A 57,671-nucleotide genomic window follows, 5' to 3' on the forward strand; every position below is an offset into this window, starting at 1 on the left:
CTTACGTTACTGTTTGGCTGGCTCCAATATACCCTATGGTTTGGCAAAAACGGGGTAACTGACTACTACACAGTAGAAGATGAAATTGAAGTGCAGCAACAAGTGAACAGCAAGCTGCAAGCTCGTAATAATGAGATGTTCGCAGAAATTGATGACCTGAGACAAGGTCTTGATGCGATTGAAGAACGTGCGCGTCATGAGTTAGGTTTGGTCAAAGATGGCGAGACTTTCTATCGTATTATTGACGAGGACGAGCAATAACATGCCAGAACTGTTTTCAGCTCATATTGCTATTGTACCTGCGGCCGGTGTCGGCAGCCGTATGAAGGCTGATCGCCCTAAGCAATATCTCTTAATTGACGGAAAAGCGGTATTAGAGCACACAGTAGAGAAGCTGCTTTCTCATCCAAGGATCTCTAAAGTCGTGATCGCAATTACCGATGGCGACCCTTATTACCCTGAATTGAACATTGCTCAGCACCCAGACGTGATTTGCGTGTCTGGTGGCAAAGAAAGGGCGGATTCGGTCTTATCGGGGCTAAACTATGTAAGTACACATTTCGAGAGCGAGTGGGTATTGGTCCATGACGCGGCGAGACCTTGTGTACTAACGTCTGATATTGATCGTCTGATCGACGTTTGTTGCGAGCATCAAACTGGTGGCATCCTTGCTTCGCCAGTGAGAGACACGATGAAGCGCGCCAATACGGCACAAGATATCGATCATACGGTAGAAAGAGAAGCATTGTGGCATGCACTTACCCCACAAATGTTTAAAACTCAACAATTAACACGAGCGCTGACTGACGCACTAGAACAAGGTGCAACCATTACCGATGAAGCTTCGGCTTTGGAATGGTTAGGCGAAACGCCTGCTTTGGTTCAAGGTAATGCGAATAACATAAAAATTACTCAGCCAGAAGACCTCGCGTTAGCCGAGTTTTACCTAAGCCGTGAGCACGGCGAGTAAACAAAGGATAGAAAATGATTCGAATTGGTCATGGTTTCGATGTACACAAATTTGGTGGTGAAGGCCCGGTGATTATCGGTGGTGTCGCTGTTCCTTACGAACAAGGGTTGATTGCCCACTCAGATGGTGATGTGGCACTTCATGCATTGAGCGATGCACTGCTTGGTGCTATTGCTGCCGGAGATATTGGCCGTCACTTCCCAGATACCGATGATAAGTGGAAAGGGGCTGATAGCCGCGAACTGCTTAAAGATGTCTATCGCCGGGTGAAAGAACAAGGCTATCGATTAGGAAACGCTGACATCACCATCATGGCACAAGCGCCTAAAATGGCACCGCATATTGACGCAATGTGTGCCACGATTGCTGAAGACTTGGAAACCGATATCAGTAATATAAACGTAAAGGCGACGACGACAGAACGTCTCGGTTTTACTGGACGCAAAGAAGGCATTGCAACGGAAGCAGTTGTACTTCTCTTTAAGCAATAACCTAGCAATTTGCTCCTCAGTGCTGCATTAGCAGTGGAAAAACATCATGTCAGACATTTTATCTTCATTGGCCTACCTTACGGGTAAGCCTGTTGCATCAGCAAAAATCAAAGCGCAACCAGAACACTTTCAGGTTCGCGAAGATTTAGGCTTTGCCTTTACAGGTGAAGGCGAACACCTAATGGTTCGCATTCGTAAAACGGGTGAGAACACCAGCTTTGTTGCCAACGAGTTGGCTAAAGCATGTGGTGTTAAGTCGAAAGACGTTAGCTGGGCGGGTCTTAAAGACCGTCACGCTGTGACTGAACAATGGCTAAGTGTTCATTTACCGAAAGGTGAAACACCAGATTTTTCAGCATTTTTGGCGCAATACCCAAGTATCGAAATTCTGGCAACAGATCGTCACAATAAAAAACTACGTCCTGGTGACCTAGTAGGGAACGAGTTCGTGGTTACTTTGTCTGAAGTGACAGATGTAGCGGATGTTGAGCAACGCCTTGAAAAAGTGAAACAAGTTGGCGTGCCGAACTACTTTGGTAGTCAGCGTTTTGGTAACGATGGCAACAACCTAGAAGAAGCTCGTCGTTGGGGCCGCGAAAACGTTCGTACGCGCAACCAAAACAAGCGCAGCATGTATTTGTCGGCGGCTCGCTCGTGGATCTTCAACCGCATCGTTTCAGCTCGTTTAGAAAACGGCGTGTTTGATGCTTTTATCGATGGTGATGTGGCTCTGACAAGTTCTGGTACTCAGTTGATTGATGCAAGCAACATGGCTGATCTACAGGCACAATTTGCTCAGGGCGAAGTGGCTATTACTGCAGCGCTAGCTGGAGACAATGCACTTCCAACTCAAACAGATGCATTAGCCTTGGAGCAGCCTTTCTTGGATGAAGAACCCGATTTAATGGCATTAATTCGTGGGAATCGTATGCGTCACGACCGTCGTGATATTGCACTTAAACCTCAAGACTTAGCTTGGACGGTGGATGGCAACAATATTACGTTGATCTTCTCGCTAGATGCCGGTTCGTTTGCGACCTCTATCGTACGCGAGTTGGTTATCGAGGAAAAAGTAGAAAGAGAATATTAATGGAAATGGATTCACCAAACGCGAAGCCATTAAGAGTACTGCTCAGTAATGACGACGGCGTTCATGCTCAAGGAATTCATGCGCTTGCTGATGAGCTAAAAAGTATTGCTGAGGTGACGATTGTGGCACCAGATCGAAACCGGTCTGGTGCTTCGAACTCACTGACGTTAGAGCAGCCTCTGAGAGTAAATGAAATCGCACCCAACACCTTCTCTGTGCAAGGCACCCCGACAGATTGTGTTCACTTTGCATTGAATGAATTGATGAAAGGCGATTTACCAGACTTGGTTCTCACTGGGATAAATCATGGCGCAAACCTTGGCGATGATGTCTTATATTCAGGAACGGTTGCCGCAGCGATGGAAGGGCACTTTCTTGGCGTTCAATCTGTCGCTTTTTCGTTGGTGGGTAAACAGAACTTTGCAGCTGCGGCAAAAATTGCCCGCCAGCTAGTTGAACAGCATTTGGTTAGGCCGATCCCGACCAACCGCTTACTGAACGTCAATGTTCCTGATTTACCACTAGAACAATTAGGTGAGATTGAAGTGACACGCTTAGGTGCCCGTCATCATGCCGAGAATATGATCAAGCAACAGGACCCACGTGGTCATGATATTTATTGGTTAGGTCCTCCGGGTAAAGAGCAAGATGCCGGAGAGGGCACCGATTTTTATGCGATTGAACATGGTCGAGTCTCAATCACCCCACTGCAAGTTGATCTCACTGCTCATGAGTCTTTGCGTGCGATGGACAGTTGGTTAAAGGAAGAGAAGTAATGAGTAACCCACATGCTGACAGGTTGATAGCGTTTCTTATCTCCAGTGGCATCAGTGATCAACGCGTATTGGATGCCGTGTACCGTTTGCCGCGTGAGAGTTTTGTCTCACAGGCAATGATGCACCAAGCGTACGATAACAATGCGTTACCGATTGGTCAGGGGCAAACTATTTCTCAGCCTTACATTGTTGCGAAAATGACAGAATTGCTCGATCTCAAACAAAGCAGTAATGTACTTGAGATAGGAACAGGGTCTGGTTACCAAACTGCTGTACTTGCTCAGATTGTTGATCATGTTTATTCGGTTGAGCGGATTAAATCTCTTCAATGGGATGCAAAGCGTCGCCTTAAGCAACTCGATATCTACAATGTATCAACGAAGCATGGTGATGGCTGGCTTGGGTGGGAAGCGAAAGGTCCCTTTGATGCAATCATCGTTACTGCCGCTGCTGAAACTATTCCTCAAGCACTTTTGTCGCAGCTTAAAGAAGGTGGAAAGATGATCATACCTGTCGGTGAAGATGAGCAACAGTTATTAAAAATTGAACGTAAGGGTGAACAATTCCTTTCTACCGTGGTAGAAATGGTAAGGTTTGTGCCATTAGTTGCAGGCGATTTGGCTTAAGGGTTAAAGATCAGGTGAATAGGTTTTTACGTCGTTTTGGTATTAGCTGTTTGTTAGCTGCGGGACTAGTAGGTTGCGCGGCCCATTCTCCTGCGCCTGTTTCTAGTTTAAACAAAGACTATTCCAGTGTAGAACGAGGCAGTTATAGAGGCAGTTACTATGAAGTAAATAAAGGAGATACGCTTTATTTCATAGCTTACGTCACAGATAAAGATGTAAATGATCTTGTTCGTTACAATGAATTGTCTGCGCCTTACACGATTTTTCCGGGTCAGAGGCTAAAACTTTGGGCACCAAAATATGTTGCCCCTAAATACGGTCACAAAGTGGAACCCGTTGTTCCTCCTGTAGTTGCGACAAAATCAGCGCCAGTGACTAAAACATCAACAGCGTCAAAGCCGTCAAATTCAAGTAAAAGCTCTACTCAAAAGCCTGCTACAACTACGCCTAAAGTTGCACAAAAACAGCCGCCCAAGAAGGTTGAACAATCCAAACCAAAGGAGTATGTTGGGTCAAAAGGTAATCAGAATGTTAAACCGAAACCACCAATAACTGCGGCGAAAAACGATAAAGTATCTAAGTGGTTGTGGCCTACAAAAGGGAGAGTAATTAAAAACTTTTCAGCGGGAGAACAGGGAAATAAAGGTATCGACATCGCAGGACAGCGTGGTCAGCCTATCGTTTCAACCGCGGCCGGCACTGTTGTGTACTCAGGTAATGCGCTACGAGGTTATGGCAACCTAATTATAGTGAAGCATAACGACAATTATTTAAGCGCATACGCACACAATGACAGATTGCTGGTATCAGAAGGACAAAGTGTCAAGAGCGGACAAAAAATCGCAACCATGGGTAGTTCTGGTTCTAAATCAGTCAAGCTCCACTTTGAAATTCGCTATCAAGGTAAATCAGTCAATCCAAAGCGCTATTTACCGTAAAACTTTGAATAACAACTTGCGACATCATTTAGCGACATATTGAGTTGTTATGTTTGCTAACTCGCCAGGGGGAGGCGTTATGAGTATCAGCAACACAGTAACCAAAGTTGAAGAGTTCGACTATGACAACGCAACGACGGAAAGCGTAAATCACGAACTTGAAAAAACACCAAAAAAAGCCAAATCGACGGCTCGCGAAGAGTTCGATGCAAGCAATAAAAGCTTAGATGCAACACAGCTGTATCTAGGTGAAATTGGCTTCTCACCACTACTCACTGCAGAAGAAGAAGTACTTTACGCTCGTCGCGCGCTGCGTGGCGATGAAGCCGCTCGTAAGCGAATGATTGAAAGTAATTTGCGCCTTGTAGTGAAGATCTCTCGCCGATACAGCAACCGTGGCCTTGCTCTTCTCGATCTTATTGAAGAAGGCAACCTTGGATTGATTCGTGCGGTAGAGAAGTTCGATCCTGAACGAGGTTTTCGTTTCTCAACCTACGCGACTTGGTGGATTCGCCAAACGATTGAGCGTGCGTTGATGAATCAAACTCGCACTATTCGTCTGCCAATTCATGTGGTTAAAGAGCTTAACATTTATCTGCGTACCGCGCGTGAACTTTCTCAGAAGCTCGACCATGAACCAACGGCAGAAGAAATTGCAGCTCAGCTAGATATTCCAGTTGAAGACGTAAGTAAAATGCTTCGCCTTAACGAACGTATCAGCTCTGTCGATACTCCTATCGGTGGTGATGGCGAGAAAGCGCTACTGGATATCATTCCTGATGCAAACAATTCGGATCCTGAAGTATCCACTCAAGACGATGACATCAAATCGTCGTTGATTGACTGGCTAGAAGAGCTAAATCCAAAACAGAAAGAAGTGCTTGCTCGTCGTTTTGGTTTACTTGGCTACGAGCCATCAACGCTTGAGGAAGTGGGACGCGAGATTGGTCTAACACGCGAACGTGTACGTCAGATTCAAGTTGAAGGTTTACGTCGATTGCGCGAAATCTTGATTAAGCAAGGTTTGAACATGGAAAACCTGTTCAACGTGGAAGTCGACTAGAACAGTCCTGCTTTAGAGATGAATTTAGAATAAACAAAAGGCTATGGGAAACCATAGCCTTTTTGCGTTTTACTGAAGATGCGTCAGAGCTAGAGCATCTTCTTCAAGCGGTAAAGCTCTTCCAATGCCTGACGTGGCGTTAGATCGTCAGGATCAATATTCGACAGTGCCTGCTCTACATCGCTTGGCTCTGGGATCAAGCTTAGTTGGTTTGCTACATCGACAGTACTTGGTCGTGGAGAGTCATTACCTTGACCTAATTGCTCAAGCTGAGACAGTTTGTTGCGCGCATTCTTGATCACGGGTTTTGGAACTCCAGCCAACCCAGCAACGGCAAGGCCGTAAGACTTGCTTGCTGCACCTTCTTGGACTGCGTGCATAAAGGCAATGCTGTCACCGTGCTCTACTGCATCTAGGTGGACGTTGGCAAGATTTGGCAGTTGGTTTGGCAGTTCAGTCAACTCAAAATAGTGCGTTGCAAACAGCGTCATTGCGCCTATTTGTGTGGCTAGCCATTCTGCACTTGCCCATGCTAAAGAAAGACCATCATAAGTACTGGTACCGCGGCCGATCTCATCCATTAACACCAAGCTGTTTTGGGTCGCGTTATGAAGAATATTCGCTGTTTCGGTCATTTCTACCATGAAGGTGGAGCGCCCGGAAGCAAGGTCATCGGATGCGCCAATACGAGTAAAGATACGATCCAAAGAGCCGATATGAGCTGATTCGGCTGGTACGTATGAACCGATATGAGCCATAAGAGCAATCAATGCGGTTTGACGCATGTAAGTCGATTTACCACCCATGTTTGGACCAGTGATGATCAGCATCTTACGGTCTGAGCTTAGCTCTATTGGGTTAGCAATAAATGGTTCACTGGTTACTTGTTCCACAACAGGGTGGCGGCCTGCTTGAATACTGATACCGGCTTCTTTATCGAGAGTCGGGCGACAGTAATCTAACGTGTCTGCACGTTCGGCAAGGTTTTGTAAAACGTCCAACTGAGAAATCGCTGACGCAAGGTTTTGCATTTTCTCAAGGTTTGGCATCAATAAATCAAACAGCTCTTCCCACAGTTTCTTCTCTACTGCTAACGCTTTTGACTTAGAGTTTAGAACCTTATCTTCATGCTCTTTCAACTCTGGAATGATGTAGCGTTCTGCATTTTTCAGCGTTTGTCGACGCACATAATGTGGTGGAACCAAGTGGCTTTGGCCACGACTAACCTGAATAAAGAAACCGTGTACGGCGTTGTAGCCTACTTTTAGTGTATCAATACCGTGGCGCTCACGTTCGTCTGCTTCGAGCTTTTCTAGATACTCGGTTGCGCCGTCTGCTAGTTTGCGCCATTCATCAAGCTCAGCATTGTAGCCCTCTGCAATCACGCCTCCCTCGCGAATAACCACTGGTGGGTTTTCTTTGATTGCGCGTTCTAGCAGATCACAGACATCATCCATTGGCGCGGCAAATTGAGCCAATTTAGTTAGGTAAGGATGCGCCAAAGAAGACGTCACACTTTCCAACTCTGGGAGTTGTTGCATTGCGTAACGCAGTCGAGCCATATCGCGAGGACGAGCAGAACGCAGCGCCAAACGAGCAAGAATACGTTCGATATCACCAATCTGTTTGAAAATTGGTTGAATGTCGGTGAACAAGCTTTGATCTTTGATTTCGCTGATCGCATCTAAGCGATTGTTTAAGGTATCAATACAGCGCATTGGTTGGTGTAACCAGCGTTTGAGCATACGACTGCCCATTGCGGTCGCACAATGATCTAAGACTTCCGCAAGCGTGTTATCAGTGCCACCAGATAAGTTTTGCGTTAGCTCTAGGTTGCGACGAGTCGCTGCGTCAAGAATCACAGAGTGATCTTGTCGGTCGTAGGTGAGTGAACGAATGTGTGGCAGGGCAGTACGTTGAGTGTCCTTTACGTATTGAATCAAACAGCCAGCGGCACACAAGCCAAGTGATGCGTGTTCAACACCAAAGCCAACTAAGTCACGGGTGCCAAATTGTTGGTTAAGCTGTTGCTTCGCAGTATCGAGCTCGAACTCCCAAACAGGGCGACGACGGTTACCATTACGGTTAGACATGAGGTGAACGGCCTCAAAATCTTCAGGGAAAAGTAGCTCTCGCGGGGCCGTACGTTGAAGTTCTGCTGCCATCGCTTCTTCGGTTTCAGGCTCAACCAATTGGAAGCGACCAGAAGTTACATCCAATGTCGCGTAACCAAATTTACCATTGTGCTGATAGATTGCTGCAATCAGGTTATCGATACGCTCAGGCAGCAGTGCTTCGTCGGTCACGGTACCTGGCGTGACGATGCGTACTACTTTACGCTCAACCGGACCTTTGCTTGTTGCAGGATCGCCAATCTGTTCACAAATCGCCACAGACTCACCAAGCTGAACAAGTTTGGCTAGATAACCTTCAACGGCGTGGAATGGAACGCCAGCCATTGGGATAGGTTCACCTGCCGACGCACCGCGTTTAGTCAACGAAATATCAAGCAATTGAGATGCGCGTTTTGCATCGTCGTAGAAGAGTTCGTAGAAGTCGCCCATGCGGTAAAACAGCAAGATTTCAGGATTCTCAGCCTTTAGCTTGAGGTATTGCTGCATCATCGGAGTGTGTTTTTGTTCAGCTTTCACAGGTAAGTACTTTTGTTTATTTCCGTAGCGGCTTAGGATACGTGAATCCCTATCAAGTAAAAAGAGACAAAGGGCATTTTTGGCTATGGAAAGAGCAACAAAATTGAGTGCCGATTTAGGGGCATTATTGGCTAAGCATGGGCATGTTTTAACGACGGCAGAATCTTGCACTGGAGGTGGGGTTGCAACAGCAATCACTGATATTGCAGGTAGCTCTGCTTGGCTAGACCGCGCATTTGTGACTTACAGTAATGAAGCTAAAATGGAAATGCTTGGCGTACAGGCTTCAACATTAGAAGCGCACGGTGCTGTGAGTGAGCCAGTTGTGATTGAAATGGTGCAGGGCGCCCTAAATCATTCGAATGCAACTATTGGAGTCTCGATAAGTGGCATAGCAGGCCCTAGCGGTGGAAGCGAAGAAAAGCCTGTTGGGACGGTTTGTTTTGCCTTTGCAGATAATCAGAATTGGCAGCAAGTGGAAACCATGCATTTTACTGGTGACCGTGCACAAGTTCGCAAAAAAGCGATTGAGCATGCACTGACTCAACTGCATCAGTATTTGATCTAGAATTTCTTTAATTGTCGTAGCCCAGTTTTGATAAGGGCTGGAGCAAATAGTAGGTTTAGGTCTGCCAAATTTTTTTCATACAGGTATAGACACTGTATGAATCAACAGTATAATAACTTTCATTGATGAGCAGTTCTTCTGCTCAAGAAAAATGAATTATGATTCATCGCCCAAAGAAGATGAATAAATCGGAGAAAGTAATGGACGAGAACAAACAGAAAGCGCTCGCCGCTGCGCTAGGTCAAATTGAAAAGCAATTCGGTAAAGGCTCTATCATGCGCCTTGGTGATAACCGCGCAATGGACGTAGAAACCATCTCAACGGGTTCTCTTTCTCTTGATATCGCTTTGGGTGCTGGTGGTCTGCCAATGGGTCGTATCGTAGAAGTTTACGGTCCAGAATCTTCAGGTAAAACAACGCTAACTCTTGAGCTTATTGCAGCAGCGCAACGTGAAGGCAAAACTTGTGCATTTATCGATGCGGAGCACGCGCTAGATCCTGTATACGCGAAGAAGCTAGGTGTTGATATTGATGCTCTACTTGTTTCTCAGCCTGATACGGGTGAGCAAGCTCTTGAGATCTGTGACGCACTTGCACGTTCTGGTGCTATCGACGTCATGGTTGTCGACTCTGTTGCGGCACTTACTCCAAAAGCTGAAATTGAAGGCGAAATGGGCGACAGCCACATGGGTCTTCAAGCTCGTATGCTTTCTCAAGCAATGCGTAAGCTTACAGGTAACCTAAAGCAGTCTAACTGTATGTGTATCTTCATCAACCAAATTCGTATGAAGATTGGTGTGATGTTCGGTAACCCTGAAACCACTACTGGTGGTAACGCTCTTAAATTCTACGCTTCTGTTCGTCTAGATATCCGCCGTACTGGCGCAATCAAAGAAGGCGATGAAGTTGTGGGTAACGAAACGCGCATCAAAGTGGTTAAAAACAAGATTGCTGCACCGTTTAAAGAAGCGAATACGCAAATCATGTATGGCCAAGGCTTCAACCGTGAAGGTGAATTAGTTGACCTAGGCGTTAAGCACAAGCTAGTAGAAAAAGCGGGTGCATGGTACAGCTACCAAGGCGATAAGATCGGTCAAGGTAAAGCGAACGCTTGTAACTACCTACGTGAGCACTCCGAAGTGGCAAAGACTATCGATGCTAAGCTACGTGAAATGCTACTTTCTCCTGCTTTACCTGAAGCGCCAGAAGCCGGTGAAAAATCAGAGCAAGAAGAAGAGTTTTAATCTTTTCCTCAATTAATATCTAACAAAGCCCTGCGATGCGGGGCTTTGTTGTATCTGCTGAAATCAAAACCGTAAAAAATAAAGGGCAGTTATTTACTACGATTGTTTTAGAGTCTGTACAGCAAAAATAGTTTTAGGATCATCATGTACCAAAAGCGTCAAGCTCCGACGTTGTCGAGCAAAGAAGCGGCGATTCAGCTACTAAGCCGTCGTGATCATGGACAATACGAGCTCTATCAAAAGCTTGCCCAAAAAGGTTATGAAGAGGCTGATATCGAAGCGGCAATCAATTTTTGTCTCGACCACAACTATTTGGATGACTTACGTTATGCCAAAAGTCAGATTCGCCAACACGTTTATAAAGGGCATGGTGAAAGGAGAATTCGACAGGAGTTGAATCAAAAACGCGTGGCTGAATCCATCATTGAAACAGCGATGGAAGAGGAACCACAGGACTGGTTTGAACTGGCAAGAACGGCGGCTGAGAAGAAATTCAAAGGAATGAAAGCCAAAGACCAGAAAGAATACGCTAAACAGGTGCGATTTATGCAATATCGTGGTTATAGTTTTGACCAAATCAGCTATGCGCTGAGCTTTGATGACGAAGATTAGCGGTCAGTTGCTCACACTGATTTTTGTTTTGCTTCAAATTTTTTCCTCTAATGCCTCTTTTCCGCAAGAAAACTAGTCGTAGCTGATTGCATGATCTACAATACGGCAAAATTCTAACTCGACTATTTTCAGGAAGAGCTGCATGTACATGAGCACTGATGAGGTTCGTAACGCGTTCCTCAAGTTCTTTGAGAGCAAAGGACACCAAATCGTAGAAAGTTCATCGTTAGTTCCACATAACGACCCAACCCTGCTGTTCACAAACGCGGGTATGAACCAATTTAAAGATTGTTTCTTAGGCTTAGAAAAACGAGCCTACACTCGAGCGACTACGGCTCAACGTTGTGTACGTGCTGGTGGTAAACACAACGACCTGGAAAACGTTGGCTTCACTGCTCGTCACCACACATTCTTTGAAATGCTAGGTAACTTCAGCTTTGGCGATTACTTCAAAGAAGACGCTATCGCGTTCGCTTGGGAATTCCTAACAGTAACTCTTAAGCTTCCAGCAGACCGTCTACTCGTAACAGTTTACGAAACAGACGATGAAGCATTCGATATCTGGAACCAAAAAGTAGGCGTTCCAGCAGACCGCATTATTCGCATCGGCGACAAGAAAGGTGGTAAGCCATACGAGTCAGATAACTTCTGGCAAATGGGGGACACTGGTCCTTGTGGTCCATGTACTGAAATCTTCTACGATCACGGTGAGCACATCTGGGGTGGCCGTCCTGGCACACCTGAAGAAGATGGTGACCGTTTCATCGAGATCTGGAACAACGTATTCATGCAGTTCAACCGTCACGCAGACGGCACGATGGAGCCGCTACCAAAACCATCGGTAGATACTGGTATGGGTATCGAGCGTATCTCTGCAATCATGCAAGGCGTTCACTCAAACTACGAAATCGATGTATTCCAAGCTCTTATCAAAGCTGCAGCTGAGGTGATTGGTTACGAAGATCTATCAAACCAATCGCTACGCGTTATTGCTGACCACATCCGTTCATGTTCATTCCTGATCGTTGATGGCGTTATGCCTTCAAACGAAGGTCGTGGTTACGTTCTACGTCGAATCATCCGTCGTGCAGTTCGTCACGGTAACAAGCTGGGCGCACAAGGTGCATTCTTCCACAAACTGGTTGGTGTACTAGCGGAAATCATGGGTACGGCTGGTGAAGAGCTGAAGCGTCAACAAGCTGTGGTTGAAAAAGTACTGCGTATCGAAGAAGAAAACTTCGGTCGTACACTTGAGCGCGGTATGGCGATTCTAAACGAAGCACTAGATAACATTTCTTCGCAAAGAACGGACGGTAAAGTTCTAGACGGCGAAACCGTATTTAAACTTTACGATACTTACGGCTTCCCAGCTGACTTAACTAACGACGTTGCACGCGAGCGTGAGTTCGCTATCGACGAAGAAGGTTTCGAGAAAGCGATGGAAGAGCAGCGTCAACGTGCACGTGAAGCAGGTAACTTCGGTACTGACTACAACGCTGCAATCAAAGTTGATACGCAAACAGAATTCTGTGGTTACACCGGTACTAAGGGTTCTAGCTCAGTAGCAGCGATGTTCGTTGAAGGTAACGAAGTAGAATCACTTTCTGCAGGCGACAAAGCCATCATCGTACTTGGTGAAACACCATTCTACGCAGAGTCAGGCGGTCAATGTGGTGACGCTGGTGAGATCCGCACTGAGTCTGGCGTGTTCCGCGTGCAAGACACTCAAAAACTAGGTAACGCGATTGCACACCACGGTGTAATAGCTGAAGGCGTTCTAGCGAAAGGTGATGAAGTTGCCACTATCGTTGACGCAGAGCGTCGCGCTGCAATCTCTCTAAACCACTCAGCAACGCACTTGCTGCATGCTGCACTTCGCCAATTACTTGGTGAGCACGTAACGCAGAAAGGCTCTCTAGTAAAAGCGGATAGCCTACGTTTCGACTTCTCACACTTAGAAGCGGTAACGGCAGCTGAGCTAAAAGAAGTTGAGCGTCTAGTAAATGCTCAAATTCGTCGCAACCACACGATTGAAACCAACGTGATGGATATCGAGTCTGCTAAGAAGAAAGGCGCAATGGCGTTGTTCGGCGAGAAGTACGATGATGAAGTTCGCGTACTGTCTATGGGCGATTTCTCTACTGAGCTTTGTGGTGGTATCCACGCTTCAAACACAGGTGATATTGGTCTATTCAAGATCACATCTGAAGGTGGTATCGCAGCGGGTATCCGTCGTATTGAAGCGGTAACGGGTGAAGGTGCGCTAGACGCAATCGAAGCTCAAGCGGCTAAGTACGAAGAGAAACTGGCTGAATCAGCACAGAAAGCGAAATCTCTAGAGAAAGAAATCCAGAAACTGAAAGACAAGATGGCTGCTGCAGAAAGCGCAAACATCATGGGTAAAGTTCAGGATATCAACGGCACTAAAGTACTGATTGCTGCTCTAGAAGGCGCAGATAACAAGAACCTACGTACTATGGTTGATGACATCAAAAACCAAGTAGGTAGCGGTATTATTCTTCTTGCTAACGTGAACGATGACAAGATCGGTCTGATTGCAGGCGTAACCAAAGACCTTATCGGCAAAGTGAAAGCGGGCGACTTAGTTAAGATGGTTGCTGAGCAAGTTGGCGGTAAAGGCGGTGGTCGTCCTGATATGGCGCAAGCTGGTGGTACAGATGTGTCTGCACTACCAGAAGCGATTCAATCAGTACAGCCATGGCTAGAAGAGCGCTTATAAGCTTTTAACATCCTTTACGCTCAATCAAAGTTATTTGATTGAGCGTAATTTTTTTATAGTAACCAAGTGGTTTAATTGACCGTATTTTAACCAGGTCATTTACGTCACTTGGTTTTTGTTGTAACTACCGCTTATATAATTTTGCAATCAATAGAATATGAAGTGGTCCTAATGAGACTTTGGTCTTGGGAAGGTGAAGACTGGTGAAAAAGCCCCTTATCGTGCAAAAGTTTGGCGGAACTTCTGTGGGTTCAATTGAGAGAATCCACCAAGTCGCTGAACACATCATTAAGGCGAAGGATGATGGTAATCAAGTTGTCGTTGTTGTGTCTGCAATGTCAGGCGAAACAAATCGATTGATGGATCTAGCTAACCAAATAGATAGCGTTCCAACAGCTCGAGAACTTGATGTTTTGCTCTCTGCTGGTGAGCAAGTGTCGATGGCACTACTGGCAATGACCCTCAATAAATTGGGTTATGCTGCTCGCTCACTTACCGGAGCACAAGCGAACATTGTGACGGACAATCAACACAATGACGCAACGATTAAGCACATTGATACTTCTACGATTTTTGACTTACTTGAACAAGATCAAATCGTTATCGTGGCAGGTTTCCAAGGTGTGAATGAAAATGGGGATATCACCACATTAGGTCGAGGTGGCTCTGATACGAGCGCAGTGACACTTGCAGGCGCGTTAAGCGCTGATGAGTGCCAAATCTTTACCGACGTTGATGGTATATATACTTGTGACCCTCGTGTAGTGAAAAACGCTCAGAAATTGGACGTTATCGATTTTCCTTCTATGGAAGCGATGGCGAGCCGAGGAGCGAAGGTATTGCATCTACCTTCTGTGCAATACGCATGGAAGAATAATGTGCCACTACGTGTGCTTTCGACCTTTGATATTAATGAAGGCAGTTTGGTGAAAGGGGAGGCGGGCAAGCAAGCCGTTTCCGGTATAGCGATTCAACGTGACCTTGCCATAATTGAAGTGGACAGTGACCACCTGTCTAGTGTTGCAAAGCAATGTCAGATGTTAGGCATCGACATTTGGAATGTGATCGAGGAAACAGAACGAACAGGTATCATGATAAAACAAGATGCATGTGCCAAGTTGGATCTGGTGTTCAGCGATAAAATCCGTAATAGTGAAGTAGTAAGCCTGTTGACCGCAGTGGGGCTTGAGGCCAATGGAATGGTTGAGCACGCATGCGATTTGTTGGCACAGCAAGATATTGCAATTAATTTCTGTTCAACGGATGCACTCACTATGATGCTAGTCTTACTACCAGAGTGCGTGGATACAGCAGCAAATATTCTCCATGATGCTTACATTAGATCGAGTGAAGCATTAAGCATTCAGCAAAAACATGCCTTTTTAGGCTAATTTTCCGTAACAAGGTAGTTTACGAAAATATAACTTTTGTTGGATAATAGCTTTGTAGCAAGAAAATTTAGAGATTACTCAAGGAGCAAAGAATGCTAATTTTGACTCGCCGCGTAGGCGAAACACTGATGATTGGTGATGAAGTGACTGTAACTGTACTAGGTGTTAAAGGTAACCAAGTACGTATCGGCGTTAACGCTCCGAAAGAGGTTTCAGTTCACCGTGAAGAAATCTACATGCGCATTCAAGCTGAAAAAGGCAATGGTAACGTTGCTTCTGGTAACTACTAAGCTGCTCCTGTTTATAGAGCTTAGTTTGAATGAAAAAGGCTAGCCATTGGGCTGGCCTTTTTAGTTTTAGATAAATGTCATTTTTTAAGAGAAGATTCTCTTTTTTTCATCATAATAGAGTGATAAAGTTTGTTTAATAATCACTTTGATTAAATCCGCATCGGTTAAGCGATTTTTGCGTTTTTTTTCAAAGAAAGTGTTTGACATATTTTCGGTAAAACGTAATATGTGCCTCCGCAAGACGGTGAGGTGGCCGAGAGGCTGAAGGCGCTCCCCTGCTAAGGGAGTATACGGTTTATCCCGTATCGAGGGTTCGAATCCCTCCTTCACCGCCATTCTTGCAACGTTGATTTATCAACAAAAAAGTGCGTCCTTAGCTCAGCTGGATAGAGTACCTGGCTACGAACCAGGCGGTCGGAGGTTCGAATCCTCCAGGACGCGCCATATCTCTTTTGAGATATAACAATGAAAACGGTGAGGTGGCCGAGAGGCTGAAGGCGCTCCCCTGCTAAGGGAGTATACGGTTTATCCCGTATCGAGGGTTCGAATCCCTCCTTCACCGCCATTCATTGACTGGCCCGTTGGCCTTTTTTTTGTTTCGTAAGAAATGAAGTGTGATGTACTTCACACCTTCCTAGCGAGAAGAATTGCGCGTCCTTAGCTCAGCTGGATAGAGTACCTGGCTACGAACCAGGCGGTCGGAGGTTCGAATCCTCCAGGACGCGCCACTATTTAATAATTCGTTTGATAAACGGGTTATACAAAGTAAAATAAAGATTACTGCGCGTCCTTAGCTCAGCTGGATAGAGTACCTGGCTACGAACCAGGCGGTCGGAGGTTCGAATCCTCCAGGACGCGCCACTCTTTAGGGTTTCCTTTGTGAACTCCTGATATTGGGAATACCGATATCGAAAACTGCGCGTCCTTAGCTCAGCTGGATAGAGTACCTGGCTACGAACCAGGCGGTCGGAGGTTCGAATCCTCCAGGACGCGCCACTCTTTAGGGTTTCCTAGTGAACTCCTGATATTGGGAATACCGATATCGAAAACTGCGCGTCCTTAGCTCAGCTGGATAGAGTACCTGGCTACGAACCAGGCGGTCGGAGGTTCGAATCCTCCAGGACGCGCCACTCTTTAGGGTTTCCTTTGTGAACTCCTGATATTGTGAATACCGATATAAAAAACTGCGCGTCCTTAGCTCAGCTGGATAGAGTACCTGGCTACGAACCAGGCGGTCGGAGGTTCGAATCCTCCAGGACGCGCCACTCTTTAGGGTTTCCTAGTGAACTCCTGATATTGTGAATACCGATATCAAAAACCGTGCGTCCTTAGCTCAGCTGGATAGAGTACCTGGCTACGAACCAGGCGGTCGGAGGTTCGAATCCTCCAGGACGCGCCACTCTTTAGAAAAAGCCTCGCTTATGCGGGGCTTTTTTGTATCTGAGATCTGACCTCTTTCTTATCGATACTGCCCTCAGTCATTCCTGCGTTTCTGTTTTAAGATTGTGCGACTTCTTGCCATCAGCTCATTGCTAAACCCTCAGATCTAACCTAATCGTTTATAACCGCCACAAGAAAGGATTACTCGATGTTAGGGAAGACTCTGATTAGCTGCACTCTTGGGTTGGTATGTGTAGCTCAAACCGCAAATTGCTCGGAAGGCGATGACATTCCTCAACGGGCTCAGACCGTCAGTGATGTCATAGACCGCCCAGGAGTGCTCACACCGCGAGGGCAGTGGTCATTTGATACCTCACTCAGCTACACGCAAAACTCTTCAAATAAAGTCTCTGTGGTTGGTTATACCGTGTTGCCGACATTGATCGTGGGACGAATTGAGGTCAGTGATGCTGATAGAACTACAGTTACGGTTGGCTTAACCGCTCGCTATGGTTTGACCAACGCTACGGAATTGGAGGTTCGGTTGCCCTACGTTTATCGAAACGACCAGATTGCAACGCGACCTATTCAGGACGGTTCGAATGCTGACGTGGTCAATACAACAATCGATGGTGGCGGGATGGGAGATGTTGAGCTTGCGATTCGCCACCAGTTTAATTTTGATAGTGCACCTTATTGGGTCGGTGGTTTAAGAGTCAAATCCGATACAGGGCGTTCGCCTTACGATGTTTCTATAGACGAAGGCAGTAATTCCTTTAGTGATGTGCCGACGGGATCTGGTTTTTGGAGTTTTGAACCCAACATTTCAATGATCTACCCAACAGACCCAGCAGTGCTGTATGCAAGCCTGAGCTACATCTATAACTTGGAAGAGAATGTTACTGTTGGAGATACCAAAGCAGACGTTGATCTTGGTGATACCATTGCGTTAGCGGGAGGGATGGGCTTTTCCGTCAATCCAGACTTGTCTTTTTCGTTAGGATTAAGCCACAAAACGATTTTGAAAAGTAAAGTGAACGGCAGTTCGGCTGATGACGCGAAGTTACTTCAATTGGATGCACTGACGTTCGGTGTTAATTATGCCTTTAGCCCTAGAGCATCGCTCAATGTAAGTGCGCAAGCTGGATTAACCGAAGATACCCCAGATTTTCAATTAACGATTCGTGTGCCATTTAATCTGTAGTAGGTGAATACAGAGGAATTTAAGGGTTGTTGTGATGACTGCCCTTTTTTGTACAAGCGCTTCTTGTTGGCAATTATTGGAGGTGATTCAACAGTGCGTCTTCTAGTTGCTGGTTTGCACGAATTTGTTGCATTACGCCACTCACTTGCGCATCGATGTCGACCAGTGTACTTAAACCAATCACACTGTTATCTGTGGTGTTTTGAATGATGTTGATGATGCTGGAATTGATGAATTCTGAGCTAATGATATATGGTTGATTCGGGTTCGTCACATCTGGTGAGTTTGCGCGGTTATCACTTATAAAGTTGCCTTCGCCAAATTGAATGATGTTGACGATGCCTTGATCGAGAGGGTTACCTAGACCATCTGAGCTATTGCTGCCGCTAATATTGGTAAGGTGGCCATTCTCAATAACTAAATTGGCAATGGTGGTATTTAGGATATCTTGTCCATTTATTGTGGTGGTCATACTTAATCCGATGTTGATGATGTAATCGTCAGTGACTTGAAAGCCACCACGAAGTTCGGACAACGAATTCGGTGGAAGTGGGGTTAACCCCGTTAGATCAACTTCATTAGCTAGAGAAAGTGTCGAAGTCAAAATACTGCATGTGAGAAGCAACTTAGATAGTCTCATAACCACACCTCATTTAATTTTCTCCGGCGACGGGAAGCGTAATGCTAAACACGCCGAGTGAATCTCTTTGCACGCCACTTTCCAGTGGAGAGGAATGATAAATGGCAAACTTATCGTCGGTAATAAACCCTGAACGCCCCATCTCAGCTTCATTTCGGATCAGTAAGACGATCCCCTGATAATATTTCTCAAACTCTTCATACTTCATGATCATGGTACCTCGAGATGGATCACCTAAGATCACTGAATCCGCATTCATTCCTCTGATCACGACAAAGTGCATGTAGCCATCAAAATTGACGAGCGTGATCCCTGGGACCCCAACATTGCGAATCTTTTCTAATCCTACTTGAAAGCCGTCTGAGTTAAGTCCAATGGAATCGAGGTAAACTTTCATGTCTAATAGAGAAAAGCCTTTCTCTTTGATCTTCTCTTTATCTCCCTTGTCGTACATGCTCTTAAAAATATCTTGTTCTGACGAAGGGGTTTGATAGTGATAGGTCAATAGAGAGGCCAGTGCTGCTGAACCACAACTGAAATCATACTGTTGACGAAATACATCACCAAATACGATTTCTTTGTAGCTTTTAACCGGCACAGAAAAATGTCCCCTATGAGGGAGAAACTCCAATGAATTGGCTGAAGCTGACAGAGCCAGCAACAGCCAAGGTAAGTTTTGCCAAACTTTCATATCAATATTTACTTGAGTGTCAGGTTAACGACGGTTGAGTTCTGGATTAGAACGTTATTACCAGTGTTCTGAATCACGCTCGATATCCCTGAACTGTCTGCGAACGCTCCTGGTGAGAGTATGTTGTTTCCGCTCACGGTATTGGTCGCTACGTTATCTGAAGAAATGCCATCTACATCTGATTCTGCATAAACAAGGTCTAGCTCAACATTCTGGCCACCTCGTGCTTCATTCATTGTTTCTAGACTGACACTTTCATCAGATAACGTTATGTCTTCTGCGTGTGCGGAAAAGGCAACTATCATACCCAAGGTACACAGTGCCAAACGCATCGCTTTCTCCTAGCTTCCTTTACTCGCCACCGGTAAACACACTGGCATTGGTAGCAACAGATTGTTGAATCAGTGAGTTAGAGCCTGCGTTTTGTGCCACTGTTGTAATACCCGCTGCACCACCAAGGCCACCAAGGTTATTCACGTTTTCAACTTTCACTTTTGCCTTTTTAGCGTCGGCAGTGTAAGTCACCGATGCAGAGTGAACGCCACCCATCACTTTCGAATCAGCAACCACCATGTCGACGTCCATATTTACTTGATTGAAGCTGTCTGTATTGGTTGTGCTGGAATCGCTATTGTCGTTGTAGCTATCTTTAGTGCTGTTGTCACTGTTGTCATTGGCAAAGCTTCGGTTGTCGCTTTGGTCTCGGTTATCGCTTTGATCTCGATTGTCGGAGTTGTTATCTGCATAGCTACGGTTGTCACTGTTATCGTTGTAGCTGTCATTGGTGCTTGAATTACTATTGTCGTTATTGCTACGACGTGTCGTGGTGCTGGAATCACTGTTGTCGTTATTACTACGAGTTGTATTCATGCTTGAGTCGGAGTTGTCATTCGCGTAACTACTGCTTTGATCGCTGTTGTCACTCATGTCTCGATTATCCGATTGATCTCTGGTATCTGCCTGATTTCGATTATCGCTGTTGTTGTTGTAACTGCTGTTCGTGCTCGCGTTGTGATTACTGCTATCACTATTGTCACTACTGTTGCTGTTATCGCTATTGTTGTTGTAACTGCGTTTGGTTGACATGCTCGAGTCTGAGTTGTCATTGGCATTGTTGGTGCTCGAATTCGAGCTGTCAGCATGATTGAAACTGTTGTTTGCAGTTGCATCATTTGAGCTGTTGTTGGTGTTCGCACTTTCAGACCATTGGCTATTGCCATTCCCGTCATCTACTTCGTTTACCGTCCCAGAAGGGAACGCTAAAACTGAACCACTAAATAGAATTGCTGACATTGCGATAGCAAGCCCTGTTTTGTTAAGAGTCATGGTGATTACTCCATTTCCTGATATTTCCTGATTAAAAATGACTGCACGTAAACTTCTTGCTGCCTCCTTCATTGCGGAAGCGAGAGAATTATAGGTAAGGGTTTTTGATGGCGCTTCTTATAAATGAGAAAACTATCAGTAGTGAGGTGGGCTGATAACAGCAATCGGACCGGACAATATACAAAAGCCAATTTTAATCATCAGCTTACTGAGAATAACTATCACAGGGGTGCTTCAAGTATGAAAATACCTGATTAATAAGGTTGAAAAAGTAGGTTTTTGCTCATCAGAGGAGTAACCCTAAAATTGAGATTATTAAATATGTCCTCAAGCCTTTGAGCAGAGGCGGGGGTAGTAAGAACAAGCAGTTAAACTCAACGAGAAGGAAAGAGGACTAAGTTAGCTCGACGAAGGATCAATCCTTTTGATTATTTTACGCATAAGACCCGTCCGTAAAGTCAGTCTGAACTGCTATATTTTTTCTATTGATAACCTTATCGAACATCAATTCGATGTTGAGAAAACACTGGCACATGGAGGTTCGTTGTGAAGTGTCAGCAAACAGTGGTGGATATTATGGGAACCAAGCATCTTCTCCTACTAGCGGAGAATAATCTTCAAACCAGTCTAATAGAGAGGCAATTATCAACAGTAACTGATGTAAAAGTCAGAACGTGTTTACCAGAAGAGGCGGTATTTCGCAGTCATACCATGAGCATCGATCTTGTGTTCATTGACTATGACTTTATGAGGCGACTTGAATCCAGAGGTTTGTTACCTGATTTTGACTTGTTTGGTTGGTCGTTGATGATTCACAATGTACCAAGTGATCAAGTCGATAACGAATTATTACGCTGGAAGTTGCTCAAAGGGATCTTACTGCGAAGTGCTTCAGTGGCCCACATAAGCGAGAGTGTGGAATACATATTTCAAGGAGGATTGTGGCTACCGAGAGTCTACTTGGAAAGGTTAATCAACAACTACCGTCATTCGAATATTTCGATGGACTGTCAGCATGACTCATTGACCAGTCGTGAAAGACAAATTCTAGAGCTGCTGGCCTACGGTATATCGAATCAGCAGATCGCTTCACAGCTGTTTTTATCTGAGAGCACGGTGAAAAGTCATATTTATAAGTTGTACAAGAAACTCGATGTACATTGCCGTCATGATGCAATAAAGATAGTGCGAATGAATGGAGGTTTAACCACGCAATAAGTGTACAGTAAAGAATGCTTAAATAATCATAAGCTCATTTAAGAGTGGCTAGCGTACCAACCCGAGGGGTAAGCCTTTGCCCGTGTTATGTTCTTCTCATTTAGTTTTTCGTGCTACTACTTGAAAAATAAAATGTAAACCAAATGTTTTGATTTGGTTAAAAATAGATAGGCTTATGTTTTTATTTTATTTTTTATCTTCTTCTAGATTCACTTTTTGAAATCCCAATCGCAGTTTTCGTAATCACTTTAATTTAGTGTGGTTATGTATTGAACAATCTTACGTTCAACGATGATTTTCTCTCGAATTGTGATCTGGGTAGTGAATAAATAATCAATATTAAAGATTAATTAAAAGCTTCCTTAAACAAAATTGACAAAATTTAACCAATCGAGATAATCCATTGGTCAGGATTTGACGCTATTAGAGTCCTGCGCATTGTCAGGATGACAAAGAAAGGAAGCAACATGACGAATATAGGAAGCCTGCTAGTAGATGCGGCCACCCTAATGCTAACAGGGATGGCGGTCGTATTTATTTTCCTCACCATTCTAGTTTATCTCGTTCGGCTATTGTCGAGATTGGTACCGGAAGAAGTACCTGAGCCGATCGCAGCACCCCAAAAAAATACCAACGTTCAATCAACCTCTTCAGCTGTTAGTCCACAAGTAGTGGCGGCGATTTCGGCGGCGATTCATAAACATCGCGCCTCTGTCGCGAAGTAGCCGAAAGATAGGATTAAAAAGGAGTTTAAGAGCATGTCTAAACCACTAGCTATTACGGATGTGGTCCTTCGTGACGCCCATCAATCACTGTTTGCTACGCGTATGCGTATCGAAGATATGCTGCCTATCGCAGCGGAATTGGACAAAGTTGGTTACTGGTCATTAGAGACCTGGGGCGGCGCAACTTTTGATTCTTGTATTCGATTTCTGGGAGAAGACCCATGGGAGCGTCTACGTGAGTTAAAAAAAGCAATGCCAAACACGCCGATGCAAATGCTACTTCGTGGTCAAAACCTTTTAGGATACCGCCATTATGCTGATGACGTAGTAGAGAAGTTTGTTGAGCGTGCACACGTTAACGGGATGGATGTGTTCCGTATTTTCGACGCAATGAATGACGTACGAAACTTTCAAACGGCTGTTAAGGCTGCTGTGGATGTTGGTGCACATGCTCAGGGTACGCTGTCTTACACGACCAGCCCAGTGCATAACACAGAGACGTGGGTGGATTTAGCAAAACGCTTAGAAGACCTCGGTTGTCACTCTCTGTGTATCAAAGACATGTCTGGTTTGCTCAAGCCTTATGAAGCAGAAGAGCTGATCACTCGTATCAAAGCATCCTGTGATGTGCCACTAGCGCTTCACTGTCATGCAACGACGGGGTTATCAACGGCGACTGCTGTGAAGGCCGTAGAAGCCGGAATTGATATCCTTGATACCGCGATCTCTTCAATGAGTTGTACTTATGGCCATACGCCGACAGAAACTGTGGTAGCTATGTTGCAAGGTACAGAGCGTGATACCAACTTAAAACTGGACCAAATTGAGCCTATTGCGGCTTACTTCCGTGAAGTGCGCAAGAAGTACGCGAAATGGGAAGGGCAATTGAAAGGGGTGGATTCTCGTATCCTCATTGCTCAGGTTCCTGGTGGCATGTTAACTAACATGGAAGGCCAACTTAAAGAACAAGGGGCGGCAGACCGTCTTGATGAAGTTCTGGAAGAGATCCCACGCGTGCGTGAAGATCTTGGTTTTATACCCCTAGTAACACCAACCTCTCAGATCGTCGGCACTCAAGCCGTTATTAACGTGCTGACAGGTGAACGTTATAAGAGCATCACGAAAGAAACCGCAGGCTTACTAAAAGGCGAATACGGTGCAGCACCTGCCGCATTGAACGCAGATCTGCAAGCAAAAGTACTTGATGGAAAAGAGGCGATCACGTGTCGTCCTGCTGATCTATTGAAACCTGAAATGGAGACTCTCACTGTCGATTTGATGGAGAAAGCACAGTCTGATGGTATCAAGTTGGCAAGTGAGCGTTTGGATGACGTATTGACGTATGCTTTGTTCCCTCAAGTTGGTCTCAAATTCCTTAAGAACCGTGACAACCCAGATGCGTTTGAACCTGCTCCAACGCTAGAGTCAGCGAAACCAGCAGCTCCGGTAGCGCCAGTAGCAACCGGTGGTGTTGAGACTTATAGCGTTCGTGTGGATGGCCAAGTGTACGAAGTGGAAGTCGGCCCACAAGGACAGTTGGCGTCTGTTACTCCAAATGCTTCAGCGGCTCCAGTACAACCAAGTGCTCCCGTAGCTCCAGCAAATACTTCTGCGGAAGCAGTACCAGCACCGCTTGCCGGTAACATCTTTAAAGTGAATGTTCAGCCAGGCGCTGAAGTGGCTGAAGGGGATGTTCTGCTTATCTTAGAAGCGATGAAGATGGAAACCGAAGTTCGCGCGGCTCGTGGTGGCGTAGTGCAAGAGCTGAATGTGAAAGAAGGTGATGCCGTTACTGTTGGTTCACCGCTTCTGAGCTTAGCATAAGGGAGTATCATGGACGGATTGATGACCTTATGGTCAGAAACAGGGATCGCGAACTTTGAGTTCGGCCAAATCTGTATGATGTTGGTTGGCTGTGCACTGCTGTTTTTGGCGATCAAAAAAGGCTTTGAGCCATTGTTGCTATTGCCTATTGGTTTTGGTGCCATCTTGGCTAACATTCCAAATGCAGGCTTTACTGACCCAGGTGGCTTGCTTTACTACGTGTATTACATCGGGATCGAATCAGGTGTCTTCCCACTCTTGATCTTCATGGGTGTCGGTGCGATGACGGACTTTGGTGCCCTAATTGCGAACCCGAAAACGTTGTGGTTAGGGGCCGCTGCTCAGTTTGGTATTTTTGCGACACTATTTGGCGCGATTTTACTCAACTACGTTCCTGGTATGGAATTCTCCATGGCAGATGCATCGTCTATCGCCATCATTGGTGGTGCAGATGGACCTACGGCGATCTTCTTAGCAAGTAAGCTGTCTCCGGATCTACTTGGTGCGATCGCCGTTGCGGCATACAGCTACATGGCGTTGGTGCCGATTATCCAGCCACCGATCATGAAAGCACTTACGACCAAAGAAGAGCGTCAAATTAAGATGGCTCAACTGCGTCACGTCGGTAAGTGGGAAAAAGTACTGTTCCCACTTGCTGTGTTGCTGATGACAATTCTGTTCCTGCCATCGGCTACACCTTTGGTTGGTATGTTCTGTTTAGGCAACTTGATGCGTGAAGCGGGTGTGGTGGATCGTTTATCCAAAACCGCTCAAAACGAGCTGATCAACATCGTGACCATCTTCTTAGGTCTTGGTGTCGGCTCTAAACTGCAAGCTGAACAGTTCTTGAATCTAGAAACACTTGGCATTCTGGGTTTAGGCGCAGTGGCATTCAGTATCGGTACTGGTGCAGGTGTTCTGATGGCGAAGCTTCTCAACAAGTTCTCGAAAGAAGACATCAACCCACTTATCGGTGCTGCGGGTGTTTCTGCGGTACCAATGGCAGCTCGTGTTGTGAACAAAGTTGGCTTAGAAGCGAACCCACAAAACTTCCTGTTGATGCATGCGATGGGACCAAACGTAGCCGGAGTGCTTGGTTCCGCAGTTGCGGCTGGTATCTTGCTAGCGCTGGTAGGCTAATCGTCTTGTTCGATTTTTGGTGGATACGCTACGACATAGAATTATCCACCAATTTACAAATTGACGATTAACTTCGGTAAACAAAATGGTTTATAGTCAAAGGGATGCTTTCGCATCCCTTTTTGTTTTCTCGCAGGGAATGGGCTATGGAACACAAACAGATAGTGATTACTAAGTTTGGCGATGCAGATGTTCTCGCCATTCAAACCGCACCAACACCCTCACCTCAAAAGGGTGAAATCCTCATAAAAGTCGCCTATTCAGGCATTAATCCCATCGATGTGAAAACGCGCGCGGGGTTAGGTTGGGCGGCCGCACAAAATAAAGATAACCTTCCTTGGGTTCCGGGGTATGACGTTTCTGGCAAAGTGGCGTCTTGTGGTGAAGGGACGTCACGTTTTGAAGTCGGGGACGAGGTTGCTGGCTTCATTGGATTTCCAACTCGTGGTGGTGGTTACAGCCAATACCTTTGTGTTCCTGAATCAGCTCTTAGCCGCATTCCCAATTCAGTGACTTTAGAAGCTGCCGCTGCGCTTCCTCTGGCAGGGCAAACGGCGGCTCAAGCACTTAGCAAAGCGAATGTGACGGAAGGTGATCGCGTTTTAATTCTTGCTGGCGCTGGTGGTGTTGGGCATTTAGCCGTACAAATCGCCGTCGCGACAAAAGCGGAAGTCTTTACGACGTGCAGTGAGCGGAATTTAGACTATCTCGCGACACTTGGAGCACATGCAGTGAACTATCAATTTGCGCCAGTGTCAGAACGTGTTGAAGATGTGGATGTTTTGATCGATCTTGTCGGTGGTGATGTCGCTTTAGATGCTCTGAAATGCCTGACTGATAACGCCCGAGTGATCACCGTTCCGACCATAACGGCTGAGTTGATTTGTGAGAAAGCAAAACTGCTTGGTTTTGATGCCAGTGGCATGCTGGTGGAGCCGGATCGTGAACAGCTCGACACCTTACTTTATATGGTGGGGGTTGGCCTGCTAAAAACAGAAATTCAACATGTTTATCCGATGAGCGAGGTTGTGGATGCCCACAGGCAAGTTGAATCCGGACGGACACGAGGCAAGGTATTGCTTGATATGACATGCTAGAGGCATTTAATGCTGCCTTTGAAAACTTAGCACTATGGTTTTCTGACTCCGCATTATGGGTGTTGTTCATTACTGGATTTCTTAGCGCGACCCTCTTGCCGGGGGGCTCTGAAGCTGGATTGATCGCGACCCTCTCGTTAAATCAGTATTCCGTTACTTCCATCATTATTGTCGCCACGATTGGTAATACGCTTGGTGGATTGACCAACTATTGGCTTGGGCTTTGGATTCCAAATAAGACAAAAGATGAAAAACACGGCCATACGGCACTTAAGTGGCTGTCTAAGTATGGATATTGGGGATTGTTCTTTAGCTGGTTGCCTGTGATTGGTGACCCGCTATGTTTAGCGGCAGGATGGTTAAGGATGAAATTTCTGCCGTGTGTGGTTTTGATATTTTTAGGCAAAGCAGCAAGGTACTCCTTGTTAGCCGCCATTTATCTCGGTTTATTTTAAGGAAAGCGCATGAGAATGTTTTGGGTAAGCGCGTGTTCACTGTTGGTGATCACGGGCTGTGCATCAAACGCCCCAGTATCATCATTGCCTGATGGGGTTACTTTCGTTGAAGCGTCGAAAGCGGAAGAAGGCAAAGTTAAAATTCCATACCAGAAGTATCAACTAGACAACGGTTTAACGGTGATTCTGGCACCAGAGGACTCCGATCCACTTGTGCACGTTGATGTGACATACCATGTTGGTTCAGCACGAGAAGAAATTGGTAAATCTGGTTTTGCTCACTTCTTCGAACACATGATGTTCCAAGGTTCAGAGAACGTTGGTGACCAACAACATTTTAAGATCATTACTGAAGCGGGTGGTACTTTAAATGGTACAACTAACCGTGATCGCACCAACTACTTTGAAACTGTCCCTGCTAACCAACTTGAGAAAATGCTGTGGTTAGAATCGGATCGTATGGGCTTTTTGCTTGATGCCGTTTCGCAACACAAGTTCGAGATCCAGCGCTCAACAGTAAAAAATGAACGAGCCCAGCGCTACGACAACCGTCCGTATGGTTTGATTTGGGAGCGTATGGCTGAAGCGCTTTATCCTGAAGGTCATCCATATTCATGGCAAACCATTGGCTATGTGGAAGATCTCGATCGTGTTGACGTGAACGATCTGAAAGCCTTCTTCTTGCGTTGGTACGGTCCAAACAATGCCGTGGTGACTATTGGTGGTGATATTGATGTTGAACAGACGCTTGAGTGGGTGAACAAATACTTTGGCTCTATCCCTCGCGGCCCTGAAGTCGATAATGCGCCGAAACAACCAGCGAAGCTGGCAGAGAGTAAGTTCATCACGCTGGAGGACCGAATCCAACAGCCAATGGTAATGATTGCTTGGCCAACCACTTACAGCGGTGAAGCAAGCCAAACTTCGTTAGACACACTTTCTAGCGTATTAGGCAGCGGCACCAACAGTGTGCTCTACCAAGATTTAGTGAAGACACAAAAAGCAGTGGATGCGGGCGCATTCCATGATTGTGCTGAGCTGTCTTGTAACTTCTATGTTTACGCGATGGGCGATTCCGGTGACAAAGGGGACCTGTCCAAGCTTTATGATGAATTAATGGCATCGCTGAACAAATTTGCGAAAGATGGCGTGACAAAAGACCGTCTTGACCAACTAAAAGGTCAAGAAGAAGCGAATGCGATCTTTGCGCTGGAAAGCGTTAAAGGCAAGGTGACGCAACTTGCTTCCAACCAAACGTTCTTTGGCCAGCCTGATTTGATTGAGAAACAGCTTGAGCAGATCCGTGCAGTAACACCAGAATCAGTAGAAAAAGCTTACAGTGATTTTATCCAAGGGAAGAACAAAGTTACTTTGAGTGTGGTACCAAGAGGGAAAACAGAATTGGCAGTGAAACCTGCTACGTTTGTCACCCCCAAACGCACATTACCTGAATACCAAAAGATCACAGATGACCAGTTAGCCTACCGTCGTGCGACTGACAACTTCGATCGTTCTGTTCAGCCTCCGGTTGGTGCTCCAGTCGAAGTAACCATGCCCAAGCTTTACGACATCCATTTCAATAATGGTTCAGAGTTACTTGGTACGGTGAGCAATGAAACGCCAACCATGATGATGCAGTTCAGTCTCCCCGCAGGGACGCGTTTTGTTGAAGAAGGCAAGGAAGGTCTGGCACAGCTGACCGCAGCGATGCTGCAAGAAGGCACAACGCAACACAGTGTGGAAGAGATTCAAGCAGAGCTTGATAAACTAGGTAGTGTTATCTCTGTTGATGCGACGGGCTATACGACTGACATCAGTGTGTCCTCACTAGAGAAAAACCTAGCACCAACACTCAAGATTGTTGAAGAGATGTTGTTGTCGCCTGCATTTAAAGAAGAAGACTTTGAACGAGTGAAAATGCAAGCGTTAGAGGGCTTAGTTTACGAACATCAAAAACCAAGCTGGATGGCCGCGCAAGCCAGTCGCCAAGTTTTGTACGGTGATTCAACTTTTGCTCGTCCAAAAGAAGGCACCAAAGCCGGAGTAAAGGCGCTAACACTAGACGATGTTCGAGACTTCTATGCGAAGCACTATACACCGCAAGGAGCGCAGATCATTGCGGTGGGCGATATCAATAAAGCAGACGTAGAAAAACAACTGACGTTTTGGTCTAACTGGAAAGCGGAAGCTGCACCGTTGTATTCTCCGCAAAAAGTAACCCCTTTGGGTAAGCAACAAATTCACCTAGTGGATAAGCCTGGAGCGCCACAAAGTGTCGTGATGCTCGTACGCCAAGGTATGCCTTACGATGCGACTGGTGATTTTTACCTAGGTCAGCTAGCGAACTTTAATCTGGCGGGTAACTTCAATAGCCGTATCAACCAAAACCTTCGTGAAGACAAAGGCTACACTTATGGTGCCTATGGTTATTTCTCCGGTAATGCGGAAACTGGCTCGGTTGTTTTCACTGCACAAGTGCGTGCGGATTCAACGGTTGCGTCTATTATCGAGATGGAGAATGAGTTGAACGAGTTCTCACAATCGGGCATGACTGACGATGAATTGAAATTTATGCGCCAAGCGGTCGGTCAAAAAGATGCGCTGAAATATGAGACGCCAACACAGAAAGCGAAACTCATCAGTGATATTTTGAAATACGACTTAGATAAAGACTATTTACAGCAACGAAACGCTATTGTTGAGAAAGTTGATAAGCAGACTCTCAATGCTCTAGCCGGAAAATGGTTTGACCCGAACGACTATCAAATCGTGGTTGTCGGGGATGCAAAATCCCTTCGCCCTCAACTAGAAAAGTTAGGGAAAGACGTGGAAGAGCTTGAAATCATTCGATAGAGTACACATTTAATAGCGGAGAGGAGACTCTCCGCTATTCGTTTCTAACTAGATAAATGACTTTTTGATGGGTTATTTATCTAGATGGATTATATATCAATAACTTAGCTTTCACTTGCCACGCTTGGCGAGTGTCCTGCTCCCAATATAAGCGAACCTCATTTTGACTGATTTTGCTGCGCGACTAAAACAAGTTGCATCAAACCCAGAAGTATTTAAGCAGTTTGGACGCGGTGTTGAGCGAGAAACTTTGCGCTATCGTCAGGATGGACACCTAGCAACAACACCTCATCCAGAGGGTTTGGGCTCAGCGTTCACAAACAAATGGATCACGACAGACTTTTCAGAATCTCTACTGGAATTCATTACGCCTGTATCACATGAGATCCCTGAATTGATCGGGCAGTTGAAAGACATCCATCACTTCACTCAAACCAAAATGGGTGAAGAGAAAATGTGGCCACTTTCGATGCCATGCTATGTAGGCACTGAAGATGATATTCAGCTAGCTCAATATGGCTCATCAAACTCAGCAAAAATGAAAACGCTTTACCGTGAAGGTTTAAAACGCCGCTACGGTAGCTTAATGCAAATTATCTCGGGGGTGCACTTCAACTTCTCTTTCCCTGAATCGTTCTGGGATGCGCTGCATGGAGAGCAAGATGAAGAAGCTCGTCAAGAAACAAAATCCGCAGCGTACTTTGCTCTAATCCGTAACTACTATCGCTTTGGTTGGATGATCCCGTATTTCTTTGGTGCGTCACCAGCATTGTGTGGTTCGTTCATTCAAGGACGTGAAACTGACCTGCCATTTGAGAAAATTGGCGGGACGCTTTTCCTACCAAAAGCAACCTCTCTGCGTCTGAGTGATCTCGGTTACACCAACAGCGCGCAAAGCGTGCTTAAGATTGGCTTTAACAGCATTGAACAGTATCTTGAAGGCTTAAGTGACGCTATTCGTCGTCCATCGGATGAGTTTGCAGAAATTGGTGTGAAAGTGGATGGCGAATACCGTCAATTGAACTCAAACATTCTGCAAATTGAGAACGAGCTATACGCTCCAATTCGCCCTAAGCGTGTAACGCAAAGTGGTGAAAAACCATCTGAAGCTCTGACACGAGCGGGTGTTGAATACATTGAAGTCCGTTCTTTAGACGTAAACCCATTCAGTGCGGTTGGCGTGAGTGAGGAACAAGTTCGATTCTTGGACCTATTCCTAACATGGGCAGCGCTTTCTGACTCTGACCCTATGGATAACTGCGAGCTTGAATGCTGGCGTGATAACTGGAACAAAGTTATTGTTTCTGGTCGTGAGAAAGGTTTGATGCTGCAAATTGGTTGCCAAGGCGAACGTTTATCTCTGCAAGATTGGGCGCACAGTGTATTCGCTGATCTTCGTCAGATTGCGGTTGAAATGGACACCGCGACTGGTGGCAATGCGTACCAAGCGGTTTGCGACAAACTGGAGTCTTGGATTGATGAGCCTGAGCTTACTATCTCTGGTCAATTGCTTGAGCTGACCAAAGAGCACGGCGGTTTGGGTAAAGTGGGTTGTGCGCTTGGTATGAAGTTCCGCGAAGAAAACCTAGCACATAGCTATGAGCAATACTCGGCAGATGCGATGGAAACTGAAGTCGCGACATCGGTAGAGAAACAAAAACAAGCAGAGCAAAGTGACACGTTATCCTTTGATGACTTCTTAGAAGATTACTTTGCTTATCTAAAACAATAATCAGCAGTAAGGGCAGGGATTGGACATTAAGCCGTTAGTGGTGTCTGTGCTTGGAAGCGTAATGTTAGCCGGTTGTGCGACAGCGCCCCCAAAGCAACAAGACAACCTATGTGAAATATTCCGAGAAAAATCTGGTTGGTATGAAGATGCCAAAGACATGGAAGAAGAGTGGGGTACGCCGATAAACGTGGCGATGGCGATCATCAAGCAAGAAAGTAGCTTTCGTCATGACGCTCGACCACCAAAGGATTACGTTCTCGGCTTTATTCCATGGGGGCGCGTAAGTAGCGCTTACGGTTATGCTCAAGCTCAAGACCCTGCTTGGGAAGATTTTCAAGATGCGACGGGTCAAGGTGGTTCACGTACTAACTTCGACGACTCAATGATGTTTGTCGGTTGGTACACCCATGAAACTCGTCGCCAATTGGGTATCTCGTTGTGGGATCCTTACAACCAGTACCTTGCGTATCATGAAGGACGTGGTGGATATAAACGCGGAACCTATAACAGCAAGCCAAGCTTGTTAAAGGTTGCAAGACGCGTTGAGCAAACCGCGAAGACTTATGGCTGGCAGCTGAAGCAATGTCGTCAGGAATTAGAAGACAACAGCAGCTGGTTCTTTTAACCCCCTAACGAATCCATCTTGGGCTGGGGGAATGAATAGAAATCAATGCCAATACTCTTAAGTATTGGTCGTTACAATCAGGAGAGATGTAATGCCTTTATTAGACAGTTTTACCGTAGACCACACTCGCATGAATGCACCTGCAGTACGAGTGGCTAAAACGATGCAAACCCCTAAAGGGGATACCATCACGGTATTCGACTTGCGCTTTACTGCCCCGAACAAAGACATCCTTTCTGAGCGAGGCATTCACACGCTAGAGCACTTGTATGCGGGCTTTATGCGCAATCATCTAAATGGTGAAAGTGTTGAGATTATTGATATTTCACCAATGGGCTGTCGTACAGGTTTTTACATGAGTCTAATCGGTACGCCTTCAGAGCAGCAAGTGGCTGACGCTTGGATTGCAGCAATGGAAGACGTATTGAAAGTAGAAAACCAAAACAAGATCCCTGAGCTGAACGAGTACCAATGTGGTACAGCTGCAATGCACTCTCTGGATGAAGCGAAGCAAATTGCAAAGAACATTCTAGAAGCGGGTGTTGCGGTGAATAAGAATGATGAGCTGGCACTACCAGAATCAATGCTGAAAGAGCTACGTATCGACTAACTTAGCTTTTCGTTCAGATAGCTGAAAACATAAGAGCCTGACAGTGTCAGGCTCTTTTTCTTTGCGATTTAAGGCGTGATATTTTGTTCACACTTAGCTGTTTTTCTTCAGCTTTGGATACACTTTTACAAGCTTGATACGGTTCTCTTCTACTTGAACGATTTCCATTGGGTGCCCAGAAACTTGCACACTCAAATGGCTTTGAGGAATATCTTCCAGATGTTCAAGGATCAAGCCATTGAGGGTTCTTGGTCCGTCAGTTGGCAGTTTCCACTTCAAACCTTTGTTGATGTCTCGAATATTTGCACTGCCCTCAATTAAGAAGCTACCATCACCTTGCGGTGTGATCTCTTCGGACAAGCTCGGTGCGATTGATGTGGTAAACTCACCGACGATCTCTTCCAGAATATCCTCTAACGTCACTAGTCCGTTAATGTCGCCATACTCATCGACAATCAAACCGATACGCTGTTTATTACGTTGAAACTTCAACATCTGTACGTTCAGTGGCGTGCCTTCAGGAATGTAGTACACCTCATCGGCTGCGCGTAGCAGTGTCTCTTTGTTGAACTCGTTCTTCTCTAGCATTAAGCGATAAGCTTCACGCAGACGAAGCATACCAACCACTTCATCAATCTGGTCACGGTACAGCACAATACGGCCATGAGGAGAGTGAGTCAGCTGACGAACGATAGATTTCCAATCGTCATTGATGTCGATGCCAGTGATCTCATTACGAGGCACCATGATGTCATTCACTGTGACGTGCTCTAGGTCCAAAATAGACACCAGCATGTCTTGGTGACGACGAGGAATGAGGCCGCCAGCTTCATTTACCACGGTACGCAACTCTTCTGAGCTAAGGTGGTCTTCTGTGGTGTGATCGGCTTTTACGCCGAGTAAACGGATAAAGCCGTTAGTAATAAAGTTCACCAACATGACGAGTGGTGACAGTACCTTCATTAAAATAGTAAGAAGGATGCTGCTCGCATAAGAGACTCGCTCCGGATAGAGCGATGCGATAGTTTTCGGTGTCACCTCTGCAAAAACCAGCACCACCATAGTGAGAGCACCAGTTGCAATTGCGACCCCTAAATCGCCATATAAACGCATACCTAAAATGGTTGCGATAGCGGAAGCGAGGATATTGACGAGGTTGTTGCCGATAAGGATCAGGCCAATAAGGCGATCTGGGCGGTCGAGAAGCTTTTCGACTCGCTTCGCCCCTTTATGCCCATTATTGGCTAAGTGCTTTAAGCGGTAACGGTTCAAAGACATCATCCCTGTTTCTGAACCGGAGAAGTAACCTGATATGACGATAAGACACGCGAGTAGCGCAAATAAGATACCCGTAGATATGTCGTCCAAAACGCAGCAGTTCCTTTTATGTGTTTGGTTAATTTATGACCGAGCTAGGTCATGAAGTCAATGGAATAAGGGGTACTCTATTTTATTTGCTCGGCAATATAAAGGATAAGGAGCACAAGGCTCCTTATTAATTGCATTTAATCGATGGAAAGTATCAACTTAAGATGATCTCTTTCACGAAGCGACTGCCAAAGTACGCCAAGGTCAACAAAGTCGCACCTGCAACCGCAAACCAAGTTACTTTTTTGCCTCGCCACCCTTTACGGTAGTGACCCCAAAGCAGAATTGAGTACACAACCCAAGCGATGAAAGAAAGGATTCCCTTGTGGGCCTTACCTTGAGCAAACATGTCTTGTACAAACACAAAACCAGTAATCAGCGTTGCCGTGAGCAACAAGTTACCAATCAAGATAATTTTGAATAGCTGACGCTCCACCATCATGAGTGGCGGTAAGTTTGGATTGATTGCGAGTGATTTTTTCGTTTTAAGCTTGTGATCAAGCCAAGCTAACTGGAGTGCGTAGAGTGCACCAATGGTCAACGTGGCGTAAGAGAAGAGTGCGAACGATATGTGAATAAGTAACTTAGGATCGTTTTCTAAATGTCTAATAAATGTGCTTGGTAAAAACGTTGCTGCAGATAAATTGATAGCAGCAAAACTGTATACCACGGGCAACAAGAACCATAAGCGATTCTTAAGCATTGCCACACTCATGACCAAAGAAATAATAAAACTTATTAGCGAAGCAACATTAAGAATACTGAGGTTTTGCCCTGAGCCGTCAAATATCAGGTCACTCAGAATCCAAGCATGAAAAACAAGCGCACATGCCGCACTGGCAAATACGGTTTTGACTTTGATTCCTGACTGCTGAGAGAGTCCAGGTATGATGGTCGCTATCGCCAAAACGTAAAGTATGGCGGCCGCGATGGCAATTAAGCTATCCATGAATCCTAAGAGTTATTGTGCACGATGCTAAAAATTATACCTTGCATTACTCTTTGGGGCTACGGTAGATCCTTCATCAATCACGAGAGATGAGATATTGAAATTAACAAGTTAGCCCTCAAGTTAATGATAAGAGCAGTGTTCGGGTATGACTGTGACGTTGGCTAAGGTATACTCACACTAATTAATCGCCATTTTAGCGAAGAGACAAAGATGTTTGAGAATTTAACGGATCGATTATCCAAAACGCTGAAAAATATCAGTGGCAAAGGTCGTCTGACCGAAGACAACATTAAAGAAACCCTACGTGAAGTGCGCATGGCGCTTTTGGAAGCGGACGTTGCCCTTCCTGTTGTGCGTGAGTTTGTTAACCGCGTTAAAGAAAAAGCGGTGGGCGTAGAAGTTTCTAAATCGCTGACTCCGGGTCAGGAATTCATCAAGATCGTTCAGGCAGAGCTTGAAGGTGTAATGGGTGAATCTAACGAAGCCCTAAATCTAGCAGCGCAGCCGCCAGCCGTTCTTTTAATGGCGGGCCTACAAGGTGCGGGTAAAACCACATCGGTAGGGAAGCTTTCTAAGCTTCTAAAAGAGCGTGATAAGAAGAAAGTCTTGGTTGTGTCGGCCGACGTTTACCGTCCTGCGGCAATCAAACAGCTAGAAACTCTAGCATCAGACATCGGCGTCGACTTCTTCCCATCGTCACCAGATCAAAAACCACTTGATATTGCGAATGCCGCGATCGACCACGCGAAGAAGAAATTCTATGACGTGCTTATTGTCGATACCGCAGGTCGTTTGGCTATCGATGAAGAAATGATGGGTGAGATTAAAGATCTTCACTCTGCTATTAACCCGGTCGAGACACTGTTCGTTGTTGATGCAATGACAGGTCAAGATGCGGCGAACACAGCGAAAGCATTCGGTGATGCGCTACCGCTAACCGGTGTGATTCTGACTAAAGTGGATGGTGATGCACGTGGTGGTGCGGCGCTATCGGTTCGTCATATCACGGGTAAGCCAATTAAATTCCTAGGTGTGGGTGAAAAAACTGACGCACTAGAACCATTCCACCCAGATCGTATTGCATCGCGTATTCTAGGCATGGGTGATGTACTGTCACTGATTGAAGACCTACAACGCAATGTCGACCAAGACAAAGCAGAAAAACTAGCGAAAAAGTTCAAAGAGAAGAAAGGTTTTGACCTTGAAGACTTCCGTGAGCAGCTAGGTCAAATGCAAAACATGGGTGGCATGATGGGTATGCTAGACAAATTGCCAGGTATGTCTCAATTGCCGTCAGACGTGAAAGACAAAGTTGATGACAAGATGTTCAAGCAAATGGAAGCGATCATCAGCTCAATGACAATGAAAGAACGTCAACGCCCAGAAATCATCAAAGGCTCACGTAAAAAACGTATCGCAGCAGGTTCGGGTGTTCAGGTACAAGACGTTAACCGTCTGCTTAAGCAGTTTACCCAAATGCAAAAGATGATGAAGAAAATGCAAAAGGGCGGCATGAAAGGCATGATGCGCAACATGCAAGGCATGATGGGCGGCGGTATGGGTGGAGGTGGTGGCTTCAATCCATTTGGTCGTTAAACGATTGCCTAGACTTTAGTTTCAGGGTGTTAGCTACATCACAAACTTGAATTTCAATTTATGTTGGTGAAAAAGTAACTAAATACCTTGCATTGCTTCGGGATAAGAGTAAAATTCCGGAGCTTTATTTTGGCACGAGACCCCAGATTGTTCAGCTTTATGGATGATTATTGGGGTTAATTTTATTTTTGAGAAAGCAAAGAGGACGACATGGTAACCATTCGTTTGGCACGTCACGGCGCTAAAAAGCGTCCATTTTATCAAATCGTAGTAGCGGACAGCCGCAACGCTGCAACTGGCCGTTTCATCGAGAAAGTTGGTTTCTTCAACCCAACTGCTAAAGGTCAAGAAGAAGGTCTACGTCTAGACCTAGACCGCGTTAACCATTGGGTTGGTCAAGGCGCGTCTCTATCTGACCGCGTTGCTAAGCTAGTTAAAGACGCTCAAAAAGCGGCTTAATTCTTTTAAGAAGTAGAAACTAGTTTATGTCGATGAAAGGTAAAGAAGCGATGAGCAACGAGAAGATTGTTGTAGGCAAGTTTGGTGCTACTTACGGCATTCGTGGTTGGCTTAAAGTTTTTTCCTACACAGACAATGCTGAAAGCATTTTCGATTACAGCCCTTGGTTTGTTAACCAAAAGGGTACGTGGGTTGAGTACAAAGTAGAAAGCTGGAAGCGTCATGGTCAAGGCTATGTATGCAAGCTAGCAGGGTTGGACGTTCGCGAAGACGCGCAGCTGATGACCAACTTTGAAATTGCTATTGACCCTGCGGTACTACCTGAATTGTCAGAAGAAGAATTCTACTGGCGTGAATTGTTTGGGATGCAAGTGGTAACCACTAAAGGTTACGATCTGGGTGTCGTTAATGACATTCTAGAAACTGGCTCAAACGATGTTCTGGTTGTTAAAGCAAATCTAAAAGATGCTTTCGGGCAGAAGGAACGATTAATCCCGTTCCTTGAAGAGCAAGTGATCATTAAAGTTGATCGCACAGCTCAACGGATCGAAGTTGACTGGGATCCTGGATTCTAATCTCCAAAATTACAGAGCGAGATAAACATGTGGGTTGGCGTTATTAGCCTTTTTCCTGAAATGTTCCGTTCTGTTACTGAATTTGGAGTAACAGGTCAAGCGGTTAAAAAAGGTCTTTTGTCGATTGAGACTTGGAATCCTCGAGATTTCACTCACGACAAACATCGCACTGTCGATGACCGACCTTACGGTGGTGGTCCTGGTATGTTAATGATGGTTCAGCCTTTGCGCGATGCCATTCATACCGCGAAAGCAGCCTCACCGGGTAAGACGAAAGTCATTTACCTTTCTCCTCAAGGTCGCAAGCTCGACCAAAAGGGAGTGGAAGAACTGGCAACGAATGAGAATTTACTTCTGATTTGTGGCCGTTACGAAGGGGTAGATGAGCGTATCATTCAATCTGAAGTCGACGAAGAATGGTCGATTGGAGATTTTGTGATGACGGGTGGTGAAATACCAGCCATGACACTGATCGATTCAGTCTCTCGGTTTGTTCCGGGTGTACTAGGCGATTTTGCGTCAGCAGAAGAAGATTCTTTTGCAAATGGTTTGTTAGATTGCCCTCACTATACGCGTCCTGAAATGTTGGATGATAAAGAAGTGCCAGCGGTACTGATGTCAGGCAACCATAAGGATATTCGTCAATGGCGACTAAAACAGTCGCTGGGCCGAACTTGGCTAAGAAGACCAGAGCTCCTGGAAAACCTAGCTCTGACTGACGAACAGGAACAATTACTTGCTGAGTTCATTACTGAACATAACGCAAAGTAACCTAATTTATTTAGTATCAGTTTATTCTAGGAATTTAAAAAATGAGTAACATCATCAAAGCTCTTGAAGAAGAGCAAATGAAATCAGACCTGCCTAAATTTGCACCAGGTGACACTGTTGTAGTTCAGGTTAAAGTTAAAGAAGGTGAGCGTGAGCGTCTACAGGCTTTCGAAGGCGTTGTAATCGCAATCCGTAACCGTGGTCTACACTCTGCTTTCACTGTACGTAAGATCTCTAACGGTGAAGGTGTTGAGCGTACGTTCCAAACACACTCTCCAATCGTTGATAGCATCGAAGTTAAACGCCGTGGTGCAGTACGTCGTGCCAAGTTGTACTACCTACGTGAGCGTTCTGGTAAGTCTGCTCGTATCAAAGAGAAACTTGCTAAGAAGTAATGCTATAACTAGCGTTCTCATAGTAAACGGAGCCTAATTGGGCTCCGTTTTTTTATGCGTGGAAAAAGATGCTGCGCTTAGGGAACGGACTTTGTCCTTCGAGAATCGGGAACGCTACGAGATTCGAGAGCGCTTCGCTTTAGGAACCGAGAGATGTTGTTGAAGGGCTAGTGCAAGAAGTATGGCCTCGAAAGGTTGTTGGCAGAGCTTGTCCTTAGAAAGACAAAATGAACCGAATCCCGAAAAATAATAAGGGCTGATGTTTTCACATCAACCCCTCTCTCTATTCTCGAAGTGTAGAGTTTTCGTTTCTCGACTCTAGCCTCTCAATTCTTTAGTACTGGTCTTCAGACCATCCATCGCTATCCGACATATCCGGTGCGCCAGCAATGGCGTTTTCTTCGTCAGCCCATTCGCCAAAATCAATCATTTGGCATTTCTTGCTACAAAAAGGGCGGTGAGGGCTTTGCTCTCCCCATTCTACGTCTGCACCGCATTGTGGGCATGGCACGATAGTAATTTTAGACATGATTAAAGAGTCCCATTATGTTGAGGTGTCAAAGGGGGGTATAGAAATAATAGTGTGCGTTGGTTTTAGCTACAAACCGCGAGTTCAAACTCAACGTCTTGCGTGCAAGCTTGTCCACTTTCAAACGACATAAACTTAATCGCAAAGCGGTTCTTATGCCCCGAAATCATCGGATAGACGCCATATTCCATAGGGATGTGTAAACGAAGGATATTCGCTTCATCAGCGTCGCTTTGGAAGAAGCCTGCACGAGCGATTTGTGCTTTAAAGTGGCCTGTTTCGCGAGTCAGTTTTAGCCACAAAGCGAGTGCATCGGACAACGGCTTTAAGCTCTCTTGCCATTGGGCTGCATCGTGCTTTTTGCGCTCGATAGGAAGGTGTAACCAATAATGCAAGGCTGGCAAATCAAAACAGCAAGAACCACCAGGAAGATTAAAGCGCTGGCGAATTGAGCTTAAAAAGCGATCTTCTTTCAACGCTTGGCCGAAACGTTCAGCAGCCATCAGTTGGCTATGAACCACATCGATCTCTTTTAGTAGCTCACTTAACGCTTGCTGATCGACGCCTTCAACGTTCAGCCAATTTCGGTAGGCCAAACGTTGTTTCTCAAGATCTTTTGCCAACTCACTTTTCAATTGAATCTGCTCAAAGATTTCAACCATGTCGAAAAGCGCACGGAAGAACAACTGATATTGGTGATTATCGGCAAAACCAGAAGCTAGGTGAGCCTGACGCAGCAAAGACTCAACTCTCAGATAGATGCGAGTTTTCTCATTTAACGGATGTTCAAATTTGTGCGTGGTCATCGACATAAGCCTTGGTGAGTTTCATTCCTATTTTCGCAGATTTTTCTTACACATGGCTAGGTACTTTTCGTGTAAATCTGTGATTTGAAGCAAAAGATCAGGGTCGTTTGGGTTATTTCTCACCACATCATTCGCAATCGCGAGTCTTTGCGCTTGTGTTGCTTGTGAGGCTAAGATCGCACGAGCTTGATCTTCACTTACATTATCACGTTTTACCGTTCTTGCGATTTGAGTTTCCGGTTCAACATCAACCACAAGGACTCGATCACACAGGCTATCAAGCTTGTTTTCGATTAAGAGCGGGACAACCAGTAGCGCATACTCGGACTCCACTTGCTCTAAATCTTCGATCATTTTTTCGCGGATCATCGGATGTAGTAGGGCGTTTAGCCACGCTTTCTCGTCCGGATTAGAGAAAATTTGCTCTCTTAATTTTGCTCTATCAAGGCTTTGGTCTTCTCGCACAATATCAATGCCAAAATGTTCAATGATCGCATTGAGTCCAGTAGAGCCCGGTTCTACGACTTCGCGGGCTACAATATCCGCGTCAACAACGTCTATTTTGAATTGCTGTTTGAATAAGTTTGCAACGGTGGTTTTGCCGCTTGCAATGCCGCCTGTTAGGCCAATAACAAAAGCCATTTACACTCCTAGAATCGACGTGAAGTACCAGTTTAGAATCTGGTTACCCCAAATAAGGCTCACCCAACCTGCAATCGCAAGGTAAGGGCCAAAGGGGAACGCTTTTTCGATACCCTGTTTTTGTAAACGCAGTTGTATCAGGCCGAAAATAACGCCCACAACCGACGACAGTAAAATGATCATCGGCAGTGATTGCCAGCCTAACCATGCACCAAGGGCAGCAAGCAGTTTGAAGTCACCATAGCCCATGCCCTCTTTGCCCGTCAGAAGCTTGAATACCCAGTAAACACTCCAAAGACACAAGTAACCAGCCATCGCGCCAATGATGGCGTCTTGTAGGTTAACAGGACTAATGCCAGACAATGCAAGTGCAATACCTGCCCACATTAATGGCAGTGTTAGTTGGTCTGGTAGCAACATAGTATCGAGGTCGATAAACGTGGCAGCAATCAATACAAAGGTAAAGAAAACCAGCGCAACAGTGAAGTAACTAAAACCGAAGTGAAACGCGATAAAACCCGAACCAAAAGCAGTAAGCAATTCGATGAGAGGGTAGCGAGCACTAATCGAGGATTTACAGTTATGGCATTTGCCTTTCAGAAGCAGCCAGCTAATGACAGGAATGTTGTCACGAATGCGGATCGGCGTTCCGCACTGTTGGCAGGAAGAACGAGGGACACTTAAGGTCAGTGTTTCCTTCGGTGCTTCAATTTTGTATTCAGGGAATGATTCAGCGCACTCGCGTCGCCATTCTAGTTCCATGATCTTGGGTAAACGGTAAATAACCACGTTGAGGAAACTACCCACGATCAAACCAAAAATTGTGGCAAATACAACGAATAGCCATGGGTAGTACTGGAATACTTCCATATCTGTCTCTTGAACGATGAATCAAATAGCAAAGTGCTGTTTTGATGGGATTAATTTGCTAAAGCAACATTCTATCCCAATACGTTCATTAAGTTAAAGATTGGTAAGTACATTGCTGTGACCAATCCGCCAACGACGACCCCAAGAAAAACAATGATCAACGGCTCTAAAATTTTGCTCAGATTGTCGACGGTGTTATCCACTTCAAACTCATAGATCGCGGCAATTTTGTTGAGCATATCGTCTAAACGTCCGGATTCTTCACCGATCATTACCATTTGCAGCACCAATTCTGGGAATACGTTGCAATTGCGCATTGCGATGTACATTGGCATACCCGCTGCGGTATCTCGGTAGACCTCTTCGATGGCAAGTTGATAATGCATATTACCGGATGTTTTAGAGGTGGTTTTTAAGCTTGTCAAAATGGGGATACCGGCGGTAAAACTGGTTGCAAGAGTACGGCTGAATTTCGCAATCGCCGCTTTGGATAAGACGGGACCGAGTATCGGAAATCTTAAGCTCGATCGGGCCAGCAATAATCGGAAAGAGTCCGAACGTTTAGCCATGATACGGGAGGAAATAAACAAGCTTAATGCACTGAGCCCAATAAAAGGCCCCCAATTTTGTGTCCATGCCGAAAGATTTAAGACCATTTGAGTAAATGCAGGCAGATCGGCGCCAAAGCCAACAAACATTTTTTCGAACTCAGGTATCACTTTGGTGAGCATGAGGTAGGAGACCCCTAGCGCGACCAAAACAACCATCGCCGGATAGATGAGTGCTTTGATGACTTTTGCTTTCAATTGTTCGCTTTTTTCTCGGTAAGTCGCTAGACGTTCAAATACCTGAGGTAAGTTACCGGACTGCTCACCGGTTGCGATTAAATCAGTATAGAGTGGATCAAAATGCGTGCTGGCGGTTCGCATGGCTTTGGACATCGGCGTACCTGCTTCTACTGCTCGTGTTACGCTCATCAGTATTGACTTCATCTCAGCTTTTCTATGGTTTTCTGAGACAAGCTTCAGAGCTTGAACGATGGGAACGCCGGTCATTAACATGGTAGCGATTTGACGGGTAAATACCGTAATGTCTTTGCCTTTGACTCGATGACTCAGTTTCGTGATAAAAGAAATACTGCCTTTCTTAAGCTTCTTAATTTTGATGTGTTGAGCATCCAGGCGTTCTCGCACTTCAATTTCTGTCATGGCTAACACTTGTCCGGAGGTTTTCTTCCCTGAGCTGTTCGTGCCTTTCCAGCGGAAACTTTTAAGTTGTGGGGCGTTAGTTTTCATAGAATCGATGACTGCCTAATAAACGTAAAGATCAGAAGTAGAGAACGCGTTGTAATTCGCTAAAGCTGGTAATGCCTTGTTTAAGTTTTTCTATACCGGACATTTGTAAGGTGTGCATGCCGTTTTTGATAGCAAGTTTTTCTAACTCATGAACGGATGCGCCTTTGATTAGTGCTTCGGAAAGCGTCTCGTCAAAGCGCATCACTTCATAAATGCCGGTTCGACCAGAATAACCTTGGGTACATTCGTTACAGCCATCTGGGTTCGCTTGAAAGATGTTTTCCGTGGAGTGGATGCCAATATGTTGCAGTTGTGCATTCGGCTCTTGAGGTTGTTTGCACTGAGGGCATAGTTTTCTTGCCAAGCGTTGAGCGATGATCAAGCTCAATGATGAAGCAAGGTTAAAGCTCTCAACCCCCATATTGGATAAGCGAATCACGGTTTCAGCGGCAGAGTTGGTGTGCAGAGTAGACAGAACTAAGTGGCCAGTTTGTGAGGCTTTAATGGCGATTTCTGCCGTGTCTAGATCGCGGATCTCACCCACCATGACCACATCAGGATCCTGACGTAAGAAAGAACGAAGTGCTTCAGAAAAACCAAAGCCAATTTTGGGCTGGACTTGCACTTGGTTGATGCCAGGCAGGTTAATTTCAACGGGGTCTTCTGCAGTAGAGATATTGATCTCTGTTTTGTTTAGAAGACTTAAGCCTGTATAGAGCGAGACGGTTTTGCCACTTCCCGTCGGGCCTGTCATTAAAATCATGCCTTGTGGCCGTTTTAACGCATTTAGATAAAGTTGCTTCTGCTCATCGCTGTAACCCAAGCGGTCAATATTTAGTGAGGCGGAGCTGCTGTCGAGCAAACGCAGTACTATTTTTTCGCCAAATAGCGTTGGTAGTGTCGATACGCGCATATCGATCGCAGTATCTTGGTTTAGCTTAAGCTTGATACGACCATCTTGCGGTAAGCGTCGTTCGGCGATATCGAGTTTGGATAAGATTTTAATACGCGCCGATAAACGGCGACTTAAATGACTTGGTGGTTGTTGGCTTTCAACGAGAATTCCATCACAACGTAAGCGCACTCGATACATGTTTTCGTAGGGTTCAAAGTGAATATCCGAAGCGCCTTTACGCACGGCATCCAACAAAATCTGATTAATGTAACGACTGACAGGTGCTTCGTCTTGGCTGAGATCTTCGATGTTGTCGATTTCATCTGCACCAATATCAACCAGACCTGCTAGTTCATCTTGGTTGATCTCTTTTAATCCGGACTTTTCCTGTCCTAGTGCTCGACCATATAAGCGCCTAATTGCCGCACTGAGTTCACGAAAATCCGCAAGAACAAGCTCAACCTGTAGTCCTGTCGCAAAACGAAAGTCGTCTTCAGCTTGGAGATTAGTAGGATCAGCCACCGCCAAGATCAAAGTCGAAGAACTGCGATTGATCGGCAGAGCATTATGGCGAGTGATTAGATCACGTAAGCCCAGCGTTTGGCAGAGCGAAGCGTATTCGTACTGATTGAGAGAGGTGCAAGAAAGCCCAAAGACAGAGCTTAAGTGTTCCGTCAATTCATGAGATTGGAAAAAGCCAGAACTGAGTAAAGCCTCCGGCATCGAAATGCCAGAAGCTTTTGCTTGCTCAAGTAACGATTCTTCTTGTGAGAAGGTCAGTATTCCCGCTTGACGAAGAACCGTTGAGAGGTTTGTTAGCATTTGAATTTATCTACAAGCTTTTGGTACTTCTTCAGTTGTTAATTTGCTGCTTGTTGTAAACGTACATGCCCATCCGCTTGTGGATTTTGCAATTTCAACATAAGCAGTACTAATAGAAGAAGTTGAGCCAAACAAAAATTTGATAGTTCCATTTGCACCACTGATACTTTCAAAAGATAGCGTACCAAGCTTATTCATTCCCGTTGTAGCCCCAACATCGGTAAAGCCTGTTGTGCTATTTGGTGGGAAATTACCTTTTTCTTGAATGTACATGTCAATATTTGTGATCAATGATTTTGCTGTTGCTAAACCTGTAGCTGCTTCCGACTTTTTAACGTAATTTTGATAAGCTGGTATAGCTATTGCTGACAAAACACCAATAATTGCCACAACAATCATCAATTCAATCAGCGTAAAACCTTGCTGCTTCTTCTGTTTATTCGTTTTCATCTTCTTTCCTTAAGATAAATTTAGTTAATGCTTATGCATGGAGCAGAAGAGTAAAAAGAGTAGAAACAAGTGGAAACTAGCAAGGGGATGCCTTCCGAGTGAGGTAAAAATCTTTAGGTTGAAGTTGCATATTGCATGCAAGGTTTTGCGAGGGGTGTTATTTTTTTAGTGGATAAAAATAAAGAGCCTTGCGGCCCTCTATTTAGTGAATCAGATTACAACATGCTGACTTTTCGGAAGTTAATATTGTTGTTGGTACTCTATTTACTTAAAGCGCATCGAAAGATCCATCGCTTTTAGGTGCTTAGTCAAAGCACCCACCGAGATGTAATCTACGCCAGTTTCTGCGTATTCAGCGATGGTTTCTAAGGTTACATTACCTGAGTTTTCTAATGCCGCACGACCAGCGTTGATCGCTACCGCTTCACGCATCATGTCGGTAGTGAAGTTGTCTAGCATGATGATGTCGGCACCTGCTTCGATCGCCTCTTTTAGCTCATCCAGGCTTTCCGTCTCAACCTCAACAGGCTTACCTGGGTTAAATTCTTTTGCGGTAGTGATCGCTTGAGTAATGCCACCACAAGCGATGATGTGGTTTTCTTTAATAAGGTAGGCATCGAACACTCCGATACGATGGTTGAAACCACCACCACAAGCTACTGCGTATTTAAGCGCACTACGTAGACCAGGAATCGTTTTACGTGTATCCAATAGACGGCACTCTGTATGAGCAATTTTCTCTGCGTACTCAGCGGTAACAGTCGCGCAACCTGAAAGGGTTTGAATAAAGTTCATTGCGTTGCGCTCGCCAGTGAGCAAATCACGAGCAGGACCTGTCAGCGTGCAAAGTGTTTGGTTTGGTTCAACCTTGTCACCATCTTTTACATGCCACTCGATAGTCACTTTGCTACCCAGCTGTTTAAATACTTCATCTGCCCATGCTTGGCCACAAAACACACCGTGTTCACGAGTGATGATGGTTGCAGTGTTAATCGCGTCAGCAGGGATAAGCGATGCGGTGATGTCTTTATCGACATCCAATGTACCACCTAGATCTTCTTTTAGGGTATCGGCTACGGCGCGAGTGATTTCTAATGGAAGTTGTTGCTTAAGGTATTCTAGGCGTTCTTGGCTGTTGTGTGTGTTCTTCATCGCAAATCTTGTCTTGAAAGGGAGATGGCAACGAATGATACTCTCCGGTGTCAATAATTTCAGCAGTTAATTTGCAAAGTAGAGAGGTTGATATGTGCCTAAAAATCGAGAATGGTTGGTTGAAGGAGGCTAAGTACGTCCCATCGCCATTTTTTGATGCTCGTTCTGATAAAAATGACATCTCTCTGCTGGTGGTTCACAACATCAGTCTGCCACCGGGTCAATTTGGTGGCTCTTATATAGAAGACTTTTTCACGGGCAACCTTGACCCCAATACACACCCATTTTTTGAAGTAATTCACAAAATGGGCGTTTCGGCACATTGTTTAATTAAGCGTGATGGCGAGATTGTTCAGTTTGTTTCTTTTTTAGACAGAGCATGGCATGCAGGGCAATCCAGCTTCGCTGGCCGTGAACGCTGTAATGACTATTCAATTGGTATTGAGTTGGAAGGTACTGAGTTTGTTGCGTACACAGAAGAGCAATATCAATCACTTACTGCATTGACCCAAGCTGTTATGCATTCCTACCCAAAAATCACCTTGCCGAGAATCACGGGGCATCAGTATATCGCTCCCTTGAGAAAAGCCGATCCTGGTCTAAGCTTTGACTGGGTCAAGTTCCGGCACGAGATAAAACGCTAACTTGTAGCGAAAGTGTAAATTCAAAAAACAGAAATAAATAAGGCATACACTCAGGTATGCCTTTTTTCGATACAAGAAATATGAGCGCTTGTTAAAAGTTAACTACATTTTGAACGCTTAAATCGGCGATCGGTGCAAAAGTGTACAGATAATTTTGTCATTTTTTGTTTTTGTTGATCAAATTTACTAGCACGCAGAGCTCCCATCTGTTTTGTTTATGTAATTGGTCATACCAATTTTATTGCTGTTTTAATAGTCGATTGTTATCAGAGTGTTGGTTGTAAGCTCATTCTATGATTTAGGTCAATTTTTGGCTGGACAGTGGCGTTTTAATTATGTTAATTTCTGCACCATCTTAAAATTGGTATTACCAATTACCTGCAAGAGTAGAAGAACAATAAATTATGGCTTATCAAAGGATTCGTCAGCCAAAACTCTCTGATGTTATTGAACAAGAGTTAGAAAGGTTGATTGTGGAAGGAACATTGTCTCCGGGGCAGCAGTTGCCACCAGAGCGCGAACTCGCTAAGCAGTTCGATGTGTCTCGTCCATCTGTCCGTGAAGCCATTCAACGCTTGGAAGCAAAGCGTTTGCTTACTCGCCGTCAAGGCGGTGGCACATTCGTTAGCGAAAACATCTGGAAAAGCTTTTCAGATCCTTTGTTGAACTTGTTGTCGACTCACTCCGAAACGCAGTTAGACCTACTTGAATCGCGTCATGCGATGGAAGGAATTTCGGCGTACTTTGCAGCATTGCGTGGTACCGAAGAAGATTTTGCACGCATTCAAGCTTGCCTGAATCAAATCAGTGAAGAGCAAAAAAGCGACAACGTTGAAGCGGAAGCAGCGGCAGTAATGCAGTTCCTTATTGCTTTAACAGAAGCGGCGCACAATGTTGTATTGCTTCATATTGTTCGTAGCCTTGCGCCTTTGCTTGAGCAAAATGTTCTACAGAATCTAAAGCTCTTACATCGCCGCGAAGAAGTGGTCGATAAAGTAAGTAAACACAGAGCTAATATCGTGGATGCGATTGTTTCTGGTCAGCCTGAAAAGGCGCGTGAAATGTCTCACTCACATTTAGCTTATATCGAAGAAACATTGTTGGATTTGACTCGAGAAGAGTCTCGACGAGAGCGTTCTCTGCGTCGAATTCAGCAAGGTAACGATTCTTAATACAAGAACCGCTTACTTAAATAAGTAGATCCAACCAACAGAAGGATAGATCGCCATGTCTGACATGAAGCATGACGTAGATGCACTGGAAACTCAAGATTGGCTACAAGCCCTTGAATCAGTTGTTCGTGAAGAAGGTGTAGAACGTGCACAGTTTCTACTAGAAACCGTTCTAGAAAAAGCACGTCTAGACGGCGTTGATATGCCAACTGGCATCAACACAAACTACATCAACACTATTCCAGCTGCACAAGAACCAGCTTACCCTGGTGACGTAACTCTTGAGCGTCGTATTCGTTCGATTATTCGCTGGAACGCAATCATGATCGTATTGCGTGCTTCTAAGAAAGACCTAGACCTAGGTGGTCATATGGCTTCTTACCAGTCAGCTGCAGCGTTCTACGAAGTTTGTTTCAACCACTTCTTCCGTGCTCCAAACGAGACGGACGGTGGCGATCTAGTTTACTACCAAGGCCACATCTCACCGGGTATCTACTCTCGTGCGTTCGTTGAAGGCCGTCTAACTGAAGAGCAGCTAGACAACTTCCGTCAAGAAGTAGACGGTAAAGGTGTACCTTCATACCCACACCCTAAGTTGATGCCTGAGTTCTGGCAATTCCCAACAGTATCTATGGGTCTTGGTCCAATCTCTGCTATTTACCAAGCTCGTTTCCTTAAGTACCTGAACGGCCGTGGCCTTAAAGATACTTCTGCTCAACGTGTATACGCTTTCCTAGGCGACGGTGAGATGGATGAGCCAGAATCACGTGGTGCAATTTCTTTCGCTGCGCGTGAGAAGCTAGACAACCTATGTTTCCTAATCAACTGTAACCTTCAGCGTCTAGATGGCCCTGTAATGGGTAACGGTAAGATCATTCAAGAACTTGAAGGTCTATTCAAAGGCGCAGGTTGGAACGTAGTTAAAGTTATCTGGGGTAACAACTGGGATGCACTACTAGCTAAAGATACGACTGGTAAGCTACTACAGCTTATGAACGAAACGATCGATGGCGACTACCAAACATTCAAATCTAAAGATGGCGCATACGTACGTGAGCACTTCTTTGGTAAGTACCCTGAGACTGCTGCACTAGTTGCAGACATGACTGATGACCAAATCTTCGAACTGAAGCGTGGTGGTCACGATTCTTCTAAACTGTTTGCTGCATTCAACAATGCAAAACAGACAGGTGGTAAGCCAACGGTAATCCTAGCTAAGACTGTTAAAGGTTACGGCATGGGTGAAGCGGCTGAAGGTAAGAACATCGCTCACGGTGTTAAGAAGATGGACATGACTCACGTACAATACCTACGTGATCGTCTAGGTCTACAAGACATCCTTTCTGATGAGAAAGTAGCTGAACTGCCTTACCTAAAACTGGAAGAAGGTTCTGCTGAGTACGAATACCTACATGCTCGTCGTAAAGCACTGAAAGGTTACACGCCACAGCGTCTACCTAAGTTCACACAAGAGTTCAAAGTACCAGAGCTAGAAGAGTTTGCTCCTCTACTTGGTGCTCAGAAGCGTGAAATCTCAACGACTATGGCTTACGTACGTACGTTGAACATCCTGCTTAAAGACAAGAACATCGGTAAGAACATCGTTCCTATCATCTGTGATGAAGCGCGTACGTTCGGTATGGAAGGTCTATTCCGTCAAGTGGGTATCTACAACCCAGACGGTCAAGAATACACACCTGAAGATAAAGGCATCGTTTCTTACTACAAAGAAGCAACGTCAGGTCAAGTTCTTCAAGAAGGTATCAACGAACTAGGTTCAATGGCATCTTGGGTTGCTGCTGCTACTTCTTACAGCACAAACGATCTGCCAATGATCCCGTTCTACATCTACTACTCAATGTTCGGTTTCCAACGTATTGGTGACATGGCATGGCTAGCAGGTGACCAACAAGCTCGTGGCTTCCTACTAGGTGCTACAGCTGGTCGTACAACACTGAACGGTGAAGGTCTACAGCACGAAGATGGTCACTCGCACATTCAAGCGAACACTATCCCGAACTGTATATCTTACGACCCAACATTCGCTTACGAGCTAGCAGTAATCATGCAAGATGGTATCCGTCGTATGTACGGTCCTGAGCAAGAAAACATTTACTACTACCTAACAGTAATGAATGAAAACTACGCAATGCCAGCAATGCCAGAAGGCGCTGAAGAAGGCATCCGTAAAGGTATTTACAAGCTTGAGTCTCACGAAGGTGCTAAGGGTAAAGTTCAGCTAATGAGCTCTGGTACTATCATGAACGAAGTACGTAAAGCAGCGACTATCCTAAGTGAAGAGTACGGCGTAGCATCTGACGTGTTCTCTGTAACTTCATTCAACGAGCTAACTCGTGATGGTCAAAATGCAGAGCGCTACAACATGCTTCACCCAGAAGCAGAAGCGAAAGTACCTTACATCACTACTGTTCTTGGTAACGAACCAGCAATCGCTGCGACGGATTACATGAAGAACTACGCTGAGCAAGTACGTGCGTTCATGCCAACTGAGTCATACAAAGTTCTTGGTACTGACGGCTTCGGTCGTTCAGACAGCCGTGAGAACCTACGTCGTCACTTCGAAGTTAACGCGGGCTACGTAGTAGTTGCTGCACTAACTGAACTAGCGAAACGTGGTGATGTTGAGAAGTCTGTTGTTACTGAAGCAATTGCTAAGTTCAACATCGACACTGAAAAAACAAACCCACTTTACGCTTAATACAGCGCTTAACTAGAAGGTAAATAAGCAATGGCAATCGAAATTAATGTACCTGACATCGGTGCGGATGAGGTTGAAGTTACTGAGATTCTTGTAAGCGTTGGCGACAAGGTTGAAGAAGAACAGTCTCTGATCACTGTTGAAGGCGACAAAGCTTCTATGGAAGTTCCAGCGTCTCAAGCAGGTATTGTAAAAGAAATCAAAGTTGCAGAAGGCGATTCAGTAACAACTGGTTCTCTTATCATGATTTTCGAAGCCGAGGGTGCAGCTGACGCTGCACCTGCTCCTGCGGCAGAAGCGGCTCCAGCAGCAGCTCCAGCTCCAGCAGCAGCGGCAGCAGAACTAAAAGAAGTTCACGTTCCTGATATCGGTGGCGACGAAGTAGAAGTTACTGAGATCATGGTAAAAGTTGGTGATGCAGTAGAAGAAGAGCAATCACTTCTAACTGTAGAAGGCGACAAAGCTTCTATGGAAGTACCAGCACCATTTGCAGGTACGGTTAAAGAGATCAAGATTGCTGAAGGTGATTCAGTAACAACTGGCTCTCTTGTTATGGTATTTGAGGTAGCTGGCTCAGGCGCAGCGGCTCCAGCTCCTGCTGCGGTTGAAGCGCCAGCAGCACCTGCTGCGGCTCCTGCGGTAGCTGCGGACAAAGAAGTTAACGTTCCAGATATCGGTGGTGACGAAGTAGAAGTTACTGAGATCATGGTTAAAGTTGGCGATACAGTAGAAGAAGAGCAATCTCTAATTACTGTAGAAGGCGACAAAGCTTCTATGGAAGTACCTGCACCATTCGCAGGTACAGTTAAAGAGATCAAGATTGCTGAAGGCGATTCAGTAACGACTGGCTCTCTAATCATGATTTTCTCTACAACGGAAGGCGAAGTTGCTGGCGCGGCTCCTGCACCTGTTGCAGCTCCTGCTCAAGCGGCGGCACCTGTAGCTCCTGCGGCAGCATCTGCTCCAGCAGTAAAAGCTGAAGCTCCTGCAGCAAATGATTTCCAAGAGAACGGTGACTACGCACACGCATCTCCAGTTGTTCGTCGTCTAGCTCGTGAATTTGGCGTTAACCTATCTAAGGTTAAAGGTACTGGTCGTAAGAGCCGTATCCTGAAAGAAGACGTTCAAGCTTACGTTAAAGATGCGCTTAAGCGTCTTGAGTCTGGCGCAGGTGCAGCAGCATCTGGTAAAGGCGACGGTGCTGCACTTGGTCTACTTCCTTGGCCAAAAGTTGACTTCAGCAAGTTCGGCGAAACTGAAGTTCAGAAGCTTTCTAAGATCAAGAAGATCTCTGGTGCAAACCTACACCGTAACTGGGTAATGATCCCTCACGTTACACAGTGGGATAACGCAGACATCACTGAGCTAGAAGCATTCCGTAAAGAACAGAACGCAATCGAAGCGAAGAAAGACACTGGTATGAAGATCACTCCTCTTGTGTTCATCATGAAAGCGGTAGCGAAAGCACTAGAAGCATTCCCAGCGTTTAACTCTTCACTTTCTGAAGATGGCGAAAGCATCATTCTTAAGAAGTACGTGAACGTAGGTATCGCAGTCGATACGCCAAACGGCCTTGTTGTTCCTGTATTTAAAGACGTGAACAAGAAAGGCATCTACGAGCTATCTGAAGAATTGATGGTAGTATCGAAGAAAGCACGTGCTGGTAAGCTAACTGCAGCTGATATGCAAGGCGGTTGTTTCACAATCTCTAGCCTTGGCGGTATCGGCGGTACAGCGTTTACACCAATCGTAAACGCGCCAGAAGTTGGTATCCTAGGTGTATCTAAATCTGAAATGAAGCCAGTGTGGAACGGTAAAGAGTTCGAACCACGTCTACAGCTTCCACTGTCTCTATCATACGACCACCGTGTGATCGATGGTGCAGAAGGTGCACGCTTCATTACTTTCTTAAACGGTGCACTATCAGACATTCGTCGTCTAGTACTGTAATTGAGAAAGTAATAGTTAAGGTGACTTTCGGGTCACCTTAATTCTTTATATAAAAGACTATTTTTAGACGACAATTTCTTCCATCGTTCAGAAACTGAAAGATGAATTGTTGTCTAGCTCACAGGCTAACTTAAAGCTGCTTTCACACTGTTAACATCTCTGTAAAATATTGACCGTTTGAAAGCCTAATAATTTAAGAACATCTACTCAGCCTGTTAGGGATAATGACTACAAGAGGTCACAATGAGCAAAGAAATTAAAGCCCAAGTTGTTGTACTTGGTTCTGGTCCTGCTGGTTACTCAGCTGCATTCCGTTGTGCGGATTTAGGTCTAGAAACAGTACTAGTTGAACGTTACAGCACTCTTGGCGGTGTATGTCTAAACGTTGGTTGTATTCCATCTAAAGCACTTCTTCACGTTTCAAAAGTTATCGAAGAAGCGAAAGCGATGGCTGAGCACGGTGTTGTGTTTGGCGAACCACAAACAGACATCAGCAAAATCCGTATCTGGAAAGAGAAAGTTGTAAACCAACTGACAGGTGGTCTTAGCGGTATGGCTAAGATGCGTAACGTAACGGTTGTTAACGGTTTCGGTAAGTTCACTGGTCCTAACAGCATCCTAGTTGAAGGCGAAGGTGAAGCAACAACAGTTAACTTCGACAACGCAATCATCGCTGCGGGTTCCCGTCCAATCAAACTACCATTCATCCCTCATGAAGACCCACGTATTTGGGATTCAACGGATGCGCTAGAGCTGAAAGAAGTACCAGAAAAACTGCTTATCATGGGCGGTGGTATCATCGGTCTAGAAATGGGTACGGTTTACCACTCTCTAGGTTCTAAAGTAGACGTAGTAGAGATGTTTGACCAAGTTATCCCAGCGGCGGATAAAGACATCGTTAAAGTCTTCACTAAGCGTATTAAAGACAAGTTCAAGCTAATGCTTGAGACGAAAGTAACTGCAGTTGAAGCGAAAGAAGACGGTATCTACGTTTCAATGGAAGGCAAAAAAGCACCAGCAGAAGCTGAGCGCTACGATGCCGTTCTTGTTGCTATCGGTCGTGTACCAAACGGTGCTCTTATCGATGCTGAAAAAGCGGGTATTGAAGTGGACGAGCGTGGCTTTATCAACGTTGATAAGCAAATGCGTACTAACGTTCCTCATATCCACGCGATCGGTGATGTTGTTGGTCAACCAATGCTTGCTCACAAAGGTGTGCATGAAGGCCACGTAGCCGCAGAAGTTATCTCTGGTAAGAAGCACTACTTCGATCCTAAAGTTATTCCTTCAATCGCTTACACTGAGCCAGAAGTTGCATGGGTTGGTAAGACAGAGAAAGAAGCGAAAGCAGAAGGCATCAACTACGAAGTGGCAACATTCCCATGGGCAGCATCAGGTCGTGCAATCGCGTCTGACTGTGCAGACGGTATGACTAAGCTAATCTTCGATAAAGAAACTCACCGCGTAATCGGTGGTGCTATCGTTGGTACTAACGGTGGTGAACTACTTGGTGAAATCGGCCTAGCGATCGAGATGGGTTGTGATGCGGAAGATATCGCACTTACTATCCACGCTCACCCAACTCTACACGAGTCTGTGGGTCTAGCTGCTGAAGTATTTGAAGGTTCAATCACTGACCTGCCAAACAAAAAAGCAGTTAAAAAGAAAAAGTAATTTTTCTTGAACGTTGAATGATAAAAACCGCTGATTCGTCAGCGGTTTTTTTGTGCGCGGAGCTTGAGAGGCGAGAACAGGCTGTTCTATGTAACGCTGCGCTTCGAGAGTCGCGAACGCTTCGCTCTAAAAATTGAGAGGTGTTCGTTAGAAGGTTAGTCGAAGACAATTGGCTCTAAACCGAGTTGGCAGAGTTTGTTCCCAGAAAGATAAAATATTTCCCGTTTCCCGAAAACAAAAAAGGCCAATACCTAAGTATCAGCCTTTGCTTTTTTAAGCCTAATTATTTTTTAGTGATGTTCACGGTTGTAGATGCATAGCATATCTAAATATGCGCTTACTAGGTTCGTTAGCTCTGCTTCGCTCTTAGAGCGGTTTGCTTGAACGAAAATAGAGTAACAAATACCGTGGAACAGATTCGCCAAGTGTTCCGGTTCATGTTGGTCACAAACTTCCCCACGTTCAATTGCTTTAATGAACATGTTTTGCACCAACAGTTGGTTAGTGCGGTTAGTTGTCACGAACAATGGCCATACTTCATCACGTGTTGATGCGCTCCATTCGAACCATACTTTTAGCCAGTGACAATCTTGGCTAACAAGTTCGATCATTGCGTTTGTGATGTTGGCGATGTTTTCACGTGCGTGAAGGTCTAAGTCGATGTTATCCGATAGGAAGTTTGAGAACTGACGTACAACGTGGTTCAGTACTTCATCAACCAAATCTTCACGAGTTGGGAAGTAATTAAATACTGTTGCAACAGAAACTTGTGCAATCTCAGCAATGTCTGCGTGACCACCACGGCCAATGCCGCGACGAGCAAACACTTCAAGAGCGATTTCCATTAGTTGCTGCTTACGTTTTAAAGGGGAAAGCCTAGTGCGAGGTCTCTTAGCTATTGAGTCCATATTCTTTTCCTTGCCATTGAGTTGATATTATTTGGGGGTAACCCCCTAATTGATTATTTTAATAGTTGCTTAAAGCATTGATGAGTGTAATGGTGCATATGTGCAAGGTCAACATCTGATGCCCAATTTATAGACAGTAATGTCATTATTGATGATTCATTCAACTAGATAAATCCGAAAACTAAGACTTTCATCCAAGAATTCAATGGAATGGGATGCGACTTTCCACCTACTGAGTGGGGTGTTACACTACACGCCGCAAGATAAGGTGATCGTTTGCGTACGACCAACCTCAACCCACAAAGAAAATTGAGCACAGTATGAAACATACAATAGAAGTGATGATTTCTGAGCAAGAAGTTCAGGATCGAATTCGTGAATTAGGTAAGCAAATTACAGAACATTACCAAGGCAGTGAAGATCTGGTATTGGTTGGTTTGCTACGTGGTTCATTTGTATTTATGGCTGACTTAGCACGTGCTATCGAACTGACTCACCAAGTCGATTTTATGACCGCTTCTAGCTACGGTAACACGATGGAAAGCTCACGTGATGTACGTATCTTGAAAGACCTTGATGACGACATTAAAGGCAAAGATGTACTGATCGTAGAAGACATCATTGATACAGGTAACACGTTAAACAAAATCAGTGAAATCCTGTCTCTACGTGAACCAAAATCTATCGCTATCTGTACGCTGCTTGATAAGCCATCTCGCCGTGAAGTAGAAGTTCCGGTTGATTGGGCTGGTTTCTCGATTCCAGATGAGTTTGTTGTTGGTGTTGGTATTGATTACGCTCAGAAATATCGTCACCTACCATTTATTGGTAAAGTGGTTCCGCAGGAATAATTTCTGTCGCCAGTTTTAGAATTAAAAAAACGCCCATCTGAAATGGGCGTTTTTTATTTATCTTGTTGACGATTTATTTGTGACGATTAATCACGACATAACAATTTGTTGTCATCGTTAAGAATGGTCGAGAGCGCTTTTTGGTAAGACGCTTCCACGGTCTCTTTTGAATTTGAACGAATACCTAAGTACTCAAGACGACCATCTTCAATGCCGTACACCACTCCATGAATTTCAACATCCTGACCGCGTTCCCATGCGTTTTGCATGATGGTTGAGTTACCCAAGTTATATACTTGCTCGGCTACGTTGATTTCACCTAGTTTATCGGCGCGATCGTCAAGAGGCATTTGGTCAAGGTAAGTGCGGTGCTTAAAGTAAAGGTCACGGATGTGGAGTAACCAGTTGTTGATAAGGCCTAGTTGAGGGTTATCAATTGCGGCATTCACGCCACCACAACCATAATGACCACAAACGATGATGTGCTTTACTTTGAGTACGTCGACGGCGTATTGCACGACAGAGAGGCAGTTTAGGTCGGTGTGGATGACCTGGTTAGCAACGTTTCGGTGAACAAATAACTCGCCTGAGAAAAGTCCCGTTAGTCGCTCTGCTGGAACGCGACTGTCTGAACAACCAATCCAAAGAAAGTCTGGTTTCTGACCTTCCGCTAGTTTTGCGAAATATTCTGGACGATCAGATTTTATTTCTTCTGACCATTTCGAGTTATTTTCGAATAATTGTTTAATTTCCGGCATCTGACATCTACTTCCCTAAAATTAAAAAAACCAACCACTCCCTAGTGCTTACTAAGCGATCAGCGCTGTAACTATACACAATGTTACAATTTCGATCCCGTTAAATATTCATTCAAGATGACTCATCTGACTAGTTCTCGTCGTTAAAATCATAAAATATGCAGCCATCATTCAGTAAGCAAATAAGCCCAATTTGGTCGTGGCTTTTTTTCGTTTATTTCTTTAGCGAAATATTTGTTAGATTGATGGCATTTTGTCTTTTTAATGCAGGGAGCAAATTCGTGTTCGGTAGTCGCTTTAAGGATATCAACCTCAAAGGGGATCTGTTTGGTGGTGTCACAACGGCCATCATTTCACTTCCTCTCGCATTAGCATTTGGTGTGGCTTCAGGAGCTGGCGCAGAAGCTGGTTTATGGGGCGCGATCATGGTGGGGTTATTTGCTTCACT

Annotated in this window: 54 protein-coding genes and 9 tRNA genes (2 of these 63 running past the window's edge); 46 read left to right on the top strand and 17 right to left on the bottom strand. The window is 45.2% G+C overall.

Translation table 11 applies throughout. From position 1 onward, the window contains the following. From ftsB to rpoS, 8 genes are all read left to right on the top strand, one after another. On the top strand, positions 1–261 hold the 3' portion of the coding sequence (gene ftsB / locus C1S74_RS13710) for a cell division protein FtsB (RefSeq protein WP_038870281.1). Its footprint begins 21 nt before the window's first position; 261 of the gene's 282 nt are visible here — the last part of the coding sequence; its start codon lies beyond the left edge, outside the window; the stop codon is at positions 259–261. A 1-nt stretch (position 262) separates the two neighbouring features. Continuing rightward, a complete protein-coding gene (gene ispD, locus C1S74_RS13715; protein WP_045397764.1) occupies positions 263–970 on the top strand; it encodes a 2-C-methyl-D-erythritol 4-phosphate cytidylyltransferase in 708 nt (235 codons plus the stop codon). Positions 971–984: 14 nt separating this feature from the next. Continuing rightward, complete coding sequence (ispF, locus tag C1S74_RS13720) at positions 985–1,461, top strand: 2-C-methyl-D-erythritol 2,4-cyclodiphosphate synthase (RefSeq protein ID WP_038870279.1); 477 nt, start codon at positions 985–987, stop codon at positions 1,459–1,461. 46 nt (positions 1,462–1,507) lie between these two features. Continuing rightward, complete coding sequence (gene truD / locus C1S74_RS13725) at positions 1,508–2,551, top strand: tRNA pseudouridine(13) synthase TruD (protein WP_045397766.1); 1,044 nt, start codon at positions 1,508–1,510, stop codon at positions 2,549–2,551. Beyond that, positions 2,551–3,327 carry a 5'/3'-nucleotidase SurE gene (gene surE, locus C1S74_RS13730; protein WP_038870275.1) on the top strand — a complete coding sequence of 259 codons (777 nt, stop codon included), beginning with the start codon at positions 2,551–2,553 and terminating at the stop codon, positions 3,325–3,327. The genes truD and surE overlap by 1 nt, the downstream gene beginning before the upstream one ends. Then, entirely contained in the window at positions 3,327–3,953 is a 627-nt protein-coding gene (locus C1S74_RS13735) for a protein-L-isoaspartate(D-aspartate) O-methyltransferase (RefSeq protein WP_045397767.1), read from the top strand. Before surE ends, C1S74_RS13735 begins: the two co-directional genes overlap by 1 nt. A gap of 14 nt (positions 3,954–3,967) precedes the next feature. After that, a complete protein-coding gene (locus C1S74_RS13740) occupies positions 3,968–4,891 on the top strand; it encodes a peptidoglycan DD-metalloendopeptidase family protein (protein WP_045397769.1) in 924 nt (307 codons plus the stop codon). Between the two features lie 79 nt (positions 4,892–4,970). Further along, a complete protein-coding gene (rpoS, locus tag C1S74_RS13745; RefSeq protein WP_045397781.1) occupies positions 4,971–5,954 on the top strand; it encodes an RNA polymerase sigma factor RpoS in 984 nt (327 codons plus the stop codon). A gap of 89 nt (positions 5,955–6,043) precedes the next feature. Here rpoS and mutS read toward each other — a convergent pair whose 3' ends face one another. Then, complete coding sequence (gene mutS, locus C1S74_RS13750) at positions 6,044–8,605, bottom strand: DNA mismatch repair protein MutS (protein WP_045397770.1); 2,562 nt, start codon at positions 8,603–8,605, stop codon at positions 6,044–6,046. Positions 8,606–8,690: 85 nt separating this feature from the next. Between mutS and pncC the strand changes: the two genes are divergently transcribed. From pncC to C1S74_RS13830, 16 genes are all read left to right on the top strand, one after another. Further along, entirely contained in the window at positions 8,691–9,173 is a 483-nt protein-coding gene (gene pncC / locus C1S74_RS13755) for a nicotinamide-nucleotide amidase (RefSeq protein ID WP_045397772.1), read from the top strand. 200 nt (positions 9,174–9,373) lie between these two features. Continuing rightward, positions 9,374–10,417 carry a recombinase RecA gene (recA, locus tag C1S74_RS13760; RefSeq protein WP_042602365.1) on the top strand — a complete coding sequence of 348 codons (1,044 nt, stop codon included), beginning with the start codon at positions 9,374–9,376 and terminating at the stop codon, positions 10,415–10,417. 144 nt (positions 10,418–10,561) lie between these two features. Continuing rightward, positions 10,562–11,029: a recombination regulator RecX gene (recX, locus tag C1S74_RS13765; protein WP_045397775.1), complete on the top strand. Its 468-nt coding sequence runs from the start codon at positions 10,562–10,564 to the stop codon at positions 11,027–11,029. Positions 11,030–11,171: 142 nt separating this feature from the next. Continuing rightward, entirely contained in the window at positions 11,172–13,769 is a 2,598-nt protein-coding gene (gene alaS / locus C1S74_RS13770) for an alanine--tRNA ligase (protein WP_045397777.1), read from the top strand. Positions 13,770–13,972: 203 nt separating this feature from the next. Then, positions 13,973–15,160 (top strand): aspartate kinase, encoded by a 1,188-nt coding sequence (locus C1S74_RS13775; RefSeq protein WP_045397780.1) that lies wholly within the window; start codon positions 13,973–13,975, stop codon positions 15,158–15,160. Between the two features lie 92 nt (positions 15,161–15,252). After that, the gene (csrA, locus tag C1S74_RS13780) at positions 15,253–15,450 is read left to right on the top strand and encodes a carbon storage regulator CsrA (protein ID WP_004415691.1); all 198 of its coding nucleotides are present in this window, start codon (positions 15,253–15,255) and stop codon (positions 15,448–15,450) included. A 243-nt stretch (positions 15,451–15,693) separates the two neighbouring features. Continuing rightward, positions 15,694–15,785 (top strand) — tRNA-Ser (locus C1S74_RS13785). 32 nt (positions 15,786–15,817) lie between these two features. Then, positions 15,818–15,894, top strand: a tRNA-Arg gene (locus tag C1S74_RS13790). A 29-nt stretch (positions 15,895–15,923) separates the two neighbouring features. Then, positions 15,924–16,015: transfer RNA gene (locus C1S74_RS13795), tRNA-Ser, on the top strand. Between the two features lie 86 nt (positions 16,016–16,101). Continuing rightward, a tRNA-Arg gene (locus C1S74_RS13800) sits at positions 16,102–16,178 on the top strand. Between the two features lie 56 nt (positions 16,179–16,234). Next, positions 16,235–16,311 (top strand) — tRNA-Arg (locus tag C1S74_RS13805). Between the two features lie 58 nt (positions 16,312–16,369). Continuing rightward, positions 16,370–16,446: transfer RNA gene (locus tag C1S74_RS13810), tRNA-Arg, on the top strand. 57 nt (positions 16,447–16,503) lie between these two features. Next, positions 16,504–16,580: transfer RNA gene (locus tag C1S74_RS13815), tRNA-Arg, on the top strand. Positions 16,581–16,638: 58 nt separating this feature from the next. Further along, positions 16,639–16,715 (top strand) — tRNA-Arg (locus C1S74_RS13820). A 57-nt stretch (positions 16,716–16,772) separates the two neighbouring features. Then, a tRNA-Arg gene (locus tag C1S74_RS13825) sits at positions 16,773–16,849 on the top strand. A gap of 189 nt (positions 16,850–17,038) precedes the next feature. Continuing rightward, positions 17,039–18,034: a transporter gene (locus tag C1S74_RS13830; protein ID WP_045403746.1), complete on the top strand. Its 996-nt coding sequence runs from the start codon at positions 17,039–17,041 to the stop codon at positions 18,032–18,034. Positions 18,035–18,107: 73 nt separating this feature from the next. Here C1S74_RS13830 and C1S74_RS13835 read toward each other — a convergent pair whose 3' ends face one another. From C1S74_RS13835 to C1S74_RS13850, 4 genes are read right to left on the bottom strand one after another with little or no spacing between them, the layout of a single operon-like run. Beyond that, positions 18,108–18,674 (bottom strand): hypothetical protein, encoded by a 567-nt coding sequence (locus tag C1S74_RS13835; protein WP_045403748.1) that lies wholly within the window; start codon positions 18,672–18,674, stop codon positions 18,108–18,110. 13 nt (positions 18,675–18,687) lie between these two features. Then, positions 18,688–19,365 carry a C39 family peptidase gene (locus C1S74_RS13840; protein ID WP_045403750.1) on the bottom strand — a complete coding sequence of 226 codons (678 nt, stop codon included), beginning with the start codon at positions 19,363–19,365 and terminating at the stop codon, positions 18,688–18,690. 8 nt (positions 19,366–19,373) lie between these two features. Further along, the gene (locus C1S74_RS13845; protein WP_038870446.1) at positions 19,374–19,697 is read right to left on the bottom strand and encodes a hypothetical protein; all 324 of its coding nucleotides are present in this window, start codon (positions 19,695–19,697) and stop codon (positions 19,374–19,376) included. A gap of 19 nt (positions 19,698–19,716) precedes the next feature. Then, positions 19,717–20,691, bottom strand: a complete 975-nt coding sequence (locus tag C1S74_RS13850) for a hypothetical protein (protein ID WP_045403752.1) — start codon at positions 20,689–20,691, stop codon at positions 19,717–19,719. A gap of 576 nt (positions 20,692–21,267) precedes the next feature. Here C1S74_RS13850 and C1S74_RS13855 point away from each other — a divergent pair. The 10 genes from C1S74_RS13855 (at position 21,268) to luxS (ending at position 32,970) form a co-directional block, all read left to right on the top strand. After that, positions 21,268–21,909: a helix-turn-helix transcriptional regulator gene (locus tag C1S74_RS13855; protein WP_045404060.1), complete on the top strand. Its 642-nt coding sequence runs from the start codon at positions 21,268–21,270 to the stop codon at positions 21,907–21,909. 467 nt (positions 21,910–22,376) lie between these two features. Continuing rightward, complete coding sequence (locus C1S74_RS13860; protein ID WP_045403753.1) at positions 22,377–22,634, top strand: oxaloacetate decarboxylase subunit gamma; 258 nt, start codon at positions 22,377–22,379, stop codon at positions 22,632–22,634. A 33-nt stretch (positions 22,635–22,667) separates the two neighbouring features. Further along, the gene (gene oadA / locus C1S74_RS13865; RefSeq protein ID WP_045403755.1) at positions 22,668–24,458 is read left to right on the top strand and encodes a sodium-extruding oxaloacetate decarboxylase subunit alpha; all 1,791 of its coding nucleotides are present in this window, start codon (positions 22,668–22,670) and stop codon (positions 24,456–24,458) included. A gap of 9 nt (positions 24,459–24,467) precedes the next feature. Beyond that, positions 24,468–25,598 carry a sodium ion-translocating decarboxylase subunit beta gene (locus tag C1S74_RS13870; protein ID WP_038870452.1) on the top strand — a complete coding sequence of 377 codons (1,131 nt, stop codon included), beginning with the start codon at positions 24,468–24,470 and terminating at the stop codon, positions 25,596–25,598. A gap of 146 nt (positions 25,599–25,744) precedes the next feature. Beyond that, positions 25,745–26,695, top strand: a complete 951-nt coding sequence (locus C1S74_RS13875; RefSeq protein ID WP_045403757.1) for an NADP-dependent oxidoreductase — start codon at positions 25,745–25,747, stop codon at positions 26,693–26,695. Then, positions 26,689–27,150: a YqaA family protein gene (locus C1S74_RS13880; protein WP_045403758.1), complete on the top strand. Its 462-nt coding sequence runs from the start codon at positions 26,689–26,691 to the stop codon at positions 27,148–27,150. The genes C1S74_RS13875 and C1S74_RS13880 overlap by 7 nt, the downstream gene beginning before the upstream one ends. Positions 27,151–27,159: 9 nt before the next feature. Continuing rightward, a complete protein-coding gene (locus C1S74_RS13885; RefSeq protein ID WP_045403760.1) occupies positions 27,160–30,003 on the top strand; it encodes a M16 family metallopeptidase in 2,844 nt (947 codons plus the stop codon). 163 nt (positions 30,004–30,166) lie between these two features. Then, on the top strand, positions 30,167–31,735 hold the full coding sequence (gene gshA / locus C1S74_RS13890) for a glutamate--cysteine ligase (RefSeq protein ID WP_045403761.1): 1,569 nt from the start codon (positions 30,167–30,169) through the stop codon (positions 31,733–31,735). A 61-nt stretch (positions 31,736–31,796) separates the two neighbouring features. After that, the gene (locus C1S74_RS13895) at positions 31,797–32,360 is read left to right on the top strand and encodes a transglycosylase SLT domain-containing protein (RefSeq protein ID WP_045403763.1); all 564 of its coding nucleotides are present in this window, start codon (positions 31,797–31,799) and stop codon (positions 32,358–32,360) included. A gap of 91 nt (positions 32,361–32,451) precedes the next feature. Then, positions 32,452–32,970 carry an S-ribosylhomocysteine lyase gene (gene luxS, locus C1S74_RS13900; RefSeq protein ID WP_038870464.1) on the top strand — a complete coding sequence of 173 codons (519 nt, stop codon included), beginning with the start codon at positions 32,452–32,454 and terminating at the stop codon, positions 32,968–32,970. Positions 32,971–33,063: 93 nt separating this feature from the next. Here the strand turns inward: luxS and C1S74_RS13905 are convergent, their stop codons facing one another. After that, positions 33,064–34,338: an HlyC/CorC family transporter gene (locus tag C1S74_RS13905; RefSeq protein ID WP_038870466.1), complete on the bottom strand. Its 1,275-nt coding sequence runs from the start codon at positions 34,336–34,338 to the stop codon at positions 33,064–33,066. A gap of 154 nt (positions 34,339–34,492) precedes the next feature. Continuing rightward, positions 34,493–35,287 (bottom strand): cytochrome C assembly family protein, encoded by a 795-nt coding sequence (locus C1S74_RS13910; RefSeq protein ID WP_045403765.1) that lies wholly within the window; start codon positions 35,285–35,287, stop codon positions 34,493–34,495. 213 nt (positions 35,288–35,500) lie between these two features. Here C1S74_RS13910 and ffh point away from each other — a divergent pair, with 213 nt between their 5' ends. From ffh to rplS, 5 genes are all read left to right on the top strand, one after another. Beyond that, a complete protein-coding gene (gene ffh / locus C1S74_RS13915; RefSeq protein ID WP_038870469.1) occupies positions 35,501–36,886 on the top strand; it encodes a signal recognition particle protein in 1,386 nt (461 codons plus the stop codon). A 210-nt stretch (positions 36,887–37,096) separates the two neighbouring features. Next, complete coding sequence (gene rpsP / locus C1S74_RS13920) at positions 37,097–37,345, top strand: 30S ribosomal protein S16 (RefSeq protein ID WP_005438039.1); 249 nt, start codon at positions 37,097–37,099, stop codon at positions 37,343–37,345. Positions 37,346–37,371: 26 nt separating this feature from the next. Next, positions 37,372–37,920: a ribosome maturation factor RimM gene (gene rimM, locus C1S74_RS13925; protein WP_045403766.1), complete on the top strand. Its 549-nt coding sequence runs from the start codon at positions 37,372–37,374 to the stop codon at positions 37,918–37,920. 27 nt (positions 37,921–37,947) lie between these two features. After that, positions 37,948–38,691, top strand: coding sequence for a tRNA (guanosine(37)-N1)-methyltransferase TrmD (gene trmD, locus C1S74_RS13930; RefSeq protein WP_038870473.1), 744 nt, complete (start codon positions 37,948–37,950; stop codon positions 38,689–38,691). A gap of 41 nt (positions 38,692–38,732) precedes the next feature. Continuing rightward, positions 38,733–39,086 carry a 50S ribosomal protein L19 gene (gene rplS / locus C1S74_RS13935; protein ID WP_038870475.1) on the top strand — a complete coding sequence of 118 codons (354 nt, stop codon included), beginning with the start codon at positions 38,733–38,735 and terminating at the stop codon, positions 39,084–39,086. A 334-nt stretch (positions 39,087–39,420) separates the two neighbouring features. Here the strand turns inward: rplS and yacG are convergent, their stop codons facing one another. From yacG to nadC, 8 genes are all read right to left on the bottom strand, one after another. Then, the gene (gene yacG / locus C1S74_RS13940; protein ID WP_038870477.1) at positions 39,421–39,615 is read right to left on the bottom strand and encodes a DNA gyrase inhibitor YacG; all 195 of its coding nucleotides are present in this window, start codon (positions 39,613–39,615) and stop codon (positions 39,421–39,423) included. Positions 39,616–39,680: 65 nt separating this feature from the next. After that, on the bottom strand, positions 39,681–40,421 hold the full coding sequence (gene zapD, locus C1S74_RS13945) for a cell division protein ZapD (RefSeq protein ID WP_045404061.1): 741 nt from the start codon (positions 40,419–40,421) through the stop codon (positions 39,681–39,683). A 27-nt stretch (positions 40,422–40,448) separates the two neighbouring features. Further along, positions 40,449–41,063: a dephospho-CoA kinase gene (gene coaE, locus C1S74_RS13950; protein WP_042603882.1), complete on the bottom strand. Its 615-nt coding sequence runs from the start codon at positions 41,061–41,063 to the stop codon at positions 40,449–40,451. Then, positions 41,064–41,933, bottom strand: a complete 870-nt coding sequence (locus C1S74_RS13955; protein WP_045403769.1) for a prepilin peptidase — start codon at positions 41,931–41,933, stop codon at positions 41,064–41,066. Positions 41,934–42,004: 71 nt separating this feature from the next. After that, positions 42,005–43,228, bottom strand: a complete 1,224-nt coding sequence (locus C1S74_RS13960) for a type II secretion system F family protein (protein ID WP_045403771.1) — start codon at positions 43,226–43,228, stop codon at positions 42,005–42,007. A 31-nt stretch (positions 43,229–43,259) separates the two neighbouring features. Next, entirely contained in the window at positions 43,260–44,945 is a 1,686-nt protein-coding gene (gene pilB, locus C1S74_RS13965) for a type IV-A pilus assembly ATPase PilB (protein WP_045403773.1), read from the bottom strand. 6 nt (positions 44,946–44,951) lie between these two features. Continuing rightward, positions 44,952–45,395 (bottom strand): pilin, encoded by a 444-nt coding sequence (locus tag C1S74_RS13970; RefSeq protein WP_045403775.1) that lies wholly within the window; start codon positions 45,393–45,395, stop codon positions 44,952–44,954. 264 nt (positions 45,396–45,659) lie between these two features. Beyond that, positions 45,660–46,547 (bottom strand): carboxylating nicotinate-nucleotide diphosphorylase, encoded by an 888-nt coding sequence (nadC, locus tag C1S74_RS13975; protein WP_045403776.1) that lies wholly within the window; start codon positions 46,545–46,547, stop codon positions 45,660–45,662. A gap of 92 nt (positions 46,548–46,639) precedes the next feature. Here nadC and ampD point away from each other — a divergent pair, with 92 nt between their 5' ends. The 5 genes from ampD (at position 46,640) to lpdA (ending at position 54,706) form a co-directional block, all read left to right on the top strand. Then, positions 46,640–47,191, top strand: a complete 552-nt coding sequence (gene ampD / locus C1S74_RS13980; protein WP_045403778.1) for a 1,6-anhydro-N-acetylmuramyl-L-alanine amidase AmpD — start codon at positions 46,640–46,642, stop codon at positions 47,189–47,191. Between the two features lie 404 nt (positions 47,192–47,595). Next, positions 47,596–48,363: a pyruvate dehydrogenase complex transcriptional repressor PdhR gene (pdhR, locus tag C1S74_RS13985; protein ID WP_005438026.1), complete on the top strand. Its 768-nt coding sequence runs from the start codon at positions 47,596–47,598 to the stop codon at positions 48,361–48,363. A gap of 55 nt (positions 48,364–48,418) precedes the next feature. After that, positions 48,419–51,082 (top strand): pyruvate dehydrogenase (acetyl-transferring), homodimeric type, encoded by a 2,664-nt coding sequence (aceE, locus tag C1S74_RS13990; RefSeq protein WP_045403779.1) that lies wholly within the window; start codon positions 48,419–48,421, stop codon positions 51,080–51,082. Between the two features lie 30 nt (positions 51,083–51,112). Further along, a complete protein-coding gene (gene aceF / locus C1S74_RS13995) occupies positions 51,113–53,032 on the top strand; it encodes a pyruvate dehydrogenase complex dihydrolipoyllysine-residue acetyltransferase (RefSeq protein WP_045403781.1) in 1,920 nt (639 codons plus the stop codon). Positions 53,033–53,275: 243 nt separating this feature from the next. Then, positions 53,276–54,706 (top strand): dihydrolipoyl dehydrogenase, encoded by a 1,431-nt coding sequence (gene lpdA / locus C1S74_RS14000; RefSeq protein WP_038870499.1) that lies wholly within the window; start codon positions 53,276–53,278, stop codon positions 54,704–54,706. Between the two features lie 290 nt (positions 54,707–54,996). On the opposite strand, the gene opaR is transcribed toward lpdA, so the two are convergent. Next, entirely contained in the window at positions 54,997–55,614 is a 618-nt protein-coding gene (gene opaR, locus C1S74_RS14005) for a transcriptional regulator OpaR (protein WP_038870500.1), read from the bottom strand. 320 nt (positions 55,615–55,934) lie between these two features. Between opaR and hpt the strand changes: the two genes are divergently transcribed. After that, positions 55,935–56,465, top strand: coding sequence for a hypoxanthine phosphoribosyltransferase (hpt, locus tag C1S74_RS14010; RefSeq protein ID WP_038870502.1), 531 nt, complete (start codon positions 55,935–55,937; stop codon positions 56,463–56,465). 86 nt (positions 56,466–56,551) lie between these two features. Here the strand turns inward: hpt and can are convergent, their stop codons facing one another. Next, positions 56,552–57,223: a carbonate dehydratase gene (gene can, locus C1S74_RS14015; RefSeq protein ID WP_045403783.1), complete on the bottom strand. Its 672-nt coding sequence runs from the start codon at positions 57,221–57,223 to the stop codon at positions 56,552–56,554. A gap of 281 nt (positions 57,224–57,504) precedes the next feature. On the opposite strand from can, the gene C1S74_RS14020 reads away from it, so the two are divergent. Continuing rightward, positions 57,505–57,671, top strand: partial view of a SulP family inorganic anion transporter gene (locus tag C1S74_RS14020; protein WP_045403785.1) — the 5' end (the start) only. The gene runs 1,504 nt beyond the window's last position; only the first 167 of its 1,671 coding nucleotides appear in the window; it begins with the start codon at positions 57,505–57,507; its stop codon lies off the right edge, out of view.

Source organism: Vibrio hyugaensis (assembly GCF_002906655.1).
GTDB lineage: Bacteria > Pseudomonadota > Gammaproteobacteria > Enterobacterales > Vibrionaceae > Vibrio > Vibrio hyugaensis.

What these genes read in the sequence shown, in the direction of transcription:
- ispD (WP_045397764.1), top strand. Translation starts at nt 263, where the DNA reads ATGCCAGAACTGTTTTCAGCTCATATTGCTATTGTACCTGCGGCCGGT.
- ispF (WP_038870279.1), top strand. Translation starts at nt 985, where the DNA reads ATGATTCGAATTGGTCATGGTTTCGATGTACACAAATTTGGTGGTGAA.
- truD (WP_045397766.1), top strand. Translation starts at nt 1,508, where the DNA reads ATGTCAGACATTTTATCTTCATTGGCCTACCTTACGGGTAAGCCTGTT.
- surE (WP_038870275.1), top strand. Translation starts at nt 2,551, where the DNA reads ATGGAAATGGATTCACCAAACGCGAAGCCATTAAGAGTACTGCTCAGT.
- C1S74_RS13735 (WP_045397767.1), top strand. Translation starts at nt 3,327, where the DNA reads ATGAGTAACCCACATGCTGACAGGTTGATAGCGTTTCTTATCTCCAGT.
- rpoS (WP_045397781.1), top strand. Translation starts at nt 4,971, where the DNA reads ATGAGTATCAGCAACACAGTAACCAAAGTTGAAGAGTTCGACTATGAC.
- pncC (WP_045397772.1), top strand. Translation starts at nt 8,691, where the DNA reads ATGGAAAGAGCAACAAAATTGAGTGCCGATTTAGGGGCATTATTGGCT.
- recA (WP_042602365.1), top strand. Translation starts at nt 9,374, where the DNA reads ATGGACGAGAACAAACAGAAAGCGCTCGCCGCTGCGCTAGGTCAAATT.
- recX (WP_045397775.1), top strand. Translation starts at nt 10,562, where the DNA reads ATGTACCAAAAGCGTCAAGCTCCGACGTTGTCGAGCAAAGAAGCGGCG.
- alaS (WP_045397777.1), top strand. Translation starts at nt 11,172, where the DNA reads ATGTACATGAGCACTGATGAGGTTCGTAACGCGTTCCTCAAGTTCTTT.
- csrA (WP_004415691.1), top strand. Translation starts at nt 15,253, where the DNA reads ATGCTAATTTTGACTCGCCGCGTAGGCGAAACACTGATGATTGGTGAT.
- C1S74_RS13830 (WP_045403746.1), top strand. Translation starts at nt 17,039, where the DNA reads ATGTTAGGGAAGACTCTGATTAGCTGCACTCTTGGGTTGGTATGTGTA.
- C1S74_RS13835 (WP_045403748.1), bottom strand. Translation starts at nt 18,674, where the DNA reads ATGAGACTATCTAAGTTGCTTCTCACATGCAGTATTTTGACTTCGACA.
- C1S74_RS13840 (WP_045403750.1), bottom strand. Translation starts at nt 19,365, where the DNA reads ATGAAAGTTTGGCAAAACTTACCTTGGCTGTTGCTGGCTCTGTCAGCT.
- C1S74_RS13845 (WP_038870446.1), bottom strand. Translation starts at nt 19,697, where the DNA reads ATGCGTTTGGCACTGTGTACCTTGGGTATGATAGTTGCCTTTTCCGCA.
- C1S74_RS13850 (WP_045403752.1), bottom strand. Translation starts at nt 20,691, where the DNA reads ATGACTCTTAACAAAACAGGGCTTGCTATCGCAATGTCAGCAATTCTA.
- C1S74_RS13855 (WP_045404060.1), top strand. Translation starts at nt 21,268, where the DNA reads ATGGGAACCAAGCATCTTCTCCTACTAGCGGAGAATAATCTTCAAACC.
- C1S74_RS13860 (WP_045403753.1), top strand. Translation starts at nt 22,377, where the DNA reads ATGACGAATATAGGAAGCCTGCTAGTAGATGCGGCCACCCTAATGCTA.
- oadA (WP_045403755.1), top strand. Translation starts at nt 22,668, where the DNA reads ATGTCTAAACCACTAGCTATTACGGATGTGGTCCTTCGTGACGCCCAT.
- C1S74_RS13870 (WP_038870452.1), top strand. Translation starts at nt 24,468, where the DNA reads ATGGACGGATTGATGACCTTATGGTCAGAAACAGGGATCGCGAACTTT.
- C1S74_RS13875 (WP_045403757.1), top strand. Translation starts at nt 25,745, where the DNA reads ATGGAACACAAACAGATAGTGATTACTAAGTTTGGCGATGCAGATGTT.
- C1S74_RS13880 (WP_045403758.1), top strand. Translation starts at nt 26,689, where the DNA reads ATGCTAGAGGCATTTAATGCTGCCTTTGAAAACTTAGCACTATGGTTT.
- C1S74_RS13885 (WP_045403760.1), top strand. Translation starts at nt 27,160, where the DNA reads ATGAGAATGTTTTGGGTAAGCGCGTGTTCACTGTTGGTGATCACGGGC.
- C1S74_RS13895 (WP_045403763.1), top strand. Translation starts at nt 31,797, where the DNA reads ATGTTAGCCGGTTGTGCGACAGCGCCCCCAAAGCAACAAGACAACCTA.
- luxS (WP_038870464.1), top strand. Translation starts at nt 32,452, where the DNA reads ATGCCTTTATTAGACAGTTTTACCGTAGACCACACTCGCATGAATGCA.
- C1S74_RS13910 (WP_045403765.1), bottom strand. Translation starts at nt 35,287, where the DNA reads ATGGATAGCTTAATTGCCATCGCGGCCGCCATACTTTACGTTTTGGCG.
- ffh (WP_038870469.1), top strand. Translation starts at nt 35,501, where the DNA reads ATGTTTGAGAATTTAACGGATCGATTATCCAAAACGCTGAAAAATATC.
- rpsP (WP_005438039.1), top strand. Translation starts at nt 37,097, where the DNA reads ATGGTAACCATTCGTTTGGCACGTCACGGCGCTAAAAAGCGTCCATTT.
- rimM (WP_045403766.1), top strand. Translation starts at nt 37,372, where the DNA reads ATGTCGATGAAAGGTAAAGAAGCGATGAGCAACGAGAAGATTGTTGTA.
- trmD (WP_038870473.1), top strand. Translation starts at nt 37,948, where the DNA reads ATGTGGGTTGGCGTTATTAGCCTTTTTCCTGAAATGTTCCGTTCTGTT.
- rplS (WP_038870475.1), top strand. Translation starts at nt 38,733, where the DNA reads ATGAGTAACATCATCAAAGCTCTTGAAGAAGAGCAAATGAAATCAGAC.
- yacG (WP_038870477.1), bottom strand. Translation starts at nt 39,615, where the DNA reads ATGTCTAAAATTACTATCGTGCCATGCCCACAATGCGGTGCAGACGTA.
- zapD (WP_045404061.1), bottom strand. Translation starts at nt 40,421, where the DNA reads ATGACCACGCACAAATTTGAACATCCGTTAAATGAGAAAACTCGCATC.
- coaE (WP_042603882.1), bottom strand. Translation starts at nt 41,063, where the DNA reads ATGGCTTTTGTTATTGGCCTAACAGGCGGCATTGCAAGCGGCAAAACC.
- C1S74_RS13955 (WP_045403769.1), bottom strand. Translation starts at nt 41,933, where the DNA reads ATGGAAGTATTCCAGTACTACCCATGGCTATTCGTTGTATTTGCCACA.
- C1S74_RS13960 (WP_045403771.1), bottom strand. Translation starts at nt 43,228, where the DNA reads ATGAAAACTAACGCCCCACAACTTAAAAGTTTCCGCTGGAAAGGCACG.
- pilB (WP_045403773.1), bottom strand. Translation starts at nt 44,945, where the DNA reads ATGCTAACAAACCTCTCAACGGTTCTTCGTCAAGCGGGAATACTGACC.
- C1S74_RS13970 (WP_045403775.1), bottom strand. Translation starts at nt 45,395, where the DNA reads ATGAAAACGAATAAACAGAAGAAGCAGCAAGGTTTTACGCTGATTGAA.
- nadC (WP_045403776.1), bottom strand. Translation starts at nt 46,547, where the DNA reads ATGAAGAACACACACAACAGCCAAGAACGCCTAGAATACCTTAAGCAA.
- ampD (WP_045403778.1), top strand. Translation starts at nt 46,640, where the DNA reads ATGTGCCTAAAAATCGAGAATGGTTGGTTGAAGGAGGCTAAGTACGTC.
- pdhR (WP_005438026.1), top strand. Translation starts at nt 47,596, where the DNA reads ATGGCTTATCAAAGGATTCGTCAGCCAAAACTCTCTGATGTTATTGAA.
- aceE (WP_045403779.1), top strand. Translation starts at nt 48,419, where the DNA reads ATGTCTGACATGAAGCATGACGTAGATGCACTGGAAACTCAAGATTGG.
- aceF (WP_045403781.1), top strand. Translation starts at nt 51,113, where the DNA reads ATGGCAATCGAAATTAATGTACCTGACATCGGTGCGGATGAGGTTGAA.
- lpdA (WP_038870499.1), top strand. Translation starts at nt 53,276, where the DNA reads ATGAGCAAAGAAATTAAAGCCCAAGTTGTTGTACTTGGTTCTGGTCCT.
- opaR (WP_038870500.1), bottom strand. Translation starts at nt 55,614, where the DNA reads ATGGACTCAATAGCTAAGAGACCTCGCACTAGGCTTTCCCCTTTAAAA.
- hpt (WP_038870502.1), top strand. Translation starts at nt 55,935, where the DNA reads ATGAAACATACAATAGAAGTGATGATTTCTGAGCAAGAAGTTCAGGAT.
- can (WP_045403783.1), bottom strand. Translation starts at nt 57,223, where the DNA reads ATGCCGGAAATTAAACAATTATTCGAAAATAACTCGAAATGGTCAGAA.